The organism is Deltaproteobacteria bacterium, from assembly GCA_016874755.1.
Lineage (GTDB): Bacteria > Desulfobacterota > Binatia > UBA9968 > UBA9968 > DP-20.
On the sequence record VGTH01000036.1, the window covers coordinates 1 to 55051 of the forward strand.

Consider the following 55051-nt stretch of genomic DNA (forward strand, 5'->3'; position numbering starts at 1 on the left):
AACTGGGTGGACTTGCCGTTCGACCTGCTCGGCAAAATCTCCAACCGTATTCTTAACGAAGTGCGCGGCGTCAACCGCGTCGTTTACGATATTTCCTCCAAGCCGCCCGCCACGATCGAGTGGGAATAGCTGCTGCCGGTCAATTCTTTTATTCCCAGAAAGCGGCAGGCAGTGGTGTTGAGGTTCATCCATGGCGCAGAACAACAACTATATCTATTCGATCGATGGTTGGGGCATGGCTTCCGGCTCGCCCGAGGTGGTGCGCTTTTTCGAAGGGCCGCAGCGCCGTTTTGCCGAGCTGATGCGCGCCACGCGCATCTTCGTTGAGTTCATTCGCGGTTTTCGCGCGCTCCATTTCGTCGGCCCCTGCATCACGGTGTTTGGCTCGGCGCGCTTCAATGAGACCCATCCATACTACGCGTTAGGCCGCGCCGTCGGCACCGAGCTCGCCAAAGCGGGATTTACCGTCATGACCGGCGGTGGCCCGGGCATCATGGAGGCCGCCAACCGCGGCGCCAAAGAGGCCGGAGGTTTTTCGGTGGGCTGCAACATTGAGCTTCCGAAGGAACAGAAGCATAACCCTTACCTGGATCAGTGGGTAACGTTCCGCTACTTTTTCGTTCGCAAAGTGATGCTGGTGAAATATTCCTACGCTTTCGTTGCTCTGCCGGGCGGCTTCGGCACTCTCGACGAGATCTTTGAAACCGCCACGCTGATTCAGACCGCTAAGATTCGCGATTTCCCGTTGGTGTTGATGGGCAAAGAGTTCTGGCGCCCGATGCTGGAATTTATGCAGAACCGCTTGGTGCAAGAGCACACGATAGATCAGGCGGATCTCGATCGTTTGATCGTGACCGACTCCGCGCAAGAGGCGGTCGCCGCTATCACCGCGGTGGCGAAGCGTCGCTTCGGTCTAACCTACGCGCCAAAAGCAAAGCGGCGCTGGATCTTCGGCGAAAGGGAAGTTCGATCTAATGGATGATCGTGCTTTGCCTGATGATCGTGCTTTGCCTGTGGATAACTGAATTGTCGAGTCACCTGCTTTGTGCTAGAAATCTTTGATCGTGATGGAACACTCCCGCTTTGTTCATTTACACTGCCATACTGAATACAGCCTCCTCGACGGCGCTAACAAAGTCGACAAGCTTTTTAATCGGATCAAAGCGCTAAAGCAGCCGGCGGTGGCGATGACCGACCATGGCAACATGTTCGGTGCCATCGAGTTTTACCGCGAAGCGACCAGCCACGGGGTCAAGCCGATTATCGGCTGTGAAATTTATGTTGCGCCGACCAGCCGCTTTGACAAAAAGGGCGTCGACAAGGGCCCCAAAGAATACAACAACCACTTGATCCTCCTGGCGATGAACAAGGAGGGTTATCGCAATCTTTGCAAACTGGTTTCCTTGGGCTACATGGAGGGGTTTTATTACAAGCCGCGCATCGATAAGGATCTGCTCAAGGAACTCAACGGCGGTTTGATCGCTTTGAGCGCCTGCCTGCAAGGCGAAGTTTCCCAGGCGCTCAACTACGGCAACTATGAAAAGGCCAAAGCTGCGGTCGAACAGTACGCGTCGATTTTCGGCGACCGCTACTACATCGAGATTCAGGACAACAAATTGCCCGAGCAAGAGAAGGTCAATCGGCTGCTGGTCGAATTGGCCAAGGACACCTCGATCCCAGTGGTCGCCACCAACGATTGCCATTACGGCGAGCGCGAGGATTTTCATGCGCACGATGTCTTGCTTTGCGTGCAGACCGGCAAGACGCTCGATGAACCGAATCGATTGAAGCTGGAGACCGACGAACTTTTTCTAAAATCTGCCGAGGAGATGGCTAAGGGTTTTGATTATTGCCCCGGTGCGGTCGAGCGGACGCTGGAGATTGCCAATCGCTGCAATCTGGAGATCGAGTTCGGCAAGTATCATTTTCCGACCTTTACTCCGCCTAAGGAAGTTAGCCTCGACGACTATCTCGACGAGCTGGCGCGTCAGGGTTTGGCGGAGCGGCTCGAAGGGGTGACCGACGAGAAGCTGCGCAAGGAATATTTAGAACGCTTGGAATATGAGCTTGGCGTTATCAAGGACATGCAATTTCCCGGCTATTTCTTGGTCGTCGCCGACTTCATCAATTATGCCAAACAAAATGGCGTTCCGGTGGGACCGGGGCGCGGCTCTTCGGCCGGCAGCCTGGTGGCCTACGCGCTGCGCATTACCGATCTCGACCCGATTCGCCATGTGCTTTTGTTTGAGCGTTTCTTGAATCCTGAGCGCAAGTCGATGCCCGATATCGATGTCGATTTCTGCATCCGTGGGCGCGCCAAGGTTATTCAATACGTTAAAGAAAAATATGGCGCGGATCGCGTCGCGCAAATTGCGACCTTTGGAACCATGAAAGCCAAGGCGGCGATCAAAGACGTTGGCCGGGCGTTGGGTTTCTCATTCGCCGAAGCCGATGCCATAGCCAAATTGATTCCGGCACCGAAGCAGGGCTTCGATTACCCGCTGACAGAAGCGATGAAAATGGAGCCGCGCCTGCCCGAGCTGATAAAAAATGACGCGCGGGTGAAGACTCTAATGGATCACGCGCTGCGGCTCGAAGGGCTGGTGCGCCACGCGTCGACGCATGCGGCCGGAGTGGTTTTGTCAAACTTGCCGCTGGTCGATCACTTGCCGCTGTTTGTCGATAAAGAAGGCGGCATCGTCACCCAGTATGAAATGACCTGGGTGGAAAAAATCGGTTTGGTTAAGTTCGATTTTCTTGGCTTAAAGACACTAACGCTGATTCATGATTGCTTGAAATTGATCGAAGTGACGCGCGGCGTCAAAGTCGATCTCGACAAACTGCCGCTCGACGATAAGAAAACCTACCGCACGCTCTGCCAGGGTAACACGACCGGGATATTCCAACTGGAAAGCACCGGCATCCGTGAAATGACCGTGCGCATCAAGCCCAACTGTTTCGAGGATCTGGTCGCGATCCTGGCGCTCTATCGGCCGGGGCCGCTCGATAGCGGCATGGCGGAAGACTACATCAAGCGCAAAAACGGCAAAGAAAAAATTAAATATTTGCATCCGCTCCTAGAGAACATTTTGAAAGACACCTACGGCGTCATTGTCTACCAAGAGCAGGTCATGCAGACCGCGCAGATTCTCGCGGGCTATACGATGGGCGACGCCGATATCCTGCGGCGCGCCATGGGTAAGAAAGACCCCGAAGAGATGGCGGCACAGCGCGAGCGCTTTGTCACCGGCGCGCTGGCGAAGAAAATCGAGCAAGCAAAGGCGACGGAAATCTTCGATCAGATGGAGACCTTCGCGCGCTACGGTTTCAACAAATCCCACTCGGCCGCCTATGCGTTGGTCTCCTATCAAACCGCCTATTTGAAGACCCATTACCCGGTCGAGTTTATGGCCGCGCTGCTCACCTCGGAAATGGGCGACACCGACAAAGTCATCAAGAACCTGGCGGAATGCCGTGGCAAGGACATCGAAGTGCTGGCACCGGATGTCAATGAGAGTTTGTCGGATTTCACACCGGTGGGTGAGAAAATTCGTTTTGGCTTGGCGGGCGTGAAAAACGTCGGCGAGAAGGCGGTGGAGTCGATCCTGGAAAGTCGTAGGGCGGATGGCCCCTTCGAATCGCTCTTCGATTTTTGCCGGCGCGTCGACATGGCCGCGGTCAACCGGCGCGTGATCGAGAGCTTGATCAAGTGTGGCGCCTTCGATTCGACCCAAGTCTCGCGGGCGCGCATGATCGGCGTCCTGGACGACGCGATGAAAGTTGGGCAAGCGCATCGGCGCGATCAGGCGAGCAATCAAATCGATATTTTCGCCATGCTCGGCACGCCGAGCAAAACTGCGAAAAAAGCCGGTGAATCGTATCCCTCGGTGATAGAATGGTCACAGCAGGAAGCGTTGGGCTATGAAAAGGAAGCGCTGGGCTTCTATATCAGCGGCCATCCGTTGGACAAATACGAGCGCGCGCTGAAAAAGATTAGCAGCGGCGCGGTTGCTGCTCTCAAAGAGAAAGCCACGCCGGGCGAGGTACGGGTTGGCGGGGTGGTCTCAGCACTGCGCTTGCGCAATACCAAGAAGGGCGACCGCTACGCCAGTTTCAATCTCGAAGATAAGTCCGGTTTCATCGAAGTGCTGTGCTGGCCCGAAGCGTACAAAAAATGCGCCGAATTGCTCGGCGCGGATGATCCCATCTACGTCAAGGGCAAGCTCGAAGTCGGCGAGGAGCGCATTCAGATCATCGCCAACGAAATTACTGCGTTGGCCGAGGCGTCGAAAAATCCCAAGAGCAATGTGCCGAGCCAGATCGCTGAAAAAGTCGACCTCTACGTGCGCGAAGATCAAGTCTCACCCGATGAATTGATTCGTTTGCGCGACACGCTGCTGGGTTATCCCGGCCGCGCGACGGTGTTTCTCCATCTGCTTTCTAGCGATAGCGGCGAAACCGTCATCGAGTTGCCTGACCAAGTGAAAGTTTACTCGACGCCCGAGCTCGAAGCCACCGTAGAACAACTCTTCGGTGCGCGCGTCAGTTTTCAACCCGTGGCGATTTGAAGCCCTCCGTCTATCACCGCCAGCACGAACCTGAGAAAGCCGTTTTGATCGGCGTCGAGGTGCCTAGGCGCGAGCATCAGGTGCCCCTCGATTACAGTTTGGCCGAGCTCGAACGCTTGACTGAAACCGCGGGTGCCAAGGTGGTGCGTCAATTTACCCAGCAGTTAAAGTCGGTAACGCCGGCGACGCTGATGGGGCGCGGCAAAGTCGAAGAGATTCAGTCATCGCTGCCTGCGCTGCACGCCGACCTGGTGATTGTCGATGAAGATTTGACGCCGGCGCAGCAGCGCAATCTTGAAACCGCTTTCAAGATTCGCGTCATCGACCGCAGCCAGTTGATCCTCGACATTTTCGCCCAGCGGGCGCGCAGCAACGAAGGCAAGCTGCAAGTGGAGCTGGCCCAGCTCGAATATCTAATGCCGCGCTTGACGCGGCAGTGGACCCACTTGTCACGTCTAGGCGGCGGCATCGGCACGAGGGGACCCGGTGAAACCCAGTTGGAAGTTGACCGCCGGCGCATTCGCGAGCGCATCAGCCACTTAAAGCAGCGCCTAAAGACCGTCGAGCGGACTCGGACGTTGCAGCGCAAAGAACGCGATGAATTCCCCTTCGCGACTTTAGCCCTGGTCGGCTACACAAACGCCGGCAAATCGACGCTCATGAATAGTTTGACCCGCGCCGGCGTCTTTGTCGAAGACAAGTTGTTTGCCACGCTCGATCCAACCACGCGGGCGCTGCGGTTGCCCAACGGCGACAAGGTGATGATCGTCGACACGGTCGGTTTCATCAACAAGATTCCGCACTCGCTGATTGAGGCTTTCAAAAGCACATTGGAGGAAGTGACGCGGGCCGATTTGTTGCTGCATCTGGTTGACATGGCCAATCCTTTGTTTGAAGAGCAGATCGAGATCATAGAAAAAGTGCTGGGTGAAATTGGCGCCGGGGAAATTCCGTCGATCCTCGTGCCCAACAAGATCGACATCGTGACTGAAGTGCCGCTGGCGGCCTTGCGGCAGCGCGGTGCCGCCGTTGTTTGTCCAATTTCAGCGAAGACCGGTGCCGGTATCGATCGCTTGTTGGCCTCGCTCGGGGCGATACTGGATCGCAGCAAGGAGCCTTTCACCGCACGCTTCACTCAGGCTCAAGCCGGGCTGGTTTCGTTGCTGCGCGAGCGCGGCCGCATTGTCAGTGAACGGTACGATGAGGACGCCATTCACATTACGGCTCTGGTAACGCCTAAACTGGCGGGACAAATTCGTAAGCTCCTAGTAGCTCAAGCCTAACGGGCATCGCATGCTCAATCTGCCGAACTTTCTCACGCTGATCCGCATTTTGTCGATTCCGTTTTTTTTGGTCTTTTTGGCATATCACCGCTACCTTGAAGCGCTGCTGATTTTTATCTTCGGCGGCATCACCGATTGCCTTGATGGTTTGGCAGCGCGTTGGATGAAACAACAGACGCCGCTTGGCGCGTTTTTGGATCCGGTGGCGGATAAACTGTTGGTTCTCTCTTCTTATTTAATGCTGAGCTTCATCGAAGGCATCCCAATGTGGCTTGCGGTTGTCGTTATCAGCCGCGATGCGATGATCGTCTTGGGCTTTTGTCTGATCTATCTTTTGCTTGAAGAAAAACCTGAGATTAAGCCGACAAGGATTGGGAAGTGGAGCACAACTTTTCAGCTGCTTACCCTCGGTGTGGCGCTCGCCTTGTTGCACGACAAAACCATCGTGCCGCAACTTGTGCTCGATGGTTTGATTGCCGCCACAAGCCTTGCAACCATTGTTTCTGGTTTGCAGTATCTCTATCGCGGCTTTGTCTGGTTCCAGAAAAAGGCTCCTTCGCTGGGGCCTTTTAGTTGACTTTTCGGCGAAAAATGGGTAATAAAATCAAAACCTTGCGAGATTTGGCTGCAATCTCCGGAAGCTTTCTTGCCGGATGCTTTTGGTAAGCTTGGAAAAACCACCAACGACGACTTTTGTGGACCACCGCTATTATCTTTACTTCTCACAGGCACGTAGCTCAGTGGGAGAGCGCTTCCTTGACACGGAAGAGGTCGGCAGTTCAATCCTGCCCGTGCCTACCATTCTCTTTTGACCCGCCGCATGGATAGTCTGCGTGTGACATTTGCCGACGGTAAGTCCGTCGAGGTTCAAGCTGGCACTCGGGTGGTCGAGTTGGCAGCAGCGGCCGGCGCGAAGAATCTGGTTGCTGCCAAGGTCGACGGTCAAGTTGTCGACTTGAATCGGCCGCTCGACAAAGATTGCGCGGTCGACTGGGTCGTGCCCGAAAGCAAAGAGGGCCTCGATGTGCTGCGCCATTCGACGGCGCACCTGATGGCCCAAGCGGTGCAGAGTTTATTCCCCGGCACCCAGGTCACCATCGGGCCGGTCATCGAAAATGGCTTTTACTATGACTTCAAGCGCGACCAGCCGTTTACGCCGGAAGACCTGGAGTCGATCGAAAAACGCATGCAGGAACTGGCCAAGGCCAATCTTAAAGTTGTGCGCGAGGAATTGGCGCGCAGCGAAGCGATCCAACTGTTTCGCAACATGGGCGAGAGCTACAAAGTCGAAATCATCGAAGGCATCCCCGGCGAGACCGTGTCCCTCTATCGCCAAGGCGAATGGGTCGATCTGTGCCGCGGTCCGCACGTGCCAAGCACGGGGGCGATCAAAGCTTTCAAGCTGACCAGCATTGCCGGCGCCTACTGGCGCGGCGATGCGAACAACGAACAGCTCCAGCGCATTTACGGCACCAGCTGGGCCAACAAGAAAGACTTGGAGGCTTATCTCAAGCGTATCGAAGAAGCCAAACAGCGCGATCATCGCCGCCTGGGGCCGGCGCTCGATCTGTTTTCGCTCCACCCGATTGCGCCGGGCTCACCGTTTTTCCACCCAAAGGGAACGATCATCTATAACCTTTTGGTGCAGTACATTCGCGATCTGTACAAGCGCTACGGTTACTCGGAAGTAGTGACGCCGCTGATCTACAAGACGGATTTATGGAAGACCTCGGGGCATTATGAATCGTTTCGCGACGACATGTTTTTGATGCACATCCACGACGGTGAATACGGCGTCAAGCCGATGAACTGCCCGGGCCATTGTTATTTATTCGCCTCGAAGAGATATTCTTATCGCGATTTGCCGATTCGCTTTGCCGACTTTAGTCGCTTGCATCGCTTCGAGCCGTCGGGCGTGCTCTCTGGGTTGACCCGGGTGCGTTCGTTCGCCCAGGATGACGCTCATATTTATTGCACGCCGGATCAACTCGACGGCGAGATGGAACAGTTCGTTGCCATGACCAAGGAAGTCTATCGGACTTTTGGTTTTGACCGCATCGAGGTGACGCTGCAAACCCGCCCGGAAAAGTTTCTCGGTCGCATCGAGCTGTGGGACGCTGCCGAAGCGGCCCTGCGGCGTTGTTTAGAAAAAGCTGGTTTCGCGGTCGAAGTGTTGCCCGGCGAAGGTGCTTTCTACGGGCCGAAGATCGGCTTCGATTTCAAAGATGTGTTGGAACGCACCTGGACCTTGGCGACGGTGCAGATCGATTGCGCCATGCCGGAGCGTTTCGGCTTAAGATACGTAACACCGGAAGGCAACGAAGCAACGCCGGTGATGCTGCACCGCGCGGTGCTCGGATCGATCGAGCGCTTTATCGCGATTTTGCTGGAACATTGCGCCGGCGCCCTTCCACTCTGGTTGGCGCCCGTGCAGCTGCGTCTTTTGACCGTTACCGATGATCATAAAGAATATGCTAAGAAGGTGCTTGACCGACTGCAGCAGCAGGGCTGGCGCGCCGAGCTCGACGGCCGCAATGAAAAGCTCGGCTTTAAAATTCGCGAAGCCCAGTTGGCGAAAATCCCCTATGCGGTGGTGATCGGCGACAAGGAGGTCGAGGCGCAAACGGTGGCGCCGCGCCGGCGCGGCGGGGAAAACCTTGCGCCCATGGCGGTGGCTGAGTTTCTCGAAAAGCTCGGCGCCGAGGTTGCGCAGGAAAGGGGACAAGCATAAAAATAGCGCTATGAGAGTGAGTCATTCGAGGGAGGTGCTTTATCGCTAGAGAAGCGAGAATCAATCATCAAATTCGCGCGCGTGAAGTCCGCGTCATTGGCGCCAACGGAGAGCAGCTGGGCGTCATGCCGCTGCACGAAGCGTTAAAGCAGGTCGAGGCGCTTGAGCTCGATTTGGTAGAAGTGGCGGCGGAGGCCAATCCGCCGGTTTGCCGGATGATGGACTATGGCAAGTTCCGCTACGAGCAAAAAAAGAAAGCGCACGGCCCGAAAAAGCACACCGTCGTCGAGATCAAAGAAGTGAAAATGGGCTCGCGCACCGACAGCCACGACGTCGAGCACAAAGTAAAAAACATTCGCCAGTTCATCGAGAAGGGGCAGCGGGTCAAAGTCTCGGTGTTCTTTCGCGGCCGGGAAATCACCCATCCCGAGTTGGGCAAGGAGATGCTGCGCGGGGTGGTCGACCAAATACAAGATATCGCCAAGGTCGATATCGAGCCGCGCCTCGAAGGCCGCAGCATGGCGATGTTGCTCACGCCGAAATGAGCGAAGCGATTTTTTCATCAAGAAAGTAGAGGAGAGATTGTGCCGAAAATAAAAACCAACCGCGCCGCCGCCAAACGATTTCGGGTCACGGCCAGCGGCAAAGTGAAACGCAACAAAGGCTTCAAGAGTCATATTCTTTCGACCAAAGGAAAGAAGCGCAAACGGCAGCTGCGCCAGGGAACAACCGTGGCGGCAGTGGACGAGCGCAATATCAAAAAACTAATTCCGTATCTGTAGAGCGTCGGGTCGGGGCAGCAACCCGCGCAGCGCGCTAAGTTTTGACAGGGTAGAAGGAGTTTAAAGTGCCTAGAGCTAAAGGTGGACCAAAGTCGAGAAGTCGACGCAAGAAAATAATGAAAATGGCCAAGGGCTACACCGGCGGCCGCGGCCGTTTGTACCGGATGGCCCGTGAAACGGTGGAGCGCGCCGGCATGTTTGCTTACCGCGACCGCAAGGTGAAGAAGCGGACGTTTCGCGGTCTATGGATTACCCGCATTGGCGCCGCGGCGCAGTCCAACGGAATTTCTTACAGCCAGTTGATGCGCGGCCTGAAGCAGGCGGGGATTGAGTTGAACCGCAAGGTGTTGTCTGAAATCGCTGCCGCCGATGCCGCAGGCTTCGGCCAACTGGCCGCTGCGGCAAAATCTCACCTGGGCGCCTAAGCGCCAAACTTGCTACTGCGATGAACGATTCCCTGGAATCTTTCCGCGGAGAGGTTCTGGACCGAATCCAGCAAGCGAACCGTGAAGCAGATATCGAGCAGCTGCGCGTCGAAGTGCTCGGCCGCAGCGGCAGCTTGACGCTGCGGCTGCGCGGCTTAAAAGACCTGCCGGCCGAAGAGCGCCCGCGCGCCGGACAGGAGCTAAACCAGCTGCGCCAGGCCCTGGAAGCCGAGCTCGAAGAGCGGCTGCGCGTGGTCAAAGAGCGTCGCCAAGCCCAAGCGCTGCAGGCGGAGCGGCTGGACGTCACTTTGCCGGGCACGCGCTGGGAACGCGGCCGGCTCCACCCGCTGACGCTGGTGATCGATGAGATCATCGATATTTTCGCCGGCATGGGCTTTGAGGTCGCCCGCGGCCCTGACATCGAAGACGACTATCACAATTTCGAGGCGCTCAACTTTCCGAAGGATCATCCGGCGCGCGACATGCAAGACACGTTTTTCGTCGCCGGCGATCGGCTGCTGCGCACCCACACGTCGCCGGTGCAGATTCGCACCATGGAGTCGCGTCAACCGCCGCTGCAGGTCATTGTTCCGGGCGCTGTCTATCGTCACGATGACGACGCCACCCACGCGCCGATGTTTCATCAGGTCGAAGGCTTCATGGTCGACAAGAACATCAGCTTTGCCAACTTGAAAGGCGTGCTGACCCATTTTCTCAAGCAGATTTTCGGCCGCGATCTGGCGGTCAGATTCCGGCCGAGCTTTTTTCCATTTACCGAGCCGAGCGCTGAGATCGACATCCAATGCGTTATCTGCGGCGGTGGCGGCAAGATGGCCAGCGGCCAAAGCTGCCGGGTCTGCAAAACCAGCGGTTGGCTCGAAATCCTCGGCGCCGGCATGATCGATCCCAACGTTTTCAAGTTCGTCGGCTACGATCCGGAGAACGTTTCCGGCTTTGCCTTCGGCATGGGGGTCGAGCGCATCGCTATGCTGAAGTATGGCATCGATGATATCAGGCTGTTCTTCGCCAACGATTTGAGGTTTTTGCGGCAATTCGGTTAAAGAAGCGCGCGATAGAGTGTTGGAGTGATGGAGCATTGGAAGGTTGGGTCCGGACCCCATCACTCCACTACTCTAGTACTCGATCACTCCAATTACTGCGATGAAGTTTACCCTTAACTGGCTCAAAGAATTCGTCAGCTACAATGGCGGCGCTGAGGCGCTGGCCAAGTCGCTGACCATGGCGGGGTTGGAAGTCGAGTCGTTGGCGCCGTTGCGCGATCCGGCAAGCCAAAGCGAAGATTGGCTGTTTGAAATCGCCGTCACGCCCAACCGCGGCGATTGCCTCGGCCTGATGGGCTTGGCGAGTGAGATCGCTGCGCTCACCGGTGCTCTAGTGAAAGCGCCAGAGCTTAGCCCGGCCGGTAAAGAGAGTCTCAAAAAACGCGTGACGATTGAGATAGAGGACAGCGCGCTGTGCGCGCGCTACTCGGCGCGCATCGTCGATGGGCTGCGCATCGGCGCCGCGCCGGCTTGGTTGCGTTTTCGCCTTGAGTCCTGCGGCATTCGCTCGATCAACAACGTCGTCGATATCACCAATTACGTCATGCTCGAAACCGGCCAGCCGCTCCATGCCTTCGATCTCGAACGGCTTCCTAACCGCGCCATTCGCGTGCGCCCGGCGCGCGAGACCAAAAAGATCGCCACATTGGACGGCGTCGAGCGCGAGCTCGGGCATCAAGATTTGTTAATCTGCGACGGCGATGTGCCCATTGCTTTGGCCGGCGTCATGGGTGGGCTAGACACCGAAGTGCGCGCGGAGACCCGCTCGATCCTTTTAGAGAGCGCCAACTTCGACCCGATGACGATTCGCAAGACCGCCAAACGCTTGGCGTTGCACAGCGAGGCGTCGCATCGCTTCGAGCGCGGCGTCGATCCCGAAGCCACGCTTGTGGCGCTCGATCGCGCGGTCTACCTTTTGACTCAACATGCCGGCGCGGTCGCGGCGAAGGGGACCGCGGATCGCTATCCGCGCAAACCGCGGCCGCATACGCTGACGCTACGCGAAGGCCGCATCGAGCAATTGTTAGGTGTGGCGGTCGAGGGCAAGCAGGCGCAAAGACTTTTGTCGGCACTGGGTCTCAAGGCGCAGCGGCAGGCGAAAAACAAGAGCCTCAAAGTGGCGCTTTCCTCGCGGCGTCCTGATCTAAGCCGCGAAGCGGATTTGATCGAAGAGCTGGCGCGCGTGCGCGGCTACGACGCGATTCCGACGACACTACCGGCGCTGCGCGCGAGCGGCAGCACGGAAACGCGGCTTGGTTGGGAGCGCAAGCTGCGAGGCTATTTGACGAACTCTGGTCTGGCGGAAGTGATCAATCTGCCCTTTGTCACTGACGAGTCCAATCGCTTGTTTGCCGGTTTGTGGTTCGGCGCTGCGACGCCGGTGGCGGTGCTCAACCCGCTCGCCAAAGAGCGCGCCGAGATGCGCTTGAGCCTGCTGCCCGGTTTGCTGGAGAATGTGCAGACCAATCTCGCCCACAAAGCCGAAAGCTTTCACGCTTTTCATCTTGGCAAGGTCTTTCGCCGAGCCTCGGATGGCGGCAGCGAAGAGCGTCACTATTTGAGCGCTTTGCTTTACGGCCCGCGGCCGCGCCGCGGTTTGCGCGAGAAACACCAGGCTGCGTTGGGATTTCTCGATGCCAAAGGTTTGGTCGAAGCGCTTTTCGACCTGCTTCATATCGATGTCCCAGTGACATGGACGGCGGCGACGGAAGCATTTCTTCATCCCGGCAGGTCGGCAAATTTTGCGGTCGGGGAAACACGCGTCGGTTGTGTCGGACAGATTCACCCCGAAGTGACCGAGCGGCTTGGGGTCAAGCCATTCCTGGTCTGTGAACTTGACTTGGAGGAACTGCTTCAGTATGCTCCGCGACAAATAGCAGCACCATCACTTCCTCGCTTTCCGTCGGTCGAACGGGACTTTGCCGTGGTTGTGGATGGCGACTTTCCAGCCCAACGCATCGTTGGCTGGATCGAAAGTTTAGGTGAAGCATTGATCGAGCAGGCAGACGTATTCGACCAGTATCTCGGCGCACCGATCCCCGAAGGTAAGAAAAGCCTGGCCTATAAAATTCTCTATCGGGCCGAAGATCGCACCTTGACGGATGCCGAGATCAACACACTTCATCAAAAGTTGGTCGAGCAGATCGGCAAGGTTTTTGGCGCCGCGCGCCGCAGTTGAGTTTTTGCCTGGGTAGGAGTGCACGATGACGAAGGCGGAAATCATCACACGCATCTACGAAAAGATCGGTTTCTCTAAGAAAGATGCAACCGACGTCGTCGAAGCCACCTTCGACATCATCAAGGGGTGCCTGGAACGTAGTGAGAAGGTGAAGATATCCGGCTTTGGCAATTTCGTGGTCAATACCAAACGGCCGCGCAAGGGGAGAAATCCGCAGACCGGCGATGAAATCGTCATCGTCGGGCGCAAAGTGTTGACGTTCAAGGCCAGCCAAATACTCAAGAAAAGCATGTCGCCGGCGCCGTCGACGACCACCACATCTACACCTCCTTCGGCATCGGCGGACTAAAAGACTTTTGTTTGATGGAAGCGCGGCTGCCCGACAAGATTTATTTCAAGATCGGTGAAGTGAGCGAGATCGTCGGCGTCGAAGCCTACGTTCTACGCTACTGGGAGACCGAGTTCGAGCTCCTCAAGCCCTCCAAGGCGCCGTCGCGCCACCGCTTGTATAAGAAAAAAGATGTCGAGCTGCTGCTGGAAATAAAGCGCCTGCTTTATGCCGAAGGGTTTACCATCGCAGGCGCGGGCAAACGTTTGAAAGAGATGCGCAAGGAAGAAAAGGGCCAGTTGAAACTGCCGCTCGGCGATCAAAAATACAAAACTGCACTGGTCAAACTGAAGCGCGATATTCAATCGCTGCGCAAGATGCTCACCTGACATATCGGAACTGAAACTGTTCCAATCTTTCCAGCGGTTCAAACCGTTCAAGCGGTCATAAACTTCACCTAGCTTTCGAACGCCTTTGGAAAAATAGCGGCAGCACGAGCAGTATGGCGGATAACGCCAGAATGCTCGCTGAGATCGGGTGGGTGAAGAACACCGTTGCATCGCCCTGGCTGATCGCCAGAGCGCGGCGTGCCTGGGTTTCCGCCAGCGGACCGAGAATCAGGCCGATCACCGCCACCGGAATGTCCCAGCGGCGCATGACGAATCCCAATAAACCGAAGACAAAGCGAAAAGAACCGCCTGGCTGAGCACGAAACCGGCGCGGTTGATCAGCACGATTTGCACTAGTAGATCCGCGCTGACCCAAAGAAACGCGCCGGCGTGAAAGCGGTGCTCACCGCGCGCCGTCGCATCGTCGGGCACCGCGTTGCGCCAGCCGCCGGCCAACGCTTCGTAACGCAGCCAGGACGCCGGCAAAATTGACAAGCTTCAATCGAGTGACGCGACAAAATTGATTTAACCGGCGAGGGATGTTAGATAAACAGCACCCTCACCAATCATGGTATCGGGGCGTAGCGCAGCCTGGTAGCGCACACGCTTGGGGTGCGTGTGGTCGGAGGTTCAAATCCTCTCGCCCCGACCAAACCCTTTATTTCGGGGATATTCGAGCAATTCTTTGGTCACGCCGATAGCGTACTGCGGCCCATCTCCATTTAATGAGCCACGCCGCTGCCCAAGCCGCTCGCCTGGGCGATGATGTCGTTCAGGGGTTTCTCAAAATCCAGCGGGCGATTGTCGCGCGCGGCGTCGCGCTCGGCGACCAGCGCGTAGACTTCGACGCGGTTACCTTCAGGGTCGAGCACATAGCAGGAGACGGTGTTGCCCATAGCGGTGTAGGCGTGGCTGACGCAATGGTCGATGGTGACGCCGTGGCCTTTGAAGCGCTCGTAGAATTCTTTGACTTCCGCCGGCGTGTCGACTTTCCAGGCGATGTGGCCGATCAGTTTGGCCGAGCCTTCGCGCCCTTTGGCGAGCGCCAGTTGGTGATCGTCGAGCTGGGGATCGGGAGTGAGAAAGACCATCCGGCCGGGGTTTTCGCGGTATTTGATCAAGCCCAAAACGTTGGTGTAGAAGTTGACCATCTTGTCGAGATCATTGACGTAGAGCACCACGTGGCTGATCGATTTGACTTTGGGCATAGGGCTGGCCTCCTTTGGCTCAATTGCGCGCACAGTAGCCAATAACGCGCGCTCGTGTCAACTATCGCCAACTATAGCCTAGAGCGTTGCGAGGAAAACGTTGAGCGACTTCGTTATTCATCCGCAGTTGTTGGCCGATTGCCACCATCTTGGCCGGCTGGAAATTTCTCATCTGCTGCTAAACAAAAACGCTGTGCTGCCGTGGTTTATCTTGGTGCCCGAATACGGCGTTGGAGACCTGCTCGACCTTGCGCCGCAAAAGCGCAATCTGGTGATGACGGAAGCTGCGTCGATTGCCGGCTTTGTCAAAGGCCATTTCGCGCTGGCCAAAATTAATTTCGCTGCCATCGGCAACGTCGTGCCGCAATTGCATTTGCACGTTGTTGGGCGGCGGGCGGGCGACGCCTGCTGGCCGGCGCCGGTATGGGGACATTTGCGTGAGACTCGCGATTATACCGCGCAGGAGCTAGCAACGATCGCCGCGCAATTGGCGCGGCAGTGTAATTTGCGGCGTGCTGTCAGGATCTAGAGCTTAGCGAGCACGGGGGTCAAATAAGCTTCGATTAGCGCAGCGATCAGCAATAACGGCACGATTACCCAAAAAAGAAAACGGGACGCATGCGCGAGTTCCTGTCGCAGCGGCTTGGGCTGCCGTCGCAACAGACGCTTGAAGAGGTGGCTGCCAAGCAGAAGGCCGATGCTGGTTGCCAGGAACACCGCCGGCAGCTCGATCACGCCGTGCGGCAGAATCGCCATGGTCGACTGCCAGATGCCGCGCGAGCCCAATGAAACCGAAACGATGGCGCCGAGCGCCGCGCCATTGACCAAGAGAAAGACCACCGGCAAGATTCCCAGCAATGTGCCGAGAAATATCGCCATCGCCGATTTGACTGAGTTGTTGAGAAAAATTGCGCCGGCGAGCTGGAGTTTTGAGAGGCCGCGAAACATGCCGGCAAACCCCATCAAGGACTTTTCGAGCTGACCGGCCAACCCGGCGTGCAGGTTGACCAAAAGAACCCCGGCCAAAGCGCCTAATCCGAACAACAGTACGCTCCAGACAAAATAGGGCCGCAGCCGCTTGGTATAGTCCAACAAAGATTCGCGCATCGCGTCGACCATAAGTTATCTTAGCAAATTGCGCGCGGCTCCCCAATCGATCTTGCCATGCTCATTGAAGCGCGGTAGACCGAAGCCATCAAACATGGCGGCATCGCTGCGAAACATAATTCAGGCCTACGATCCTAAATGCCCGCTTGACCAGGCATCGACCGCGCCGGCGTCGTGGTACACCGACGCGCGCATTGCCGAGTTGGAGCGTCGCACGGTTTTTTCGCGCAGCTGGCAAATGGCCGCGCGGAGCGATCGGTTGATCGACTGCGGACGGTATGTCACCGGCGACATCGCCGGCGCACCGGTGGCTTTGGTGCGCGGGGAGGACGGCGTGCTGCGCGGCTTTTTCAACGTCTGTCGTCATCACGCGGCGCAGGTGCTCCTCCCGCCCGAAGGCTGCGCAAAACATTTGCGCTGCCCATACCATGGTTGGACGTATGACCTGACAGGCCGCCTGGTGGCCGCGCCCGAGTTCGCCGGCGTGGCAAACTTCTCCGCCGCAAAGATAGCTCTGCCGCCCGTGCGCGTCGCCTCCTTTGGTAGATGGTTATTTGCCAAGCTCGCAGGTGAAGGCGATGAGCTTAATGTTTATCTGGGCGGCGATTTGCGGGCCCAGATCGATCGACTGGCGTTGGACAAGCTGCACTGGTACGAGCGGCGTTGTTACACGCTCGACTGCAACTGGAAAATCTATGTCGACAATTATCTCGACGGCGGCTATCACGTGCCGCACATTCACACAGGTCTCAACAGCGTGTTGACGCCGGGAAAGTACCGCATCGAAACCGGCGCGCGCCATTGTTTGCAATCGAGTGACATGATCCCAAGTGCCAGCGATGGCGAAACGGCGGCGGTGCGCCAGGGCGAGCGCGCCAGCTATTTCTGGATCTATCCCAACTTCATGATTAACGTTTACGCCGGGGTGATGGACACCAATCTGGTTCGGCCGCTGGGCGTCGACCGCTGCGAAGTGATCTTCGATTACTATTTCGCGGATCTAGCAGACCAAGGGCGCAATCGCGCGAGCATTGCGCTGAGCGAAAAGATTCAGGATGAAGACAAGGCGATCTGCGAATCGGTGCAGCGCGGGCTGCGCTCGCGCTCTTACGATGCCGGGCGTTTGTCGGTGCGGCGCGAAGCGGGCGAGCATCTGTTTCATAGGTTGCTCCATGCCGATTTGACGGAAGGGGTTGCGCGATGACCGGCACTCTCGAAGCGATTTGGCTCAAGCGCGCCCATCGCGGCGTGATGGATTCGGTTGAGAGTGCAACGCTTGTCGACGGCAAAGGAATCGTGGGTAACGCCGATCAAGGCGGTTCGCGCCAGGTCACGATTATCGAACGGGAAGTGTGGGAAGCCCTCATGAAAGAAGCCAACGGGAGCATAGCTCCTGCCGCACGGCGCGCCAACCTGCTGGTTAGCGGCCTCGCTCTGGCAAATTCTCGCGGGCGAATATTGATCATAGGGACTGCGCGTTTGCTGATTGGCGGCGAGACCAAGCCCTGCGAGCGCATGGACGAAGTGTTGGATGGGTTGCAGCAGCGCATGTGGTCCAATTGGCGCGGCGGCGCCTATGCGAAAGTGCTAACCGGCAGCGCGATTCGCATCGGCCAAATTGTCCGTTGGGAATCGCTTCCCTGAAGCATAACCGTTCGACCGTTGTAGTTTCGAGCCAGGACAGCCCACTAGACGCCGCCCAAGAATTTGTACTAGAAGCTGTCCGAGTCTCAAGGAAGAGCGATGGCAGATATTTTCATCAGCTATGCTTCCGAAGATCGCGCCCGCGTTCATCCATTGGCTGAAGCCCTTGCGGCGCTCGGCTGGTCGGTGTGGTGGGATCGGCATATTCCTGTCGGAAAGTCGTTCGATCGCGTCATCGAAGAGGAGATCGGCAAAGCCAAAGTTGTGCTGGTGCTCTGGTCGACGGTCTCGGTCGCCAAAGAGTGGGTGCGCAACGAGGCCGATGAAGCGAAGACCCGCGACATCCTCGTGCCGGTGTTCATCGACGAAGTCAAACCGCCTCTAGCGTTCCGCATGTTAAACGGCGCCAATCTTTCGCGCTGGCAGCCGAGCCTAAGCAATGCAGAATTCGACAAACTGACCGAGCGCATCAGCGAGCTGATGGGGCAGCAGCCTGCGGCGCAGCCCAAGCGGCCCGACGCGCTGGCACGCGAGCCTACCAAGCCGCCGCTCACGCAAGCCTGGTTAAGCCGTTTCTTTAACTCCAAAGTCGTACGCGGCGGCTTGGCTTTCGTAGCGATGGGTATGTTCGGCATTTACTTCGTCCTTTCGGCTCGCCAGCCCAATACCGTCCCGACAGCGAAGCCTGCGGCCCAAGAAAGTCCTCAAACCAAGCCCATTACAGCGGCGCCCAAACAACCGTCGCCGCCGGCCGAGCCTGACATGCAAAAGTCTATCGAAGATTTGGCTAAGGCCTTTGGCGGCGCAGTGCCGGCGACCTCGATGGCCAAAGCGTTTAACAAACCCGCACTAGGGTTGAGCGTCGCGTATCTCACATCGGCGCAAAGCGCGTCGACTGGCGGTGCGCTGCCAGCCGGCGCAGCCGTCATGGAGGTGAAAACGAACGGGCCCATGGCGGCGGCCGGAATTCAGGCCGGCGACGTGATCCTGGCAGTCAATGGCAAGAAGATCGAAAGCGAAGACGACTTGCGTCAGGCCATTCGGCGTGTCGAAGCGGGTAAGAGCAAGTTTACGATCCAGCGGCAACAGAAGACCAAGACGGTCATCGTCGATTGTCCTAAGTGTGCGCTGGATTAATTCCGCCGATGAAAAGCAATAAACAACGCCGATTGGAAATCAAAGCGAAACGATTGACCCGCGCGTTCAAGCGCAACCGCACGACAAAGAAGGATGCGCGGCCAGGGGCCCAGTTCACAGCGCCGGTAAACCAAGCATTACTCGCGCCGTACAACAGCTATGGCGCACCGGTCTTTGTCGACAGCGGCTATTATCGAGACGAGCCCTTTGATTGCGCCGGCTGCGACACTACTGAAGTCTGGACGGCGACGCAGCAAAAATGGTGGTATGAGGTGGCGAAGGGGTACGTCTATTCCTCGGCAAAGTATTGCCGCACCTGCCGGCGCAAGGAAGGCGCCCGCCAAGATGAGGCCCGGCGCGTTCATCAAGAAGGCCTAGGGCGCAAAAGAACCAGGAGAGTGACAACATGAAGGCAAAGAAGAGTTGGCACGAGAAACTCGCTGACGACAAAGGTCTGCCGAAAGTTGTGCCGATTGGCGCATGTGAAAATCGGGCGGTGAATTGAATCCGCAGTATCCCGGCGGCGTCAAAGAGCAAACCAAGTTATAGGTTGGTGCAGGCTTGCTTGCAGCACCTATAGCAGTTAGAGATAGCAACCACCGGTCCTAACGTAAACTGGGTTTTTCGAAAGGAGTGACTATGGGATTATTAGACGGCCTCATCGGCAGCGTGTTAGGTTCAGCCTTGGGAGGCGGCCGCGCGCAGCCGCAGGACCCACTCAGTGCAATACTCGGTGGTCTGATGGGCGGCAATACCGGCGGCGGTGGCGGCGGCAATATGCTGTTACAATTGGCGTTGTCGATGCTGCAACAAAACGGCGGCCTCGATGGTGTGCTCGGTAAGTTCCGCCAAGGTGGCATGAGTGCGCAGGCGGATTCGTGGGTGAGCACGGGGCAGAATATGCCCATATCGCCGAATCAGCTTGAGCAAATCTTTGGCTCCGGCGCCATTAGCGATATCGCTTCCAAGCTTGGCATGTCACAGCGAGATGCCGGTTCGGCGATGTCACAGGTGTTGCCCGAGCTGATCAATCAGCTGACTCCCCAGGGGCAGGTCACCGGCGAAAGCAATAGCTCGATTGGCGATGCGCTAAACTCTTTAGCGCGCAGCCTGGGGCGATAACTCTCGCCCGCACATCTAAAGGGCAAAGGGCTAAGTGCAAAGGGCGGACGAAAACTCGTCTGTCTGATAATCGCTTAGCTCTTTGCCCTTTGCATTTTGCGTTCACCTATCGCGCATGCGCCAGCAGCCGACTATCCTGGTCGTTGTTCTCGCGGTGCTGGCGGCGTTGTTCGTGATCTTCACCTCCGCTCAACTACCCGCCGTGGTGGCCTCCCATTTCAACTTCAGCGGCAATCCGGACGCCTGGATGAAGCGGGAGAACTACGTTGCCTTCATGGTGATCTTCATCCTGGTCTACCCGGCGTTGATGACGCTCGCCTTTATCTGGCTGCCGCGGAAATTTCCAGCGCTGGTGAACATCCCTCGGCGTGACTATTGGCTCGCCCCCGAGCGGCGCGAAGAATCACTGAAGTATCTGGCGAATCACGGCTGCTGGTTTTCTTGCCTGCTGCTGCTCACGCTGGCCGGCGTTCACTATGCGCTCGTCGTTGGTCACCGCACCCAACCGCCGGCGCTGCCGTTGCCATTGTTCTTTGCCGTGCTCGGTTGCCTTGGCGTCGGAGTGATTGTCTGGACGATCAAGCTTTTGCGGCGCTTTCCAAAACCGACTGTGTAACATCGATGCACGCGCAAGCGCTGCAGAGTTGCATACTTGTTCAAAAACACTCTGTTAATCGGGTGTCGAACAATTGAAGGGCAAGCGCATCGGCACGGGCGAACCCAATAGCAGCCAGGACCGGATCACGCGCGAGACCTTGCGCCGTTTGGGGTTGAATGCCGACCGCGACGTAACCCTGGTGCCGTTTGGCAGTCGCAGTGTGCTGCGCGTCAACGCGCTGTTCGCCAACAAACCGGGTCTCAAAGGCAAACGCGCCGAGGACCTCACCGATGGTGATTTAATCGGCGAGCTAGAGCGCGACGGTTTCTTCAAACGGCTCTACAATATTCCTCCGGAGCATGGTGAATAAAACCTCATGCCTCCACAACTGTCATTCTGAGCCCCTTCGGCTTTGCTCATCTAAACTCCGCCAAAGAATCTACCAATAGCACGGAGCGACAAAGCAGATGCTGCGCTTCGCTCAGCATGACACCCTACGCGATGGCGATAATTTGGTTTAACAAAGTGCAGCATTCGGCGAAGGATTGGTCGTCCATTCGCTTTGCTGCGTGAGGCCGTGCGCGCCGCAGGCGCCAGTCAAAGGACTTGGGCTGGTGGCACAAGACATAGCTTGGAGTGCGCTTTTTGCGGCCGGGTGCTGAGCCGGCGACGACGGCGAATGGGTTGGTCGCGTTGCAGGCAGCCGTGGTCATCGGCAGGCCGATGACCAGTCCGGTCTTGTGGTTGAACGCACGCGGCGATAGCACCACCATCGGATGGATGTCCCGCATCTCCGAGCCCACCTGGGGATTGCAGTCGATCCAAATCACATCCTGGCGGTCAGGAACCCAGCTTGAGCGTGCAGCCATGATCAAAGTTTTTCCGCGCCGAGCAGTGGCGCAGCCATCGCTTCACCGCCGTGTCGAGCCGGATCGTAACGTTCGAGCCGCTCGGCCAGCGTAAGTCGCTTCTGACCTTGGGGTGCAATGATCACGCGACCGTCTTCAACGGTGAGTTTTACCCGCTGGTTGGCCTTGAGCCGGGCGGTCCGCGCAACCGCCGAGGGTATACGAACACCGAGGCTATTACCCCAAATTTTGATTTCCAGCACCGCTTCGCTCATGATTTCCTCCGTGTATCAACATGTTTATACATCATCGGAGGTGGCTGCGCAACGAAAGCGTGCGGCGGCGGGGCGCTGGCTTTTCTGTCAAGACCGCTCCATCGCTCCAATAGCTGGTTCCTAATTTCGATAGCTGCTAAAGACGTAGTCCTTGTCTTTCTGCGCGGTGTGACATTCGAAGCAGGCTTTTACAGCATTGTCTTTGACCACGCGATTCTTCGGATCGCCGCCGCCAAAGCCTTCAAAGCCCCAGCCGCCGGTCTTGGAAAATTTTTTGCTGTCTTTTTGCGTGACGCCCAGCACTTTACGTTTGCCTTCGCCGACGGTGTTGTTCTCGGCGCTCGCTTCTAACAAGTCAAAGACGATGATCGAGCCATCGGGAAATTTGCCCTTGCGGTAGCCTTCCATCGCCTGGGTGTTGGCGTAGAGATGGTGGATGCCGCCAAAGGCGTCATAGAGCGGATGGCCTTTTTCAATTACCATCGACTTTACATGGCGCCAGGAACGGTAGCCGGCCGGGTAGAGAACTGTGGTTTGCTCGGCGGCAAAGGCCGCCGTTGCTGCCGCGATTGCCACGGTTAATAGAATCTTCTTCACGCGCATACCTCCCTATGTTAAAAAGATAGCCGCAATTTAGCCGCATCTTGTGAGTTTGCCTAGAAGGTGCTCCACGGTGGGGTAGGTACTTTGTGGTGCAAATTGGCGAATCTAAAACCTAAAATAAAATCTTCGCTGACCGCGGCACGCATCGTCGAAGATATCGTTGCGTGCAAATGGTCGCTCTCGGTGTTGGCTGGATTGCGCGGCGGCGTATGCCGTCCCGGGGCGTTGCAACGCGCCATCGACGGAATCTCCACCAAGGTTTTGAACCAACGATTATCTAAAATGGTCCGCTATGGCGTTTTGTCGAAACAGAATTTTCCCGAGATTCCGCCAAGGGTGGAATACCAATTGACGCCTCTCGGGCGCAAGCTTTTGACGATTCTTGATCAAGTCGAGTCCTTGCAGCGTGAGCTGGAAAAGGTGAAACGGTGATGAAAGGTTTTACGCACCACGGTCGTTGTCCCTGGGTCGATCCGAGCAAGCCCGATTATGTCGAGTACCACGATCGAGAATGGGGTGTGCCGGTGCATGACGACCGGCGTATGTTCGAATTCCTTACTCTCGAAGCCGCGCAGGCGGGACTTAGCTGGTACACAGTCTTGCGCAAGCGCGATGCCTATCGCGAAGCGTTTGCCGATTTCGATCCTGAGAAAGTCGCGCGCTATGGCAAAAAGCAAAGCGACGGGCTGCTGAAAAATCCCGGCATCATCCGCAACCGCCTGAAGATCGCTGCAGCGATTGAAAACGCCAAACAGTTTCTCGCCGTGCAGGAGGAGTTCGGCACGTTTGATAAATACATCTGGCGCTTCGTTGACGGTAAGCCGATCGTCGGTAAGTTGCGGGTCTTGAAAGATTATCCGGCCACTAGCAAAGAGTCGGACGCCCTGAGTAAAGACCTCAAACAGCGGGGTTTCAAATTCGTCGGTTCGACGATTATCTACGCCCACATGCAAGCCACCGGCATGGTCAATGATCATGCGCTCAGTTGCTTTCGCCGCCAGGAAATTCTCGCCAAGCATAAATAGCCTCTCTTTGGCAGCGACTCTGTAAATATCTGAATTTCCTGGGCTTGTTCTGTTTGTGCGCAAGCTCGGAAAGTTTTGGCTTGACTACTGAAATAAATTTCAGTATACCGTCTTCCCATGCTTCCGACCCTCACCCAGCGGCAAAAAGAGATCTACGATTTTCTCCTGAAAACCATTCGGGAGAAGGGCTTTGCCCCGTCGATCCCCGAGATCGGCGCGCGCTTTAAGATCGCCTCCACCAACGGCGTCTCGGATCATCTAAAGGCCCTGGAAAAAAAGGGCTACATCCGCCGGCTCGGCAAGCGCGCCTTGGAGATCGTCACGGCGAGCGGCCAATCGGCGTTGAGCGGTTTTCGCGAAATCCCGATTCTGGGACGGATCCCCGCCGGCAAGCCGTTTCTCAGCGACGAAAACATCGAAGGCATGCTGGCTATTACTAACGATATGGGCTCAGGCAAAATCTTTGCCCTACAAGTCAAAGGCGACAGCATGATCGGCGCCGGCATTCAGGACGGCGACAAAGTGATCGTCAAGCAGCAGGGCACGGCGGAAAATGGCGAAATCGTCTGCGCCTTGATCGAGGGCGAAGCGACCTTGAAGCGCTTTTTTAAAAAAGGCGGCGTCGTCACGCTTCAAGCAGAAAATGAAAAATATGCGCCGATCACGGTGTCGCAGGGGGAGTTTCGGATCGTTGGCAGAGTGATCGGATTACAAAGAAAATTCTAAACGATGCAACAAAGATCAAACCACAGGAGGATTTTATGACGACGAAAAGTTTTGAGGATTTGGAAATTTGGAAAAGCGCCCGGGGGTTGGCGAAAGAAGTGTATCGCTTAACTGCCGATCCGAAATTTTCCAAGGATTATCGCTTCCGCGATCAACTGCGCGACGCGGTCACGTCAGTCATGTCTAACATTGCCAAGGGTTGTGAGCGCGGCGGCAATCAAGAGTTTTTGCAATTTCTCTTCACAGCCAAAGGGGCTTGTGGGGAAGCCCGCTCGCATCTTTATGTCGCCTTTGACCAAGCGTATTTGCCGCAGAAAAACTGCGAAGAGTTGTCGCAGGCTTTCAAACGGCTCTCGACCATGATCAGCAATTTGATCGATTATCTAAAAGGCAGCGATGCGAAAGGACCTCAATACAACAACTCCAACCGTCCCAACGGGGCGAGTCGGCCTGAGGTTAATCGCAACGGTCGAACGATTTGAACCTCAAAAAAAGGCCGAACAGTTTGAAGGATTTGAACCGTACCAATGGCTTTCATGTTTGCTCAGAAGAGCACACAGCAAGACGTTGCTCGGTCAGAGAGCCATTGGACGCTAAGTCAAATTACTGGCCGTTTAGTCGAAATCTCCGGCTCGACGGGATCCGCATCGTTGACCATGAGCTTTGGCTTAGTGCGCGAAGCGCAGTTAAACGGGGAGCCGGTTGGTTGGGTGACTTCGACCGAGAGTTCTTTCTATCCACCGGATGCGGCTCGGAGTGGTGCCGATCTAGCTGCTCTCGTGGTGGTTCGTTTGCCAAAACGAGAGAACATTCCGCGCGCGGGAGAGAAACTTTTGCGCTCGGGTGGGTTTGGGTTGATTGTGCTCGATCTTGGGGCGGCCGATATTCCCATGCCCTTGCAGGCGCGCTTGACGGGTTTGGCTATGCATCATCATGCGGCGCTGGTTTGTCTGACGACTAAAGCGAGTAAAGCTTTTTCGTTGGGCTCGTTGGTGTCGTTGCGCGTGCACGCGGAAAAGAAACGGATTTCTGGAAATAGGTTTGGCTGCGCGCTGCGGGTGCTGAAAGACAAACGGCGCGGGCCCACTTGGAATCATGAAGAACTCTACCGCGGACCGGCTGGCTTGTGTTGATCTGCCGGCTTTTCCATTGCAGCTGCTGCTCAAGCGCCGCCCTGAATGGGCGGGCCATCCGGCCGCAGTGGTGGCGGAGGACAGACCGCAAGGATTGATTCTTTGGGTCAATGATCGAGCCCGCCAACTCGGCGTCTTGCCGGGAATGCGCTACGCCGCGGCTTTCTCTCTTGCGACGGGATTGCGCGCCGGCGAAGTAGCCGCGGGTGAGATCAAACAAGCCATAGACGGCCTCACCCAATGTTTGATGCGTTGGTCGCCGGAAGTCGAACCGGCCAAACAGGAGCCCGGGATTTTCTGGCTCAATGGCGCTGGGTTGAAGCAGCTTTTCCCCACGGCCAATCAGTGGGCCCGAGCGATTGATGGCAGCATTAAAGAAGGTGATTACCAGGCCACCATCGTCGTCGGCTATACCCGTTTTGACACCTACGCCGTTGCTAAATCTCGAAGGGGGGTAACAATCTTTCGCAGTGCCGACGAGGAGCGCGCTGCCGCAGAGCAGGTGCCGCTTGACCGTCTGCATATCGACGCCAAATTTCGCGATGTTTTATCCAAGCTCGGCATCAGGACCGTCGGCGCTTTATTAACACTGCCGCCAAGCGGTTTGCGCGAGCGTTTCGGTCCCGATGCGCACCGGCTTTACCGCATGGCCGCTGGCGACCTCTGGACACCGCTCCAGCCGAGCGCGCCGGAAGCACCGGTTGTGCAACACCGTATCCTCGACGACGCCAAAAGCGACGCTGTACGGCTTTTATTTCTCATCAAACAGATGCTCCATCCGCTGCTCGCCACGCTTGCCACGCGTGCTCAAGCGCTGACGGTCTTGTGGCTGTCTTTTCTCATCGATCACGGCGCTTGGTTGAAAGAGCAACTGCGCCCCGCCGAGCCGACGCTCAACGCGGTTCAAATTCTCGATCTCGTAAGACTGCGGCTTGAATCGCTTAAACTCACTGCCGGTGTGATCGAAATCGAGTTGCGCGCCGAATCTTGCGCGGCAACGAGGGAGCAGCTCCGGCTGTTCATCGAAGGCCCGGCACGCGATCTCGACGCCGCTAACCGCGCCCTGGCGCGCCTGCGCGCCGAGTTCGGCGACGGCGCTGTCGTGCAGGCCAAACTAAAAGATGGTCACCTCCCTGAAGCTAACTTTGCCTGGGAACCCCTCGATCGGATCATACCTCCGAACAATTCTACAACTTCGATTAAGGCAGACGGTTTGAACGGCTTGAACCCTTCGACCGGGCTCAGGACAGGCTCCGCAAAGCGATTGAATGGTTGGAACGGTCAGTCCGCATTGGTCCGCCGCATCGTCAACAAACCGATCATGTTTGCTGGCTCCCCGCGTGGTAATCACGAGGACGGTTGGCTGATCTTGGGTCTCCAGTACGGCAGCATTGAAAAACTCACCGGTCCCTACGTTTTCTCGGGCAGTTGGTGGAATCGCGAAATCCAGCGCGAATACTACTACGCCGAAACCCGGCGTGGGGATCTCCTGTGGGTGTACTACGACCAGATGAGAAGACGATGGTTTTTACAAGGGGTGGTTGAGTGATTCAAAACGAACTATTGAATGGAGGTTTTATGGCCATACATCCGGGTAGAATTTTATTGGAAGAATTTCTTGCACCACGTGGAATTAGTGTCTGGCACCTGGCGCGAGATGTACAAATCCCGGTGCGGCGGGTTTATGAAATTATTCAGGGACAACGTGCCATCACCAAAGATACTGCTCTCTGTCTAGCGCACTACTTTGGCATGTCCGAACGCTACTGGTTGGATCTACAGGCACGGTTTGAAGGAGAGACGGCAAAGAAAACTTTGAAAGATTTTTTGAGAGGGCAATCGCTTCGTTATGTGGGGTAAGGATTAACGGTGATTTAGACAAAGTGCATTTGTCGTGATGGTTAATTATGTTCGATGTTTCCTACCTACCGCTTTGGTGCAAGAGCAATTTTTCTTTTCTCGAAGGAGCCAGTCATCCCGACGAGCTGATTGAAGAGGGGCATCGGCTTGGTTTGCCTGCCTTAGCGTTAACTGATCGCGATGGGGTTTATGGTATCGTGCGCGCCCATGTGAAGGCGCGCGAATTGGGGATGAAATTGATCGTCGGTGCGCAGGTGAGCGTCGATGATGGCTCAGTCATCGTGCTCTTAGCTCAAGATCGTGGCGGTTATGCCAATCTTTGTCGTTTGTTAACCAGGGGGCGATTGCGTTCGGAAAAGGGGGAGAGCGTTGTTTCTTGGGATGAGGTCTGCGCGCATGCTTCGGGGGTGATTGGGTTGTGGGGTGGGGGTGGAGAGCAGGGGGATGGGAGCAGGGAGCAAGCAGCCGGAGCGCGCAGTGCAAAGAGCAAGGGGCAAGGGGCCGGAAGTGCGCGAGGTCGCACTAATACCGGCAAGTCAGCCGAGGTGATAGATTCCGGGCCTTCGACTGAGCTCAGGACAGGCCTGCGCCGGAATGACGGAGTAAAAGCCCGAGAAATCATTGAATTATTGTGTGATGCCTTTGGCGATCGCCTTTACCTCATGCTCGCGCGTCATCGGCGGGAGGAGGAGGTCGAGCAAGAAGCGCACCTGCGCGAGGTTGCCAGCCGTTATAACATTCCGCTGCTTGCTGCCAACGAAGTGCTTTATCACACGCCGGCGCGCCGGCGGCTACAGGATGTTCTCACCGCAGTTCGCCAGGGTGTGCCAGTCTCCAGTTGCGGTCGCAAGTTAAAGCCCAACGCTGAATACGGACTTAAGTCGCCGCCGCTTTTCGGCCAACTGTTTGCTGACGATCCGGCAGTGGTGACACGCACGCTGGAAGTTGCCGAGCGGTGCAGGTTTTCACTAAACGAGCTGCGTTATCGCTATCCTTCGGAAAAAATGCCGAATGGGGTGACCTCCGCCGAGTGGCTGCGCCGCTTGACGCTTGAAGGCGCGCAGCGGCGCTACCCTCAGGGCGTTCCTAACGGGATCCCCCAGCAAATCGATAAGGAATTGGAGATTATTCAAGCGCTCGATTATCCCGGCTACTTTCTCACCATGTGGGAGATCGTCGAGTATTGCCGCGCTAACAATATTCTTTGTCAGGGGCGAGGTTCGGCGGCCAATTCCGTGGTCTGTTACTGCTTGGGCATTACCGCCGTCGACCCAAAGCGCATCGGGATGCTCTTCGAGCGCTTTCTCTCACAAGAACGGGCTGAGCCGCCGGACATCGATCTCGATATCCAGCACAACCGGCGCGAAGAAGTGATCCAGCATGTCTATGAGAAATACGGCCGCGAGCGCGCCGCCATGGTTGCCAACGTGATTCGCTACCGGGCGCGCTCGGCGCTGCGCGATGTCGGCAAGGCGCTGGGATTTGCCGAAACCGAGTTGGATCGCATGGCAAAGTTTTTATCGTCCTATGATGCGGTATCGCCCCATACGCTGCACAGCTTGGGCGTCGACACGCGGGCAGGCATGCACAAGCATTTGCTTGAGTTGACCAATGAGATTTTAGATTTTCCGCGCCATCTATCGATTCACCCCGGCGGGTTCTTGCTCGGCCATGAGCCGGTGCACGATATTGTGCCCATCGAAAATGGCACCATGGCCGAGCGCACGGTGATTCAGTGGGATAAGAATGATCTTGAAGATTTAAATTTGTTTAAAGTGGATTTGCTGGGCCTAGGGGGGCTGACGCAGCTTGATCTATGTTTCAAACTGTTGCGCGCACATGATGGCATTGAACTGTCGATGGCGACCATCCCGGAAGGTGATAGCGCAACCTTCGATCAAATATGCATGGGCGACACCGTGGGTGTGTTCCAGATCGAAAGCCGCGCGCAGATGTCGATGCTGCCACGGCTGCGACCAAGAGATTTTTACGATTTAGTGATTGAGATCAGCATTGTCCGTCCCGGCCCGATCACCGGCGGTATGGTGCATCCGTATCTGCGCCGCCGTCAGGGCAAAGAAAAAGTTGATTATCCACATTCTAGTCTTGAACCAGTCTTGGAGAAAACCCTTGGCGTGCCGCTGTTTCAAGAGCAGGTGATGCGTTTGGCGATGGTTGCCGCCGACTACACTCCGGGTGAAGCCGATCAATTGCGCCGCGACATGGCCGCCTGGCACCGCACCGGCCGCATGGAGCGCCACCGCGAGCGCTTGATCACCCGCATGCAGGCCAAGGGCATCAAGCCGGAGTTTGCCCAACGCGTGTTCGAGCAGATTCGCGGCTTCGGCGAGTACGGCTTTCCCGAAAGCCATGCCGCGAGCTTTGCGTTGATTGCCTACGCGACGGCGTGGCTTCGCTGTCACTATCCCGCTGAGTTTACTTGTTCACTGCTCAACGCCCAGCCCATGGGTTTTTACACACCGGCGACGATTGTCGGTGATGCGCAACGGCACCATGTGGTGGTTCGACCTGTCGACGTGCAGCAGAGCGAATGGGATTGCACATTAGAAGAATTAAACAGCGGCCGCAGCAATTTCGCCGTGCGCATGGGACTGCGTTACATCAAGGGCCTGTGCCAAGACGAAGCCGAGGAGATTGTTTTGCGCCGAGGCCAAGGCGCCTTTGCTTCGCTCGAAGATTTTATTCGGCGCACGCGCGTCAGCGAAAGCACGGCGAGCGCGTTGGCTGAAGCCGGTGCGCTGGAGAATCTAACCAAAGAGCGTCGCTCGGCGCTTTGGGACGTGCGCCGATTGGCCCGCCAGCAAAATCAATCGTTACGTTTGTCACCGCGAGAAAGATCCGCGCGCTTCGAATCCTTGTCCGATTTTGAAGAGGTGCACTGGGACTATCGCATGACCGCGCACAGCCCACGGCGCCATCCGTTGGCGCCGCTGCGTACCGCGCTGGCGGCGCAAGATTTGCCGGACGCAGCAACAATCATGGGCATGCAAAACGGCGCCAGAGTGCGCTACGCCGGATTAGTCATTTGCCGTCAGCGACCCGGCACCGCCGGCGGCGTCGTGTTCATGACACTCGAAGATGAAAGCGGTTTTGTCAACGTGGTGGTGTGGGAGAATGTGTTCCAACGCTATGCGGTGATCGCCAAAACCGTGAGTTTCTTGGGCCTCACCGGCAAGCTGCAAGTCGAAGAGGGTGTGGTTCACTTAGTTGCCGAACAGATGTGGGAGCCCAAGGTCGCGCTCCATCCAGCCAACACGCACAGCCGAGATTTTCACTAGAGCCGTCTCGGGCGCATTCTATGTAGGTCCGTTCTCTGTTGACTTTCGGCAGTCGAGAGGGAACTCTAGCCTTCATGTCGGTCTCTCCCCATCCTTCGGCTAGAGCCATGCGACGGGTTGATGTCCCTGCGCTGGAAAATGGTGACCGTTTGACTCGCCCAGAGTTCGAGCGTCGCTATGCGGCTATGTCGCAAATCAAGAAAGCGGAACTAATCGAAGGAGTGGTTTACGTGCCTTCCCCAGTACGCTACGAGGGACATGGTCGCCAGCATTCGGAGTTAGCCACATGGCTCGGAGTCTATGTCGCCTCTACACCGGGGGCTGGGGTAGCAGACAATGCCACCGTGCGCTTGGATTTCGATAACGAACCACAGCCAGACTTGCTGCTCCGCATCATCGAGGGTGGGCAATCGCAGGTTGGCTCTGACGGTTACGTGGAGGGTCCGCCCGAATTGATCGCCGAAATCGCTTCGAGCAGTGTAGCCTATGATCTCCATCAAAAACTCGAAGTGTATCGTCGCCACGGTGTTCAAGAATACATTGTCTGGCGCACTCAGGATCAGGCCACCGATTGGTTTGTCCTGCGCGAGGGGCGCTATGAGCGATTGACGCCAAACGAATCGGGACTGTACCAAAGCGAAAATTTTCCCGGGCTATGGTTAGATGCGCCGGCGCTGCTGCAAGGCGATCTGGCTAAGGTTCTCCGGCAACAAACCGACGGAGTGGCGACTCCCGAGCACGACGCCTTTGTTGCGCTCACAAGAGCGAAGCGAAATTGAGCGAGCTTCGTTTCACAAATCCCGCTTCATCTTGATGGCTGCCAACGAAGCCAATAAACCGATTCACAACCAGGATCGACCCTCAACAACAGCACGAACCACAGGAGAGTACTTTCGAGTTGTTTCCAAATGAAAGGAAAGGGCGCAATCCATCACGCCCGTTGTCGTCGCCAAGGTAAGCGTTTCGCTGTTAGATCGTAAATGGAAAACTCTGTACTCATTGCCGACTTTGAATCGGCCAACTCGTCCCAAGCGGTCAGTCTGACTGCATGCTGTCCCTTATGTGCGCAACCAGGCGCGCCCCGGCTCTTCATCACACGCGATCGCGTCCATCATACTCCGGGGACTTTTGCCATTCACCGCTGCTCATATTGCGACGCGCATTTCATTCAGCCCTGGTTAGACAACGATCAGCTAACGCAATACTACCCTGCGGCTTATCGCCGCCATGGCCCGGCCAAATCTCTCGATAAGAAAAATTACCGCGGTTATTGGCACAGACTTGTTCTTGAATGCTGCTACGACTATCCGGCCACCAGTTCGGTTGGAACGGCTTCAAACATTAAAAGAACCGCAGCGTGGGTTCTTTCCTGGTTCATGGCCCGACAAGTGATTCCCTATAAAGGCCAAGGCCGGATTCTCGATGTCGGCTGCGGTGCTGGCTCCTATCTCTACCGCCTCAAGCAATGGGGTTGGAAGACCTATGGGATTGAGCCAAGCCCGGCAGCAGCCCAGCAGGCGCGCGCCTTGGGGCTCGATGTACAGCAGGGCACGCTGAGAGATGCCAAGTATCCGGACAGCTACTTTGATGTCGTACGGCTTTCCAACGTGTTGGAACATCTGCCGAACCCGAGAGAGGTGTTCGCACAGATCCGGCGAATTCTTAAACCCGACGGTATTGTCTACGTGACCGTTCCCAATACTCACAGCCTGATCTTCTGGCTATTTCGAGAACACTGGTTTGCCCTCGACGCGCCGCGTCATGTGATCTCTTACAGCCCGAAAACATTGCGAGTGTTGTGTGATGCCAGCGGTTTTGACATTGCCGCTATGAACTTTAGCGCAGGGCCTTTCAACTGCGTGCGCAGTTTGCGTTACTTCTTAAACGAGCACGAAAATTGGCCCGTTTGGATTCGGCGAATTCGCTGGGACCACAGCAAATTGCTGCGCCGCTTGCTACGGCCGATCTTCGTTATCGTTGATTCCTGCGGCTACGGCGATTTTTTGCACGCCACCTTGCGACCGAAATAGTACCGCCGATGTCTTCTGTTGGCGGGCGTTAACTTGACAAGCGAAAGAAAAGTGTGGTTTAAGAATTGTAATTTGCGTTGCGCTGTTTGGCAAAATTTTCCAGCAAGCGTGAAGATTGTGACGATCTCTAAGGAGGGGGTTGAATGAAAAATTCTGTGCATTTGATGACCGGGTCGGTGGCGGCGCTTTTCTTGGGTGCTTTGCTGGTGGCGTGTAGCTCGACGGATGCGCCACCGCCGGCTCCGGCACCGGTGCCGGCACCGAAGCCAGCTCCAGCCCCAGCGCCGGCTGCAAAGGAAGAGAAAGCTGCTAAGACTAAAGCCGTCGAAGTCGAAGGCGTGATCAGCGCCGTCGGCCAGCGCACGATTACTTTTCAACTAGAACGCAAAGGCAAGATTCGCGAAGAAGTGGTCGGTGTCGACGATAAGACCAAGATTGAAAAGAGCGGCAAGAACGTCAAGCTCGCCGATCTTCAGGCTGCCGATAAAGGTATGATCAACTACGAGCCCGATGCCTACACTCCCGCGCTGGGGATCAAGATTACTGGCAAGGGTGAAATTAAGAAAGTCGGCGGCGACGATTAGGTCCGATAGCGGTCGGCGCGGTCGCCGCCGACAACTTCTAAGTCTAGCGACTGATCCTCGCGCAAAATCTTAAACGAGATCCGTTCTCCCGGACGCTTTTTCCACATTTCGCGATAGAGCTCCGGACGCGAACGGATCGCGTTTTTTTCCACACTAAGAATCACGTCTCCCTCTTTCAAGCCGAACTTTTGCGCCGGCCCTCCGGGTACCACGCCGCCAATCACCACGTGATCGGCCATGGGCTGCGGATAGATGCCCAGCCAGGGCCTCGGCTGGCGGCTTTTCACTTGACCAAATTGCTTTAGCTCTTGCTCATAAGTACGGTAGTAGTCGATGGGAATCGCCATCGAGAATTTGCCGACCTCGGTCAAGTTAAGCGACACGACTCCGAGCAGCTCGGCGCGAAAATTGGCCAGAGTGCCGCCGCCGAAGCCGGGGTTAAAAGCCGTTGTGCGAATAGTCTTATCAATCATGTATTCCCATTGGCCGTCATAAAGATCGACCGACGAGACATAGCCGCCAGCCACCCGGCGACCGCCTTGACCACTGCTAGCGATCATCACGACCTCCTGGCCGAGCTGCACCGAATCCGCCGGCGCGAGCCGGAGAAACGGCAGCCCGCGGGTGGCGATCTTGATCAAGGACAATCCCGTCTCTTGGTCTTGGGCGGCGATCTGCGCCGGGTGCTGCTCGCCATCGTGAGTTGTCACCGTGATCGACGATGCGCCCACGGTGACGTAATGGACGGTCAAGATGTAGCCGTCGCTATCGACGATAGTGCCCGAGCCGAAGCGCTCTGCGCCCAAGTTGCGCGCCGAGGGGTGGCGCTCGGAAACTTTGACATGAAGCTCCACCGTTGCCGGCAGAATCGAATGGATCAAACCGATATGGCCATTCACAGTTGTACTCCTGAAACTTCAAAGGCACGGTTAGGGTGGAGCGGTAATTGCGCCGCCGGCGTATACAGTCGCCCTTGCCAGGTGTCGCGCTTTTCCAATTCATGATAAATCGCGTTATGCACGCCGATCTTATTGATGGACCAGGCCGGCGCGACGGTCATGGCACGATAGGTTTCGCCGGTCAGACGGTGAATCACCATGTTGGGGTCGAGGCGCTCCAGAAAATCAATCACCAGCGAGACGTATTCCTCCTGGCTAAAAAGCGTGAACTGACCGCCGTGGTAAAACTTTTCCAGAGTGGTGTTTTTGATCACGTGCAAATTGTGCAGTTTGACGCCGTCGATACCCAGCTCGTTGAGTAGACCAGAGGTTTGCAGCATCTCAGCACGGCTCTCACCAGGGAAGCCCAAAATCAAATGGGTGCAGACTCGCAGACCGCGGCGCTTGCAGCGCTTGATCGCATCGACATACTCGGCCAGACCATGGCCGCGATTGATCCACCCAAGGGTCCGGTCATGCATCGACTCAAGGCCCAGCTCCAACCAAAGATAAGTCGTGCGCGCGAGGTCGGCGATTAAGTCGAGCACGTCGTCGGGCAAGCAGTCCGGTCGTGTGCTGATCGACAGGCCGACGATGCCGGGAAAAGCCAGCGCTTCGCGGTAGAGTTGTTCCAGCTTGGCCGCGCTTTCGTAGGTGTTGGTATAGCTTTGAAAATAAGCGATGTACTTTTCCGCTCGGTGGCGTTTGAACACGGCGCTGGCGCCGCGCGCCAATTGTTCGGTGACCGAGGTGCGCGGCTGATAGTCCTCCGGTGTGTGGCTGGAGTTGTTACAATAGATGCAGCCGCCCACAGCGACTTTGCCGTCGCGGTTAGGGCAGGTGAACTCCATCCGCAGACCGATTTTGTAAACCCGCGCGCCAAAATGGTCTTTGAGCACATGGTTGAAGGCGTTGTAGCGCTTGGCCCGCCAACGCTCGTGAAGTTCGGCCGGAAAGTTCATGGGAAAGCCAACAGAGGGTTAACATAGGTACGGTTCAAGGTTCAAGATTTCTTCTCAGTACATTTCTTGTTGGCCTCGGCCTGGGTCTTGCCTGGGCTTGTGTAACACCCTGCGCGCGCCTTGGAAGTTGTTAATAAATCGATAGCTTTTACTCCTTGGGCGGGCTGCAACGGCTTGACAATGGGCAGGATTTCTCTATATTCACTTTACGAAACGGCCACTTCTGCGTCGATGAAAATTCCCGTCGACGATATTCCTCAATCCCCCAAAGAGATCAGTTTCGCTGAACGAACTGAGGGGCTTAATGAGTTTTACCGCAAGGAAAGTGCGGCGGATTTCCATTTTCCCCCAGAGCTGGCAGTGCTCCTGAGCTTTTATCGGTCTGGGGAGGAGTTGTTTTTTAATGGCGAAGTGGCCGGCACAATTGGCGCGCGTTGTGGCCGCTGCCTCGAAGATTACGAATTTGAATTGCGGCGGCGCTTCGATTTAGTCTTGGTGCCGGCGCCCGCCAAGAACGGCCGAGGCGTCGAGGAGCTGCGCGGCGAAGAATTGGGTCTGAGCTATTACGCAACCGAAGAAATCGACTTGGCTCCTCTCATCGACGAGCAAGTGATGTTGGCCCTGCCAACTCGGCCGCTGTGCAAGGACAGCTGCCGGGGGCTTTGCGATCGCTGCGGTGTCAATCTCAATGGCGAAGCATGCCGATGTGAGGCAGTAGCCAGCGACCCCCGTATGGCGATCTTTCGCACGCTCAAAGTCGGTCGCTAAGCGGGCCCTGGATGAGCAATTACCGCTGTCGTCGCTTTGCGGCGGCAGAGAAGGATGGGATTTTCCATGCCAGTACCGAAGAGACGCACTTCGAAACGAGTCAAAAATCAGCGCCGCGCGCACGACGCCCTAACGGCTCCGCAGTGGAGTAGTTGCGCTAAATGCGGTGAGACCGTCCTGCCCCACCGTGCCTGTCGCAACTGCGGTTTTTACCGCGGCCGAGTAGTCATCCAGACCGAAGAGAGTTGAGCCCGCCAGCGCGGTTCTATGCCACGGATCGCCGTTGATGCGATGGGGGGAGACCGGGCGCCCGGTGTGGTGGTCGAAGGCGCATTGCTCGCGGTCCGAGAGCTCGGGGCCGACATCGTTTTGGTCGGCCAAAAGGACGCGGTGGAGCGGGAGCTGGCGCAGCATAACAGCGCGCCAAAGCTAGAAATTATCCCTGCATCCCAAACCGTCGAGATGCGCGAGTCGCCGAGCAGCGCCTTGCGCAAAAAAGACTCGTCGATGAAAGTCGGCTTCGAGTTAATGAAGCGCGGCGAAGTGGAGGCGTTTGTCAGCGCCGGCAACTCCGGCGCCATGATGGCGTGCGGCATGTTTGTCTTGGGCAAGCTGCCGGAAGTGGCCCGCCCGGCGATCCTCGTTACCGTGCCCAGCATGGCTAAAGGGACCGTGATCGTCGATGCCGGCGCGAACGTCGACTGTAAGCCGCGCCATCTCGTGCAGTTCGGCCAGATGGGAGCGATCTATGCCGAACATGTGCTGAGCGTCGCCAAACCCCGAGTCGGTGTGCTCAGCAACGGCGAAGAAGACAGCAAAGGTAACGATTTGACCCGCGCCGCGGCGCAGGAATTGAAGAACACGGGTCTCAATTACATCGGCTACGTCGAAGGACGCGACATTTTTAATGGCAGCGTCGACGTGGTCGTCTGCGATGGGTTTACCGGCAATGTGGCGCTAAAGACAATGGAAGGGGTGGCCAGTTTTGCCGGAGCAGTGCTCAAAGAAGCCTTTCAAAAGAAGCTATCCAGCAAAGTCGGTTATCTGATTAGTCGCAAACCGCTGCGAGAAGCCTACCGCCGCCTGGACTATGCCGAGTACGGCGGCGCGCCGTTGATCGGTCTCGACGGCGTGGCGATTATCGCCCACGGCGGATCCAATCCTTTGGCGATCAAGAACGCGGTACGCGCGGCTCGGGACGCCGTCGATCATGGCGTCAACCGCCGTATTATAGAAGTGCTCAGCGGCAGCGGTGAGGACGCCCACGGCGAAAAAAAAGCAGGGTTGCCACAGAAACTTTGACACCGCTTGAAGTCGAAAATCGAATCTTTTGGCGACAAGCCCGCCGCCGCGGACGAAGCAGATTTGGAGCATCACCCTAGTGACAAAAGATAAAGCAGCTTTTGTTTTTCCCGGCCAAGGTTCCCAGTCGGTGGGCATGGGCAGAGCCCTGTGTGAGCAATTTAGCGTCGCCCGCGATACTCTAGCGGAAGCCGAAGATGCGCTTGATTTCGCTCTTGGCCGGCTGTGCTTTGACGGGCCGGAAGAGGCGTTGACTTTAACGGAAAATACCCAGCCGGCAATTCTGACGATCTCCATCGCGCTGCTCCGTGTCGTCCTGAGTGAAACCGAGCTGCGCCCCGACTTTGTCGCTGGCCACAGCTTGGGTGAGTACAGCGCGCTGGTTTGTGCCGGCGCCTTGAGCTTTCGTGACGCGGTGAAAACCGTGCGGGAGCGCGGTCGTTTGATGCAGGCGGCGGTGCCGGTGGGCACCGGCAGCATGGCGGTCATTCTCGGCTTGGAGATGGACGCGGTGCAAAAGCTTTGCGTCGACGCGAGCAACGGCGAGGTGGTGGCGCCGGCCAACTACAACGGCGGCGGCCAGATCGTTATCGCCGGCGCCAAAGACGCCGTCGCTCGTGCGGTCGCCCTAGCCAAGGAGCGCGGTGCCAAGCGCGCCTTGAGCATTCCGGTGAGCGCGCCGTTTCATTGCCAGCTCATGGCGCCCGCCGCCCAGGGGCTGGAAAAAGTCTTGAGCGCCGTCGAGGTAAAACCGCTGTCGACCGGCGTCGTCACCAACGTTGAAGCTCTGGTCAATCGCGACCCTGGCCGGGTCAAAGCGCTGCTCGTCGAGCAGGCGGTCAAGCCGGTGCGCTGGGAGGAGTCGGTACGCAAGCTCGATGACCTCGGTTGCGGTCGTGCTTGGGAGATCGGCCCGGGGAAAGTGTTGAAGGGCATGATCAAACGCATTGTTCCGACGATGGTCGTAGAAAATATTGAGTCTCCTGCAGATTTCGAAAAACTGGCGGTCGGAGCGAGCGCGTGAGCCTTAGCGGCCAAGTAGCCCTTGTCACCGGCGGCAGTCGCGGCATCGGCAGGGCCATCGCGCTGCTCTTGGCGCAGCAGGGTGCCTTTGTGGTCGTCAACTATCGCGGCAATCAAGCTGCGGCTGAAGAGACCCTTGCCGCCATCAACCAAGGCGGCAAAGGCGAGCTCCTGCAGTGCGATATTTCAAACGAGGTGCAGGTAGAGGCCGCGGTCAAAAGTATCGTTGACCGACATCAGAAAATTGATATTCTCGTTAACAACGCCGGCGTTGCCTCTGACAACCTGTTGATGCGCGTGAAAGCCCAAGATTGGGACCAGGTTGTCGGAACCAATCTAAAGGGCACGATTCTTTGCACCAAGGCGGTATCGCGCCAGATGATTCGCCAGCGCAGCGGTCGTATCGTCAATCTATCATCCATCGTCGGGCAGATGGGCAACGCCGGCCAGTCGCTTTACGCGGCGACTAAAGCCGGTATCATCGGTTTCACCAAATCGGTTGCGCGTGAAGTGGCATCGCGCGGGGTGACCGTTAACGCGGTCGCCCCGGGGTTTATCGAAACCGAAATGACCGCCGGTCTGCCGGCCAAAGTCCAAGACGACTATCGCCAAGCGATTCCGCTCGGTCGTTTCGGCACCGCGGTAGAGGTGGCGCAGGCGGTGCTGTTTCTGGTGGGACCAGGGGCGGGCTATATCACCGGACAGGTTGTAAACGTCAACGGCGGCCTGTACATGTGAGCAAATGTTTAGCAGGAGGTAAGAGAAGATGGCGGCATCGATTCCAGCCAGAGTAAAAGAAATCGTCTGTGAGCAGTTGGGGGTGAGTGCGGAAGAGGTCACTCCGGAAGCTTCCTTCATCGAAGACTTGGGCGCGGATTCCCTCGACATCGTCGAATTGGTGATGGCGTTGGAAGAAGAGTACGAAATGGAGATCTCCGACGAGGACGCGGAAAAGATCAAAACAGTGCAGGATGTTATCAGCTACATCGAGAGCCACCGCTAACCGTCGCTTGGTGCGCTCGACATTCTTCACTCACCAGCGGTTCGAACACCACCTGGAAATCGCAGGGGACGCGTTGCGTGGCAGCGCTGCTGCTGCGATTTTTCTTTATGCGCGCAAAATATTTCTATTGAGGCCTACGGTTTTATGATTGCTCTCGGTTGCGATCATGGCGGCGTGGAACTGAAAACCTTTTTGCGCCGGCTGCTCGAAGCAAAAAATGTCGCGGTGCACGATTGCGGCACCCACGGGTCGGAGTCGGTGGATTACCCCGACTACGGCCGCGAGGTTTCGTCGCGCGTATCCCTCGGTGAAGCGCAGCGCGGCGTGCTGGTCTGCACCAGCGGCATCGGCATGTCGATTATCGCCAACAAATTTCCCGGCGTGCGCGCCGCGCTGGTGCACGACCTGGACGGCGCGCGTTCAAGCCGCGAGCATAACGACGCCAATATTCTGGTCTTGAGCGGCGCCAAAACCGACCAAAACTTGGCCGAAGAAATCCTGGACATCTGGCTCAGCACGCCATTTGCCGGCGGTCGGCATCAACGTCGTCTTGATAAGATCAATGCCATTGAAAAGGATCTGACTGTGCGCCCCGTTGATGCGGAGCGCTAACCAGCGAAGGATTTGTCATGTCTTTCTTGCAACAAACCGACCCCGAGGTCTTTGCCGCCATCGAAAAAGAGACCCGGCGGCTTGAAGGCAATCTGGAGTTGATCGCCTCGGAAAACGTCGTCAGCGAAGCGGTCCTCGAAGCCCAGGGCTGCATCATGACGAACAAGTACGCCGAGGGCTATCCCGGCAAACGCTACTACGGCGGCTGCGAATATGTCGACGAAGTGGAGTCGCTGGCGATCGCCCGCGCCAAAGAGCTCTTTGGCGCGGATCACGCCAACGTGCAGCCGCATTCGGGCTCCCAGGCCAACATGACGGTTTACCTCGCCGTGCTGAAACCCGGCGACAACTATTTGGGCATGAACTTGGCTCACGGCGGCCACTTGTCGATGGGCAGCCCGGTGAATTTCTCTGGCTTCATCTATAACGTCGTCCCCTACGGTGTGTCGGAGCAAACCGAGACCATCGATTACGATGAAGTTGAGAGGCTGGCGAAACAGCATCGCCCGAAATTGATCATCGCCGGCGCCAGCGCTTACCCGCGCATCATCGACTACGCGCGTTTTCGCAAGGTTGCCGATGAAGTGGGAGCTCTCTTGATGGTCGATATGGCGCATATCGCCGGTCTGGTCGCAGCCGGGCTCCACCCGAGTCCGGTGCCCTATGCCGATTTCGTGACCACAACGACGCACAAAACTCTGCGTGGGCCGCGCGGCGGCATGGTGCTGTGCAAAGCGGAGCATGCTAAGACCATCGACAGCCGGGTTTTTCCCGGCATGCAGGGCGGGCCGCTGATGCATGTGATTGCCGCCAAAGCCGTGGCGCTGAAAGAAGCGCTCAGTCCTGAGTTCAAAACCTATCAGCAACAGATCGTCAAAAATGCCAAAGCGCTGGCGCAAAAATTAATGAACAGCGGTTTTCGCCTGACCTCCGATGGCACTGACAACCACTTGATGCTGGTCGACCTGCGCAAATCTGAGCTGACCGGCAAAGTCGCCCAGGAAACTCTAGACAGGGCGCGGATTACGGTCAACAAAAATGGCGTGCCCTTTGACACTCGCTCTCCGTTTGTCACCAGCGGCGTCCGCATCGGCACGCCGGCGGTGACCACGCGCGGCATGAAAGAAGCGGAAATGGAAACCATCGGCGGTTTGATCACCCGGGTGCTACAGAACATCAGCGACGAGAAGGTGGTGCAGCAGGTCGGCGCGGATGTCGGCGCGTTGTGCAAGAAGTTTCCGGTGTATCCGCATCGGCTGGCGAAGAATTAGAGGACAGAGAACTCGAGGATGGAAGATTGAGGATCTAGGATCGAGGATAGCGTATGCGAATACGCGTCTGCCATTCGCCATTTTCGGATTTCCATCATCCATTAACATGAAGTGTCCCTTCTGCCACGAGATTGAGAATCGCGTCATCGATTCGCGCCTGTCGAAGGACAGCAATATGATCCGGCGCCGGCGCGAATGTGAGCGCTGCAGCCGCCGGTTCACGACCTACGAGCGGGTCGAAGAGATGATGCCGATGGTGATCAAAAAAGACGGGCGGCGGGAAAACTATGACCGGGTCAAGATCATCAACGGTTTGAAGCGCGCTTGCGAGAAGCGGCCCGTGAGCATCAATACGATTGAAGCCGTGGCCGATCGGGTGGAACGGACTATTCAAGAGCGCGGTGAAAAGGAAATCCCCAGCTCGGTGATCGGCGAAGCCCTGATGCGCGAGCTGCACGACACCGACCCAGTGGCCTATGTGCGCTTCGCTTCGGTCTATCGATCGTTCAAAGATATCAGCGAGTTCTTAGTGGAGCTTGAAGAGTTGATCAAAGAGCGCAAGAGTTCCTCGGCCCTCGCCAACCTGCGGCCGAGAAGGGAATAGTCGGTTTTGGCCGCGCCGGTCTGGAGCGAGTTCGAGATCAAGTGCATGGGTTTGGCGCTGCGCCAAGCGCGCAAAGCCGCGGGCCGGACGAGCCCCAACCCGATGGTGGGCGCAGTGCTTGTGCGGGGTGGTCGAATCGTCGCCAGCGGCCATCACAAATACCCCGGCGGCGATCACGGCGAGATCGACGCGCTCAAGAAAGCCGGCGCCAAGGCGCGCGGCGCAACCCTCTATCTAAATCTCGAGCCCTGCAGCCACTACGGGCGCACGCCGCCGTGCGCCGATGCGTTGATTCGCGCCGGCATAGCCGAGGTCGTGGCCAGCATGAAAGATCCCAATCCGTTGGTTGCCGGGAGGGGTTTTGCAAAGTTGCGCCGCGCCGGTGTGCGCGTGCGCAGCGGTTTACTTGAGGAAGAGGCAAAAACGCTCAACCAGGGCTGGGTGAAATATATCCAGCGCGGCATGCCTTTCGTCACACTCAAGCTGGCCGCCACGCTCGACGGCAAGATCGCCGCGCGCACGGGCGACGCCCATTGGATTAGCGGCGCGCTGTCGCGCAACACAGTGCATCGGCTGCGCAATGAATTGGATGCGGTAATTGTCGGTGCCGGCACAGCGCTGGCCGATGACCCACAGCTCACTTGCCGGATTGCCGGCGGGCGCAATCCACTGCGTGTGGTGTTGGATAGCCGGTTGCGCATTGCACCGGCTGCCCAACTGTTGCATCAAGCCGACCCTGGAAAGACGATTATCGTAGCGGGAGGCGGCGTCGGTGCGGCGAAGAGCCGAGCCGTGGTAAGCTCTGGCGCGCAGCTCTGGCAGTTTCCGCTGCGCGCGGGAAAAATTCCCTGGCGGCCGCTGTTGCGCAAACTCGCCCGGCGAGGCGTCGTGAATGTGCTGATCGAAGGCGGAGCAGAAGTTGCGGCGTCGGCGCTGCGAGACAAAATCGTCGACAAAATAATATTTTTCTACGCGCCGAAAATTTTGGGCAGCGATGGTAAATCGATGGTTGGCGAACTGGCCATCGACAAAGTCCGCCGATCGCTGCAGGTGAAAGGTTTAACTGTCAAGCGCTCCGGCGAAGATATCTTGGTTGAAGGTTATCTGTGATGGAGCAAAGGGCGAAGTTATGTTTACCGGTTTGATTGAAGACGTCGGCGAGATCAAGGGATTTCAGCTCAGTAAGGGCGGAGCGGTGCTGGTGGTCTCAACCCGATTGCCGGTTCGCGCCATGAAGCCCGGCGCCAGCGTTGCGGTCAACGGTGCCTGTTTAACCGTGGTCAAGAAAGCCGCGCGGGAGTTTACCGTAGACGTCTCGCCGGAGACCTTGGCGTGCACCAGCTTGGCCCAGCTGCACAGCGGTAGTCTGGTTAATCTCGAAGAGCCGATGCGGCTGCAGGAACGGCTCGGCGGTCATTTAGTCACCGGGCATGTCGATGGCTTGGCGACGGTTGCCAGTATCGAGAAGAGCCATGAATTTACCTGCTTTAGGTTTCGTTTGCCGGCCAAACTTGGGGAGCTTTTAGTCCCCAAGGGCTCGGTGGCGGTGGACGGCATTAGTCTTACGGTCAATCAATGCTCGCGCCAGAGCTTTTCAGTGATGATCATCCCGTTTACCTTGCAGCACACTAATTTGCGCGCCCGCAGGGTTGGTGATAGAGTCAATATCGAAACCGATCTCATCGGTAAATACGTTAAAAATTTCATGAAACCGCATCGGTGATCGCTGCGCACGAAGATTTTCAATTATGTCCATTGCTACGATTGAAGAAGGGCTGGAGGAAATTCGCGCCGGCCGGATGGTTATTCTGGTCAACGAAGACGCGCCGGACAGCGATGGCTTCTTCTGCTTGGCGGCAGAAAGAGTCACGGCCGAAGCGATCAATTACATGCTGCACCATGGCCGCGGCATCATCTACGTCAATCTGCTCGACGAAAGAATCCGCGAGCTGGGCATTCCGCTGGTGCCGGAAGAGAATAGCCCGCTGTCGGGCCTCCTGTGCGGCGCTTCATTTACGGTTCGCCTCGAGGGTGTCCACGGGGTTTCCGCCCAGGGGCGGGCTCATACGATCTTGGCCGCCATCGACGACAAAACGACCCACGAAGATCTGGTGATTCCCGGCCACGTGCAGCCGCTCCAGGCGCGCGTCGGCGGCGTGTTGGCGCGCTCGGGACGCACCGACGCGTCGGTGGATTTGGCGCGGCTTGCCGGTTTCAAGCCGGCCGGTGTGCTTTGCCAAATTTTAGAAGAAGACGGCTCGGTGGCGCTCCTGCCCGCGCTGTTCAAATTGGCCGAGCGGCTCGGCCACAAGGTGCTCTCGGTGGCCAGTCTGATTGCCCACCGGCTGCGCAACGAAAGCCTGGTAAATCGGGTGGCCGAAGAGGAGTTTCCAACGATTTACGGCGGCAATTATAAAGCGATCGTTTATCGCAATGCGGTGGATGGCTCGGAGCACATTGCGCTCATCAAGGGCGATATCAGCGCCGAGGGCGGCGCGCTGGTGCGGGTTCATTCGGAATGTTTGACCGGCGATGTGTTTGGCTCGGAGCGCTGCGACTGCGGCGATCAAATCCGCCACTCGCTGCGCATGATCGACGAGCGCGGCCAGGGTGTGCTGATCTACATGCACCAGGAAGGCCGCGGCATTGGGCTGACGAACAAGATCAAAGCCTATGCGCTGCAGGACCAAGGGCGCGACACGGTGGAGGCTAATCTTGAGTTGGGCTTCAAAGAAGACCTGCGCGACTACGGCATCGGCGCGCAAATTCTGCGCGATTTGAACGTCAAGCAGGTGCATCTGCTGACCAACAACCCGCGCAAGATCGCCGGCCTCGAAGGCTACGGCGTCAACGTTGTCGATCGCGTGCCGCTGGAGATTTCCCCGCGCGACAGCAACATTCATTATTTGCGCACCAAGCAGCGCAAGCTGGGCCATCTCTTGAGCAACCTGGATGTCAAAGCGGCCAAGCATTGAGATCACGCGTTTTCATCTATGGCAAAACTCATTGAAGGCAAGCCCAACGCGCAGGGGCTCAAACTAGGCATCGTCGTCAGCCGCTTCAACAACTTTGTAACGGAGAAGCTGCTGGCCGGCGCCCTCGATGCCATAGACAGCCACGGCGGCAATGCCGACGAAGTCGTGGTGGCGCGCGTGCCGGGGGCGTTTGAGATTCCACTGATAGCCAAGAAGATGGCCGCCAGTGGCAAATACGACGCGTTGGTTTGCCTGGGCGCGGTGATTCGCGGCGACACTCCCCATTTCGATTATGTCTGTGAGGCGGTGACCCGCGAACTCGGCAAAGTGGTTTGGCAGTTCGAGCTGCCGGTCGGGTTCGGTGTCTTGACCACCGACAACGTGCAACAAGCCCTCGACCGCGCTGGCACCAAGGACGCGAACAAGGGCTACGAGGCGGCGCTCACTGCCATCGAAATGGTGGACGGGCTTCGCCAACTGCCGCGTTAGCAGCAAATTCTGAAGCTGCCCAATTCCGACAAATCGGACTCATCGTGACCGAGGAGCAAGAATCAACCGTTGGCGTTCACAGCGCCAAGACCAACCGCCGCAAGGGGCGCGAACTGGCGTTGCAGGCGCTGTATCAAATCGAGATCACCGGCGATCCGTCGGTGGCGGCTGTCGATTTATTTCTGCAGCACTTCGAAGGCAACCCGCGCGCCAAGGAGTTTGCCCGCCGTTTGGTTTCCGGGGTGGTCAGCCAGCGCGCCGAGGTCGATCGCCTGGTCGATGGCGCGACGGAAAACTGGAAGCTTGCCCGCCTGTCCAAGGTGGATCTGGTCATTCTCCGCATGGCGACCTACGAGTTGGTTTTCTGCTCGGACATTCCGCTCAATGTCAGCCTCGATGAGGCGGTCGAAATCGGCAAGCGCTTTGGCAGTGAAGATTCACCGAACTTCATCAACGGGGTGCTCGATCAGATCGCCCACTCTGATGCGGTGAAAGCGTAGATCTCTTGAAATCTATTTACGAACGTTATCAGCCCAAAGAGATTGAAGAGAAGTGGCAGCGTCAATGGGAGGCGAGTCACTCCTTTCAAGTCGCTGAAGACGGCAGCAAGGCCAAGTATTACGTGCTCGAGATGTTTCCGTATCCGTCGGGACGCATCCACATGGGCCATGTGCGCAATTATTCGATCGGCGACGTGGTGGCGCGCTACAAGCGCATGCAGGGCTTCAACGTGCTGCACCCGATGGGTTGGGACGCCTTCGGTTTGCCTGCGGAAAACGCCGCCATCGAGCGCGGCGTCCATCCCGAAGCTTGGACCCAGGAAAATATTCTCTACATGAAGACCCAGTTGAGGCGCATGGGGCTCTCCTATGACTGGGCGCGCGAAGTGGCCACCTGTCTGCCCGACTACTACCGTTGGAATCAGTGGATCTTTATTCAGTTCTACAAAAAGGGGCTTGCCTACAAGAAAAGTTCGTCGGTCAATTGGTGCCCCTCCTGCGCCACCGTGTTGGCCAACGAGCAGGTGATCGACAGCGCCTGTTGGCGCTGTGACTCGACGGTAGTGCAAAAGGAGTTGGAGCAGTGGTTCTTTCGCATAACCGACTATGCCGAAGAGCTACTGCGCGATTTGGATAGGCTTAACGGCTGGCCCGACAAAGTGCTGACCATGCAGCGCAACTGGATCGGCAAGTCGATCGGCGCCGAGATCGATTTTCCGGTGATCGGCCACGACACCAAGCTGCGCATTTTCACCACCCGCCCCGATACGATTTACGGCGCTACGTTTGTATCGCTGGCGGTGGAACATCCGTTGGCGCTACAGCTTTGCCGTGGCACCGCCGAGGAGTCGCAGGTCAAAGGTTTCATCGAGCGGGTGAAGAACATCAGCCAAGCCAAGCGCGGCGAAGATGAAGTCGAGAAGGAAGGGGTTTTCACCGGCGCCTACTGCCGCAATCCTTTCACCGGGGAAAATATTCCGATCTACCTGGCCAATTTCGTTTTGATGGGCTACGGCACCGGCGCCGTGATGGCCGTGCCGGCGCACGATCAGCGGGATTTTGAGTTTGCGCGAAAATACCAGCTGCCGATCCGGCTCGTGATCGAGCCGCAAGATCGCAAACTCTCGGCGAGCGAATTGACCGAAGCCTATGTCGATGAGGGTGTGATGGTCGACAGCGGGCCGTTTTCGGGCACGCCGAACGTCGAAGGGAAAGAGAAAATTGCCGCCCACGCGCAAGCTCAAGGTTGGGGCGAAAAGGCGATTCGCTACCGGCTGCGCGACTGGGGTGTGTCGCGCCAGCGCTATTGGGGCACGCCGATACCGATCATCTATTGCGAGCGCTGCGGGCCGGTGGCGGTGCCGGATGCCGAACTCCCTGTCGAATTGCCAAAAGACGTGCCTTTCACCGGCAAAGGCGGCTCGCCGCTGGCGGAAAGCCAGCGCTTCAGCCAGGTCGCCTGTCCTCAGTGTGGCGGCGCCGCGCGCCGCGAAACCGACACGATGGACACCTTTGTGGATTCATCTTGGTATTTTCTGCGCTACGCATCGGCACGCTACGACAAGGCGCCGTTCGACAAAGCCCAGGGCAAGTATTGGATGGCAGTCGACCAATACATCGGCGGCGTCGAGCACGCGGTCTTGCATCTGCTTTACGCGCGCTTTTTTACCAAAGCGCTGCGTGACATCGGCCTCGCTCAAGTGGCTGAGCCGTTTAGTAATCTCTTGACGCAGGGCATGGTTTGCAAGGAAACCTACCGCTGCCCGACACACAACTGGCTTTTTCCGGGCGAGCTTGGTGGTTCGGAAAAACAAGGGTGGAAGTGTCCGCAGTGCGGCCAAGCTGTGGAAAAAGGCCGGGTCGAGAAGATGTCGAAATCGAAGAAAAACATCATCGATCCGGAGGATTTGATCAAAGCCTACGGCGCCGACACGGCGCGGTTGTTTACGTTGTTTGCGGCGCCGCCGGAAAAGGATCTGGAATGGAGCGATCAGGGCGTTGAAGGCGCCTATCGATTCTTGAGCCGATTGTGGCGTTTTACGCAGCAGCATCGCGATGGCTTGCTGGCCGGTAGCAATGGTGCGATGGACGAAGAGCTGACGGCCGACCTGCGCGATCTGCGTCGGACCATTCACCGTACGATCAAGAAAGTCACTGAAGACATAGACGGCCGCTTTCATTTCAACACCGCGATTGCTGCGATCATGGAATTGTTCAATGCCCTGAGCGCCGCCGCGCAGGATCAAGAACAACCGCGAGCCGGCGGCGCACTTATCAAAGAAGGGTTGGAAACGCTGATCGTTTTGTTGGCGCCTTTCGTGCCCCACGTCGCCAACGAGTTGTGGGAACAATTGGGCCATGGCGAGACGCTCGATCGGGTGCAGTGGCCGACGTTCTCCGAAGCAGCGCTCGAAGAGGAAAAACTTTTGGTGGTCGTGCAGGTCAATGGCAAGGTGCGCGGCAAGATCACCGTGCCGGCTGACGTCACCCAGGAGCGCATTGAAAAGGATGCCCTGGCCGATCCGAAAGTGACCGGCTTCTTGAGCGGCAAGAAAGTGCAGCGCGTGGTCTATGTGCCGCGCCGATTGGTCAATATCGTGGTGGAGGGTTAGTCATGACGCGACTGGGTCATTGGCAGGTTTGGCGGGCGCTACTCGTTGGCATCGTTATATGGGGCGCTGGAGGGTGCGGTTATCGGTTGACCGGCCAGAATTCCTATTTATTGAAGAATGTCAAAACCGTCTATGTCGAACCGTTCCTCAGCCGGAGCCGCGACGTCGGCATCGACAAAGAGCTGACTTCGGCGCTGCGCAGCGAGTTCTATCGGCGCGGGCAGCTCAAGCTGGTCGATCAAGCCGAGCAGGCCGATGTCATTCTGAGCGGTCTGGTGCGTTCGTTGGAAAGCCAAGTTGCATCGGTGAGCCGGCAGGACGAGGTGCTGGAGTATGAGGCGGTGATGACGCTCGACGTCACATTGCGCCGGCGCGAGCCGAACGAGGTTCTCTGGCGCGCTGCCAACACGCGGTTGACGCAGTTGTATGCCGGTTCGCGGGCCGCTGTGGTGACGACCTCATCGGAGTTTCGCACCGGTACCTTCAATACTTCCGATGTGCGGCGCTTGACCGATATACAGCTAACCGAAATGCAGAGCCAAGCGGCGCGCGAGCAACTGATGGATCGTTTCGCCCGTGACTTGCACCAGCGCATTGTCGAAGGCTTTTAACCTGACAAGCGCTAGACGGGCCGGCGGTGAAATGGTGAAACGGAGTTGTGCGGCAAAACGCTACGTTAGCGGGTGGCGGCTCGGGCAATCCGAGATAGCCAGCGCGAGGCGGTATTGCTCTTGATGATACCCTTGTTTACCGCTTTGCTCAGGGCCTTATCGACCGCCCGGACCTGCGCGGGAATCTCCTCGGCCTTCTTCTCTTCGATGGCTTGACGAGCCTTTTTCATCAAGGTGCGAAGTTTCGATTTGGTTTCGATGTTGCGCGCACGGCGCGCGATGCTTTGCCGGTGCCGCTTGATTGCGGATGGATGTCGAGCCAAAAGCTTTGCCTCCCGAACGAAAATATAAAGTGAGCCCCTTTTCTAACACCTCCGTTTTCCAGAGTCAACTTTGGCAAACGCATGCACGATGGCGGCATGCCGCCGCGGGCAGCTTTTGCCGCAGCTCAAACGGCGGCCAGATAACCAGGTGGTTTCTGAGCAGAACTAAGCAAAACAGGGTAATTGGTTAAAAATAGGAGGAAATCTTTGCTTTTTAGCGAGGCATTATGTTACCGATGGCCATTTGGGGCCTTCCTAATGGGGTTTGATCTAAGTTATCAACAGCTTATTCACACTTGCTGTGGGCCGCGCCGATGCCCTTGAATCTGGGGCCCTGTTGTGCGATATAAAGCGCTAAATCCAAACAGTGATGTGTGACGGGAAAGGAGGTGAACTCATGATGGGAAAGAAGATCGTTTCGTTGTCAGCAGTAGCCCTCTTCGCTTTGACTGTGACCTTAGCGGGATGCGGAAAGAAGGAAGAACCGGCTCCGCCTCCACCGCCGCCGGCACCAGCCCCGGCGCCGGAACCGGCTCCAGCAGCCCCGGCGGGTGGTGATCAGAAAGCCGCCGAGCCCGCGAAAGATGGCGCACCAGCAGCCGGAAAAGCCGCGGAAACGAAAGAAGAGAAAAAAGAAGAGAAGAAGATGGAAGAGAAAAAAGCCAAGTAGAGCCAGTCGGCTTACCGGTCTTTTTCACAACCAGAGAAGGGGAAGGGATCAAATCCTTCCCCTTTTTTGTAATTTGAACTGGCTTAGAGGTGGTGGGAACCGATTCCTACATGACTTTCACCGAGCACCTGGAGGAGCTCCGTTGGTGCTTGCTGCGTTCGCTGATTGTCGTTTTGGTGGTTTCGGCGATCTGCTATGCATTTTCCGATGCGATTTTCGGTTTTATCGTGGCGCCGCTGCGGCAAAACCTCAAGCCCGGTCAGAATCTGATCGGCACGAGTATCACTGAAGCGTTTTTCATAGAAATCAAAGTGGCGTTGGCGGCCGGCGCGGTCTTTTCCAGTCCCTATCTTTTTTATCAGATTTGGCGATTCATTGCGCCGGGGTTGTCGAGCGGCGAGAAGAAGTTGGTCTTGCCCTTTGTGCTATGTGCCACCGGGTTTTTTCTTGGCGGCGCATTTTTTTGTTACAAGATCGTTTTGCCGGTGGCCTTTGAGTATTTCATCGAGCAATACACCACCATGGGGGTGACGCCGGCGCTGCGCATCGGCGAGTATTTTACGTTTTTCTTTCGCATGGTGTTGGCTTTCGGGGGCACCTTCGAGCTGCCGGTATTCACATTTTTTTTGGTGCGGTTGGGGATCTGGGATCACCGTTTAATGATTCGCTCCTTCCGCTACGCGGTTGTGGTTATTTTCGTATGTGCGGCGATTTTGACACCGACGCCCGATATTGTTAATCAATCGCTGCTGGCCCTGCCGATGTTGGTGCTTTACGTGCTGAGCATCGGGGTCGCGTATGTTTGGCGCAAAGATTAGAAAAAATATTTCTCTGGAAGGGATGATCGACCGTCATGATCCTACTTGTTATCACGATTAGCTGTTTGTCATTGCTGTTTGCTGTTTATTTGGCGCGCCACGTCATGCAAAAGGAAACCGGCACGCAGCAAATGCAGGACATCTCCAATGCCATCAAAGAAGGCGCCGAGGCGTTCATGTCGCGCCAGAACCGCACCATCATCACACTGTCCGCTGCCTTGGCGGTGCTGATATTTCTTCTCTACGCGTTCGTGCGCACGCCCAGCAAGGCCGATCCGGTGCCGCCCATGGAGCTAGCTTTTTGGACAACCCTCGCCTTTGTCCTGGGCGCTGCCTGTTCAGTAGTCGCCGGGTACGTGGGCATGTGGATTGCCATTCGCGCCAACATTCGCACTGCGTCGGCGGTGCGCAGCAGCTTGAACGAGGGCCTGCAGATCGCCATGCGCGGCGGCGCGGTGTCGGGGCTTTTCGTGGTGGCCATGAGCTTGCTGGGTGTCGGCGGGCTTTATTGGCTGCTGGAGGGGCTCGGCCACGATCCCCGCAAGATTCCGTTCACGATCGTCGGCTATGGCTTCGGCGCGTCTTTCGTCGCGCTCTTTGCCCAGCTCGGCGGCGGCATCTACACCAAAGCGGCGGACGTGGGCGCCGACCTGGTCGGCAAAGTCGAGGCGGGCATTCCTGAAGACGACCCGCGCAACCCGGCGGTCATCGCGGATTTGGTCGGCGATAACGTCGGCGACTGCGCCGGCCGCGGCGCCGACCTGTTCGAGTCGACCGCCGCGGAAAACATCGGCGCGATGATTCTCGGCGTCGGGCTTTACCCGTACTTTGGCCTAAAAGGGGTGCTGTTTCCCTTGGTGGCGCGGGCTTTTGGCCTACTCGCCTCGATTGTCGGCATCATGGTCGTCAAGTGCAAGGAGACCGAAGATCCCATGGCCGCGCTCAATCGCGGCTATTATCTGACTAGCTTCCTCGCCATTGTCGGGTTCTTTTTTGCCACCCAATGGATGCTCACCGTCGATCCGGCGCAACATCCGCAAGCGACTTCCGCCTGGTTTTACTTTTTTCTTTGCGGCGTCATCGGCATCTTGATGGCGCAAGCCTTCGTCTACATCACGCAGTACTACACCGAATACAAATACCGTCCGGTGAAGTCGATCGCCGAGGCGTCGCAGACCGGGCCGGCGACCAACATCATCGCCGGTGTTGCCGTCGGCTTAGAGTGCACGGCGATTCCGGTTTTGGTGATTTCCATTGCAATTATCTCGTCCTATTACTTGGGCCTCAATAGCGGCGTGCCTCACGCCGGTTTGTTCGGCACCGCGGTGGCGACCATGGGCATGCTGGGCACGGCGGCTTACATTTTGGCCATGGATACTTTCGGCCCGATCACGGACAACGCCGGCGGCATCGTCGAAATGAGCGGCCAGCCGGAATCGGTGCGCCACAAGACCGACCGGCTCGACGCGGTTGGCAACACCACCAAGGCGCTGACCAAAGGTTACGCCATCGGCTCGGCGGCGCTCGCGGCCTTCCTGTTGTTCTCGGCTTACCTCGACGAGGTCGCCCACTACGGTCACAAACTCGAAGTGGTCAACATCGCCAGGCCGGAAGTTTTCGTCGGCGGCTTGATCGGTGCGACGCTGGTTTTCTTGTTCTCGGCGATGGCGATCCGCGCGGTCGGCAAGGCGGCTTACTATGTCATTAACGAGGTGCGCCGGCAGTTCAAGGAAAACCCCGGCATCCTCAAAGGCACGGTGAAGCCGGACTACGGCCGCTGTGTCGACATCGTCACCATCGGCGCGCTCAAAGAGATGATCTGGCCGGGTATCATCGCGGTCGGCACGCCGGTCGCGGTTGGTTTGGTGTTCCGCCTCTTCGGCGTCGGCGCCGAAGCCGTTGCGGCGCTGTTGATGGTCGGTACCATCGCCGGCATTTTGATGGCGACGTTTCTCAACAACAGCGGCGGCGCCTGGGACAACGCCAAGAAGTTCATCGAAACCGGCGCCGGCAAAGGCTCCGATACTCACAAGGCGGCCGTCGTCGGCGACACCGTTGGCGACCCGTTCAAAGACACCGCCGGCCCGAGCTTGCACGTGTTGATCAAGCTGCTAGCCACGATCACACTGGTGCTCGCGCCGCTGTTTGTCTAAGAAGAAATTGATAATGGAGAATTGACAATGGATAATGTCTCGGAGAACCAGCTCCGGGCGTTGTCCATTGTCAATTAGCCATTATCCATTCTTTGCTCACTTTTTCTGCAAAATTAAATCTGCTACGAATACCGACAACACGAAATCCTCCAATGGCCCGGGTGGTGGAATAGGTAGACACAAGGGACTTAAAATCCCTCGGACCGAAAGGTCTGTGCCGGTTCGAGTCCGGCTCCGGGCACCAAGAAATTTCTTCGTACTGCTCGATCGAACTTTCGCAATTGTGCACTGGACCAGCGGTTTTTTTTTCATTTCTGGAAATCGTCCTCACTAATAGCAAGCTATTCGTTAGCATTTCTTAGGCACGGGCTTTGCCTACTCTACCGGCAGGGGTTGATATCCTATGGCCTGGTAAACCGGAGGAAGTCCATGCGATTCGCCAATCGTGAGCATGCCGCGAAGTTGCTTCTCGATCGACTGCGGGTCAAATACAAAGACCAGAATGCGCTGGTGCTTGGCGTGCCGCGCGGCGCGGTGCCGATGGCCAAGATTATTGCGGACGGTTTGGCCGGCGAGCTCGACGTTGTGCTCGTGCACAAGCTGAGACATCCGGATCAGCCTGAGCTAGCTATTGGCGCCATCGACGAAGAGGGCACCGCTTTCATCGCCGATTGGGCCGCCGACTTGGGCGCGGCCTATCTCGAACGAGAGAAACAACATCAGCTTGCGCTTTTGAAAAAGCGGCGCGCCCGCTACACGCCGCTGCATTCGCCCGTCGACCCTAAGGGCCGGGTGGTTATCGTCGTCGATGACGGCATCGCCACCGGCTCGACGTTCACCTCGGCGCTGCGCGCTGTGCGCGCTAAAGAACCGAGCAAGCTTGTCGGCGCCGTCGCCGTCGCTTCGCCGGGCTCCGCGCGCGCTATGCTGCGGGAGTGCGATTCGATGGTCTGTCTCAACGTGCCCGGTGATTTTTATGCAGTTGGGCAATTTTTCGACGACTTCGCCCAGGTGAGTGACGACGATGTAGTGCGGATCTTAAGCCGAAAAACCGAACCGGCTGTGGTGGTGGGCTGAGTTGGAGAATGGTTCCATGTTTCGGGGTTCTGGCCCGTGTCTATTGTGCGGCGTTCTGGCGGCTATGCAGCTCTGGAGTTGTCTGCAACCGGCGCGCACCGTGCGCCAATACACCTATCCGCCGGAGTTTCGCTACATTTCACGCGAAGAGCTCACTAGCGCCATGCAGCAGAGCTTAGCCATGGAGGGAGGAAAGGGCGATGTTACAAGATAAAAACTGGTCCGACTGGTGGCGCCAATTCTTTGGTCTCTCACCGGCCGGCTATCGTGAAATCGTCAAGATATTGCAAGACCGTTACATTGAAGAGATGCAGCATGTGAAACGCTACGCGCAGCATGCGGAAAAAATGCAATATCCGCAGTTTCGCGAACGCCTGCTACGCATCGCCGCCGAAGAGGCGCGCCATGGCGAATGGCTTGCAGAAAAGATCACGCTGCTCGGTAGTCACTTGCCGCCGGTGCCGCAGGTTTTGTCGACCGAGAAAAATAGCTGGCGCTACCTGCTGGCCGATCTCGAGGAGGAAAACCATTGCGGCGCGGCTCTAATCGAGAAGATGCAGAGCGTGCGCAACGAACTGCCCGACATCGCAGAGGGCTTGGAACGCATCTACGAAGAGGGCGAAAAGCATCGAGCCGAGCTGCGCGAGATGATCATGCGCAGCGACCCGCAGTCGAATGGACCGGGTTAGGGCTTTGCCCAGCTTAACGGCTACGCAAATGCCGGCGCGCCGACGCGGCGCCCCAATTGATGGAAATCACAGAATTCAGTCTTTGTCCGCGCCTGGCATATTCCCTGCGCTAGTCATATCAAAGCGAGTCTCTTCGATGGCCGACAAGAACCACCGCACGGTTGCGCCGGAAATCAAGTGTTGGACTTGGGGCGGGAAACCACCGTCTACGGCTTTGCAGTCCACGTAAGGAGGTAAGATGTTTACGCAAATCATAATCCACCTCGACGGCTCGAAGAACGCGGCGCAAACACTGCCTTTTGCCGGGGCGCCGGCGAAAGTTAACGTCGGCACCGCTCAGCGACAATGGGCTGTGCATTTCATAACACTTTATCGGTTTTAAGAGACCGCCGTGGGCATAATGTGCACATAGCTCAGCGCGCCGCCAACTAAACTCAACACAACGGAAGTATCGCTCGCCTCGCTTGGTCATCTCGACCTGTTGCAAGTTCCACAACGTATTGTAAAGACGCCTATTCCCGCGTCGGCACGTTGGTTGCTTAGCCCCTCCAGCACCTTCGTTTTAGAAACTCGCGAGTCTGTGGTGAGCCGTTGTCAATAGGTGTGTAAAAAGATACTAGGCGGCGACCCTCATCTCTTTGCCATTGTCATACTTCGTCCCGCGCGCTACTTTTCCGACAAGCTGTGGTGCGTTCAGTTTGCGGAA

Annotated in this window: 62 protein-coding genes, 3 tRNA genes and 2 pseudogenes; 57 read left to right on the plus strand and 10 right to left on the minus strand. The window is 57.1% G+C overall.

The features are described 5' to 3' along the window. From FJ145_19235 to FJ145_19300, 14 genes are all read left to right on the plus strand, one after another. The coding region (locus tag FJ145_19235; protein MBM4263550.1) for a hypothetical protein at positions 1-129 on the plus strand (129 nt) is incomplete at its 5' end. 106 nt (positions 130-235) lie between these two features. Continuing rightward, entirely contained in the window at positions 236-982 is a 747-nt protein-coding gene (locus FJ145_19240) for a TIGR00730 family Rossman fold protein (protein ID MBM4263551.1), read from the plus strand. 85 nt (positions 983-1067) lie between these two features. Continuing rightward, positions 1068-4568: a DNA polymerase III subunit alpha gene (gene dnaE, locus FJ145_19245; protein ID MBM4263552.1), complete on the plus strand. Its 3501-nt coding sequence runs from the start codon at positions 1068-1070 to the stop codon at positions 4566-4568. Continuing rightward, the gene (hflX, locus tag FJ145_19250) at positions 4565-5851 is read left to right on the plus strand and encodes a GTPase HflX (protein ID MBM4263553.1); all 1287 of its coding nucleotides are present in this window, start codon (positions 4565-4567) and stop codon (positions 5849-5851) included. Before dnaE (FJ145_19245) ends, hflX begins: the two co-directional genes overlap by 4 nt. 10 nt (positions 5852-5861) lie before the next feature. Next, positions 5862-6428 (plus strand): CDP-alcohol phosphatidyltransferase family protein, encoded by a 567-nt coding sequence (locus tag FJ145_19255; protein ID MBM4263554.1) that lies wholly within the window; start codon positions 5862-5864, stop codon positions 6426-6428. Positions 6429-6577: 149 nt separating this feature from the next. Next, a tRNA-Val gene (locus FJ145_19260) sits at positions 6578-6652 on the plus strand. Positions 6653-6671: 19 nt separating this feature from the next. Further along, entirely contained in the window at positions 6672-8582 is a 1911-nt protein-coding gene (gene thrS / locus FJ145_19265) for a threonine--tRNA ligase (GenBank protein MBM4263555.1), read from the plus strand. 23 nt (positions 8583-8605) lie between these two features. Next, positions 8606-9127 (plus strand): translation initiation factor IF-3, encoded by a 522-nt coding sequence (locus FJ145_19270; protein MBM4263556.1) that lies wholly within the window; start codon positions 8606-8608, stop codon positions 9125-9127. A gap of 39 nt (positions 9128-9166) precedes the next feature. Continuing rightward, on the plus strand, positions 9167-9364 hold the full coding sequence (rpmI, locus tag FJ145_19275) for a 50S ribosomal protein L35 (GenBank protein ID MBM4263557.1): 198 nt from the start codon (positions 9167-9169) through the stop codon (positions 9362-9364). Between the two features lie 65 nt (positions 9365-9429). Beyond that, a complete protein-coding gene (gene rplT, locus FJ145_19280) occupies positions 9430-9789 on the plus strand; it encodes a 50S ribosomal protein L20 (GenBank protein ID MBM4263558.1) in 360 nt (119 codons plus the stop codon). Between the two features lie 20 nt (positions 9790-9809). After that, a complete protein-coding gene (gene pheS / locus FJ145_19285; GenBank protein ID MBM4263559.1) occupies positions 9810-10850 on the plus strand; it encodes a phenylalanine--tRNA ligase subunit alpha in 1041 nt (346 codons plus the stop codon). Positions 10851-10950: 100 nt separating this feature from the next. Continuing rightward, positions 10951-13029 (plus strand): phenylalanine--tRNA ligase subunit beta, encoded by a 2079-nt coding sequence (locus FJ145_19290; GenBank protein MBM4263560.1) that lies wholly within the window; start codon positions 10951-10953, stop codon positions 13027-13029. 25 nt (positions 13030-13054) lie between these two features. Then, on the plus strand, positions 13055-13378 hold the full coding sequence (locus tag FJ145_19295) for an integration host factor subunit alpha (protein MBM4263561.1): 324 nt from the start codon (positions 13055-13057) through the stop codon (positions 13376-13378). A 14-nt stretch (positions 13379-13392) separates the two neighbouring features. Then, positions 13393-13746, plus strand: coding sequence for a MerR family transcriptional regulator (locus FJ145_19300; protein ID MBM4263562.1), 354 nt, complete (start codon positions 13393-13395; stop codon positions 13744-13746). Positions 13747-13810: 64 nt separating this feature from the next. On the opposite strand, the gene FJ145_19305 is transcribed toward FJ145_19300, so the two are convergent. Beyond that, positions 13811-14014 carry a hypothetical protein gene (locus FJ145_19305; GenBank protein MBM4263563.1) on the minus strand — a complete coding sequence of 68 codons (204 nt, stop codon included), beginning with the start codon at positions 14012-14014 and terminating at the stop codon, positions 13811-13813. Continuing rightward, positions 13984-14241, minus strand: coding sequence for a hypothetical protein (locus tag FJ145_19310; protein MBM4263564.1), 258 nt, complete (start codon positions 14239-14241; stop codon positions 13984-13986). The genes FJ145_19305 and FJ145_19310 overlap by 31 nt, the downstream gene beginning before the upstream one ends. 80 nt (positions 14242-14321) lie before the next feature. Between FJ145_19310 and FJ145_19315 the strand changes: the two genes are divergently transcribed. Next, positions 14322-14398: transfer RNA gene (locus tag FJ145_19315), tRNA-Pro, on the plus strand. Positions 14399-14468: 70 nt separating this feature from the next. On the opposite strand, the gene FJ145_19320 is transcribed toward FJ145_19315, so the two are convergent. Beyond that, positions 14469-14954 (minus strand): hypothetical protein, encoded by a 486-nt coding sequence (locus tag FJ145_19320; protein MBM4263565.1) that lies wholly within the window; start codon positions 14952-14954, stop codon positions 14469-14471. Positions 14955-15054: 100 nt separating this feature from the next. Between FJ145_19320 and FJ145_19325 the strand changes: the two genes are divergently transcribed. Beyond that, positions 15055-15483 (plus strand): HIT domain-containing protein, encoded by a 429-nt coding sequence (locus FJ145_19325; GenBank protein ID MBM4263566.1) that lies wholly within the window; start codon positions 15055-15057, stop codon positions 15481-15483. Here the strand turns inward: FJ145_19325 and FJ145_19330 are convergent. Further along, complete coding sequence (locus tag FJ145_19330; protein ID MBM4263567.1) at positions 15480-16073, minus strand: stage II sporulation protein M; 594 nt, start codon at positions 16071-16073, stop codon at positions 15480-15482. The two genes, FJ145_19325 and FJ145_19330, sit on opposite strands and share 4 nt — an antisense overlap. An 82-nt stretch (positions 16074-16155) precedes the next feature. Between FJ145_19330 and FJ145_19335 the strand changes: the two genes are divergently transcribed. From FJ145_19335 to FJ145_19365, 7 genes are all read left to right on the plus strand, one after another. Beyond that, complete coding sequence (locus tag FJ145_19335; protein MBM4263568.1) at positions 16156-17265, plus strand: aromatic ring-hydroxylating dioxygenase subunit alpha; 1110 nt, start codon at positions 16156-16158, stop codon at positions 17263-17265. Continuing rightward, positions 17262-17705 carry an MOSC domain-containing protein gene (locus FJ145_19340; GenBank protein ID MBM4263569.1) on the plus strand — a complete coding sequence of 148 codons (444 nt, stop codon included), beginning with the start codon at positions 17262-17264 and terminating at the stop codon, positions 17703-17705. The genes FJ145_19335 and FJ145_19340 overlap by 4 nt, the downstream gene beginning before the upstream one ends. 99 nt (positions 17706-17804) lie before the next feature. Beyond that, a complete protein-coding gene (locus tag FJ145_19345; protein MBM4263570.1) occupies positions 17805-18842 on the plus strand; it encodes a TIR domain-containing protein in 1038 nt (345 codons plus the stop codon). 8 nt (positions 18843-18850) lie between these two features. After that, positions 18851-19252: a hypothetical protein gene (locus FJ145_19350; protein MBM4263571.1), complete on the plus strand. Its 402-nt coding sequence runs from the start codon at positions 18851-18853 to the stop codon at positions 19250-19252. A gap of 229 nt (positions 19253-19481) precedes the next feature. Beyond that, positions 19482-19964, plus strand: a complete 483-nt coding sequence (locus FJ145_19355; GenBank protein ID MBM4263572.1) for a DUF937 domain-containing protein — start codon at positions 19482-19484, stop codon at positions 19962-19964. A gap of 115 nt (positions 19965-20079) precedes the next feature. Then, a complete protein-coding gene (locus tag FJ145_19360) occupies positions 20080-20580 on the plus strand; it encodes a DUF1648 domain-containing protein (protein ID MBM4263573.1) in 501 nt (166 codons plus the stop codon). Between the two features lie 73 nt (positions 20581-20653). Beyond that, a complete protein-coding gene (locus tag FJ145_19365; GenBank protein MBM4263574.1) occupies positions 20654-20932 on the plus strand; it encodes a hypothetical protein in 279 nt (92 codons plus the stop codon). 124 nt (positions 20933-21056) lie between these two features. Here FJ145_19365 and FJ145_19370 read toward each other — a convergent pair whose 3' ends face one another. The 3 genes from FJ145_19370 to FJ145_19380 form a co-directional block, all read right to left on the minus strand. After that, positions 21057-21431, minus strand: coding sequence for a type II toxin-antitoxin system PemK/MazF family toxin (locus tag FJ145_19370; GenBank protein MBM4263575.1), 375 nt, complete (start codon positions 21429-21431; stop codon positions 21057-21059). Positions 21432-21433: 2 nt separating this feature from the next. After that, positions 21434-21685, minus strand: coding sequence for an AbrB/MazE/SpoVT family DNA-binding domain-containing protein (locus tag FJ145_19375; protein MBM4263576.1), 252 nt, complete (start codon positions 21683-21685; stop codon positions 21434-21436). A gap of 120 nt (positions 21686-21805) precedes the next feature. Continuing rightward, entirely contained in the window at positions 21806-22288 is a 483-nt protein-coding gene (locus tag FJ145_19380) for a cytochrome C (GenBank protein ID MBM4263577.1), read from the minus strand. Between the two features lie 129 nt (positions 22289-22417). On the opposite strand from FJ145_19380, the gene FJ145_19385 reads away from it, so the two are divergent. From FJ145_19385 to FJ145_19435, 11 genes and pseudogenes are all read left to right on the plus strand, one after another. Further along, positions 22418-22720, plus strand: a complete 303-nt coding sequence (locus tag FJ145_19385) for a helix-turn-helix transcriptional regulator (GenBank protein ID MBM4263578.1) — start codon at positions 22418-22420, stop codon at positions 22718-22720. Then, complete coding sequence (locus FJ145_19390; protein MBM4263579.1) at positions 22720-23313, plus strand: DNA-3-methyladenine glycosylase I; 594 nt, start codon at positions 22720-22722, stop codon at positions 23311-23313. Before FJ145_19385 ends, FJ145_19390 begins: the two co-directional genes overlap by 1 nt. Positions 23314-23430: 117 nt before the next feature. Further along, positions 23431-24039 carry a transcriptional repressor LexA gene (lexA, locus tag FJ145_19395; protein MBM4263580.1) on the plus strand — a complete coding sequence of 203 codons (609 nt, stop codon included), beginning with the start codon at positions 23431-23433 and terminating at the stop codon, positions 24037-24039. Between the two features lie 35 nt (positions 24040-24074). Next, on the plus strand, positions 24075-24521 hold the full coding sequence (locus FJ145_19400) for a four helix bundle protein (protein ID MBM4263581.1): 447 nt from the start codon (positions 24075-24077) through the stop codon (positions 24519-24521). A gap of 45 nt (positions 24522-24566) precedes the next feature. Continuing rightward, positions 24567-25172: a recombinase A gene (locus tag FJ145_19405; protein ID MBM4263582.1), complete on the plus strand. Its 606-nt coding sequence runs from the start codon at positions 24567-24569 to the stop codon at positions 25170-25172. Next, positions 25135-26721: a DNA polymerase Y family protein gene (locus FJ145_19410; GenBank protein ID MBM4263583.1), complete on the plus strand. Its 1587-nt coding sequence runs from the start codon at positions 25135-25137 to the stop codon at positions 26719-26721. Before FJ145_19405 ends, FJ145_19410 begins: the two co-directional genes overlap by 38 nt. Before the next feature lie 29 nt (positions 26722-26750). After that, positions 26751-27032, plus strand: a complete 282-nt coding sequence (locus FJ145_19415; protein MBM4263584.1) for a HigA family addiction module antidote protein — start codon at positions 26751-26753, stop codon at positions 27030-27032. 47 nt (positions 27033-27079) lie between these two features. Further along, a complete protein-coding gene (gene dnaE / locus FJ145_19420; protein ID MBM4263585.1) occupies positions 27080-30331 on the plus strand; it encodes a DNA polymerase III subunit alpha in 3252 nt (1083 codons plus the stop codon). Between the two features lie 74 nt (positions 30332-30405). Then, complete coding sequence (locus tag FJ145_19425) at positions 30406-31110, plus strand: Uma2 family endonuclease (GenBank protein MBM4263586.1); 705 nt, start codon at positions 30406-30408, stop codon at positions 31108-31110. Between the two features lie 201 nt (positions 31111-31311). Further along, entirely contained in the window at positions 31312-32361 is a 1050-nt protein-coding gene (locus tag FJ145_19430) for a class I SAM-dependent methyltransferase (GenBank protein MBM4263587.1), read from the plus strand. A 164-nt stretch (positions 32362-32525) separates the two neighbouring features. Next, positions 32526-32657: pseudogene (locus FJ145_19435) on the plus strand (cytochrome c5 family protein). Between the two features lie 284 nt (positions 32658-32941). Here FJ145_19435 and FJ145_19440 read toward each other — a convergent pair. Then, entirely contained in the window at positions 32942-33844 is a 903-nt protein-coding gene (locus FJ145_19440) for a PDZ domain-containing protein (GenBank protein MBM4263588.1), read from the minus strand. Further along, complete coding sequence (locus tag FJ145_19445) at positions 33841-34845, minus strand: TIGR01212 family radical SAM protein (protein ID MBM4263589.1); 1005 nt, start codon at positions 34843-34845, stop codon at positions 33841-33843. Before FJ145_19445 ends, FJ145_19440 begins: the two co-directional genes overlap by 4 nt. A gap of 180 nt (positions 34846-35025) precedes the next feature. On the opposite strand from FJ145_19445, the gene FJ145_19450 reads away from it, so the two are divergent. The 16 genes and pseudogenes from FJ145_19450 (at position 35026) to FJ145_19525 (ending at position 48615) form a co-directional block, all read left to right on the plus strand. Beyond that, positions 35026-35613 (plus strand): DUF177 domain-containing protein, encoded by a 588-nt coding sequence (locus tag FJ145_19450; protein ID MBM4263590.1) that lies wholly within the window; start codon positions 35026-35028, stop codon positions 35611-35613. 66 nt (positions 35614-35679) lie between these two features. After that, entirely contained in the window at positions 35680-35862 is a 183-nt protein-coding gene (locus FJ145_19455; GenBank protein MBM4263591.1) for a 50S ribosomal protein L32, read from the plus strand. A gap of 18 nt (positions 35863-35880) precedes the next feature. Beyond that, positions 35881-36915, plus strand: a complete 1035-nt coding sequence (gene plsX, locus FJ145_19460) for a phosphate acyltransferase PlsX (protein MBM4263592.1) — start codon at positions 35881-35883, stop codon at positions 36913-36915. Positions 36916-37051: 136 nt separating this feature from the next. Then, positions 37052-37939 carry an ACP S-malonyltransferase gene (gene fabD, locus FJ145_19465; protein MBM4263593.1) on the plus strand — a complete coding sequence of 296 codons (888 nt, stop codon included), beginning with the start codon at positions 37052-37054 and terminating at the stop codon, positions 37937-37939. Continuing rightward, positions 37936-38676, plus strand: a complete 741-nt coding sequence (gene fabG, locus FJ145_19470; protein ID MBM4263594.1) for a 3-oxoacyl-[acyl-carrier-protein] reductase — start codon at positions 37936-37938, stop codon at positions 38674-38676. The genes fabD and fabG overlap by 4 nt, the downstream gene beginning before the upstream one ends. 28 nt (positions 38677-38704) lie before the next feature. Then, positions 38705-38941: an acyl carrier protein gene (gene acpP / locus FJ145_19475; protein MBM4263595.1), complete on the plus strand. Its 237-nt coding sequence runs from the start codon at positions 38705-38707 to the stop codon at positions 38939-38941. 144 nt (positions 38942-39085) lie between these two features. Next, positions 39086-39553, plus strand: a complete 468-nt coding sequence (gene rpiB, locus FJ145_19480) for a ribose 5-phosphate isomerase B (protein MBM4263596.1) — start codon at positions 39086-39088, stop codon at positions 39551-39553. Positions 39554-39570: 17 nt separating this feature from the next. Further along, positions 39571-40824 carry a serine hydroxymethyltransferase gene (locus tag FJ145_19485; protein MBM4263597.1) on the plus strand — a complete coding sequence of 418 codons (1254 nt, stop codon included), beginning with the start codon at positions 39571-39573 and terminating at the stop codon, positions 40822-40824. Positions 40825-40930: 106 nt separating this feature from the next. After that, a complete protein-coding gene (nrdR, locus tag FJ145_19490) occupies positions 40931-41428 on the plus strand; it encodes a transcriptional repressor NrdR (protein ID MBM4263598.1) in 498 nt (165 codons plus the stop codon). Positions 41429-41473: 45 nt separating this feature from the next. Continuing rightward, positions 41474-42573: pseudogene (ribD, locus tag FJ145_19495) on the plus strand (bifunctional diaminohydroxyphosphoribosylaminopyrimidine deaminase/5-amino-6-(5-phosphoribosylamino)uracil reductase RibD). Further along, positions 42558-43151: a riboflavin synthase gene (locus tag FJ145_19500; GenBank protein ID MBM4263599.1), complete on the plus strand. Its 594-nt coding sequence runs from the start codon at positions 42558-42560 to the stop codon at positions 43149-43151. The pseudogene ribD and the gene FJ145_19500 overlap by 16 nt, the downstream one beginning before the upstream one ends. 25 nt (positions 43152-43176) lie before the next feature. Next, complete coding sequence (ribA, locus tag FJ145_19505; GenBank protein MBM4263600.1) at positions 43177-44403, plus strand: GTP cyclohydrolase II; 1227 nt, start codon at positions 43177-43179, stop codon at positions 44401-44403. Positions 44404-44421: 18 nt separating this feature from the next. Continuing rightward, the gene (locus FJ145_19510) at positions 44422-44892 is read left to right on the plus strand and encodes a 6,7-dimethyl-8-ribityllumazine synthase (GenBank protein MBM4263601.1); all 471 of its coding nucleotides are present in this window, start codon (positions 44422-44424) and stop codon (positions 44890-44892) included. Beyond that, entirely contained in the window at positions 44736-45392 is a 657-nt protein-coding gene (gene nusB / locus FJ145_19515) for a transcription antitermination factor NusB (protein ID MBM4263602.1), read from the plus strand. The genes FJ145_19510 and nusB overlap by 157 nt, the downstream gene beginning before the upstream one ends. 14 nt (positions 45393-45406) lie before the next feature. Next, a complete protein-coding gene (locus tag FJ145_19520) occupies positions 45407-48004 on the plus strand; it encodes a leucine--tRNA ligase (protein ID MBM4263603.1) in 2598 nt (865 codons plus the stop codon). A gap of 2 nt (positions 48005-48006) precedes the next feature. Beyond that, positions 48007-48615 carry a hypothetical protein gene (locus tag FJ145_19525; protein MBM4263604.1) on the plus strand — a complete coding sequence of 203 codons (609 nt, stop codon included), beginning with the start codon at positions 48007-48009 and terminating at the stop codon, positions 48613-48615. Positions 48616-48680: 65 nt separating this feature from the next. Here FJ145_19525 and rpsT read toward each other — a convergent pair whose 3' ends face one another. Then, positions 48681-48962 carry a 30S ribosomal protein S20 gene (gene rpsT, locus FJ145_19530; protein ID MBM4263605.1) on the minus strand — a complete coding sequence of 94 codons (282 nt, stop codon included), beginning with the start codon at positions 48960-48962 and terminating at the stop codon, positions 48681-48683. A gap of 376 nt (positions 48963-49338) precedes the next feature. Between rpsT and FJ145_19535 the strand changes: the two genes are divergently transcribed. The 7 genes from FJ145_19535 to FJ145_19565 all read left to right on the plus strand — a co-directional run bounded on the left by FJ145_19535 (position 49339) and on the right by FJ145_19565 (position 54345). Further along, on the plus strand, positions 49339-49608 hold the full coding sequence (locus FJ145_19535) for a hypothetical protein (GenBank protein MBM4263606.1): 270 nt from the start codon (positions 49339-49341) through the stop codon (positions 49606-49608). 110 nt (positions 49609-49718) lie between these two features. Beyond that, the gene (gene tatC, locus FJ145_19540) at positions 49719-50426 is read left to right on the plus strand and encodes a twin-arginine translocase subunit TatC (GenBank protein ID MBM4263607.1); all 708 of its coding nucleotides are present in this window, start codon (positions 49719-49721) and stop codon (positions 50424-50426) included. A gap of 35 nt (positions 50427-50461) precedes the next feature. Next, positions 50462-52579 carry a sodium-translocating pyrophosphatase gene (locus FJ145_19545; GenBank protein MBM4263608.1) on the plus strand — a complete coding sequence of 706 codons (2118 nt, stop codon included), beginning with the start codon at positions 50462-50464 and terminating at the stop codon, positions 52577-52579. A gap of 155 nt (positions 52580-52734) precedes the next feature. Further along, a tRNA-Leu gene (locus FJ145_19550) sits at positions 52735-52823 on the plus strand. A gap of 185 nt (positions 52824-53008) precedes the next feature. Next, complete coding sequence (locus FJ145_19555; GenBank protein MBM4263609.1) at positions 53009-53656, plus strand: phosphoribosyltransferase; 648 nt, start codon at positions 53009-53011, stop codon at positions 53654-53656. 16 nt (positions 53657-53672) lie between these two features. Next, positions 53673-53870, plus strand: coding sequence for a hypothetical protein (locus FJ145_19560; protein MBM4263610.1), 198 nt, complete (start codon positions 53673-53675; stop codon positions 53868-53870). Further along, the gene (locus FJ145_19565; protein ID MBM4263611.1) at positions 53857-54345 is read left to right on the plus strand and encodes a ferritin-like domain-containing protein; all 489 of its coding nucleotides are present in this window, start codon (positions 53857-53859) and stop codon (positions 54343-54345) included. The genes FJ145_19560 and FJ145_19565 overlap by 14 nt, the downstream gene beginning before the upstream one ends. The last annotated feature ends 706 nt before the right edge of the window (positions 54346-55051 follow it).

Bases quoted from the DNA above. Each gene is read 5' to 3' on its own strand.
- FJ145_19240 (MBM4263551.1), top strand. From the start codon at position 236: ATGGCTTCCGGCTCGCCCGAGGTGGTGCGCTTTTTCGAAGGGCCGCAG.
- dnaE (MBM4263552.1), top strand. From the start codon at position 1,068: ATGGAACACTCCCGCTTTGTTCATTTACACTGCCATACTGAATACAGC.
- FJ145_19255 (MBM4263554.1), top strand. From the start codon at position 5,862: ATGCTCAATCTGCCGAACTTTCTCACGCTGATCCGCATTTTGTCGATT.
- thrS (MBM4263555.1), top strand. From the start codon at position 6,672: ATGGATAGTCTGCGTGTGACATTTGCCGACGGTAAGTCCGTCGAGGTT.
- pheS (MBM4263559.1), top strand. From the start codon at position 9,810: ATGAACGATTCCCTGGAATCTTTCCGCGGAGAGGTTCTGGACCGAATC.
- FJ145_19290 (MBM4263560.1), top strand. From the start codon at position 10,951: ATGAAGTTTACCCTTAACTGGCTCAAAGAATTCGTCAGCTACAATGGC.
- FJ145_19295 (MBM4263561.1), top strand. From the start codon at position 13,055: ATGACGAAGGCGGAAATCATCACACGCATCTACGAAAAGATCGGTTTC.
- FJ145_19300 (MBM4263562.1), top strand. From the start codon at position 13,393: ATGGAAGCGCGGCTGCCCGACAAGATTTATTTCAAGATCGGTGAAGTG.
- FJ145_19305 (MBM4263563.1), bottom strand. From the start codon at position 14,014: ATGCGCCGCTGGGACATTCCGGTGGCGGTGATCGGCCTGATTCTCGGT.
- FJ145_19320 (MBM4263565.1), bottom strand. From the start codon at position 14,954: ATGCCCAAAGTCAAATCGATCAGCCACGTGGTGCTCTACGTCAATGAT.
- FJ145_19330 (MBM4263567.1), bottom strand. From the start codon at position 16,073: ATGGTCGACGCGATGCGCGAATCTTTGTTGGACTATACCAAGCGGCTG.
- FJ145_19335 (MBM4263568.1), top strand. From the start codon at position 16,156: ATGGCGGCATCGCTGCGAAACATAATTCAGGCCTACGATCCTAAATGC.
- FJ145_19340 (MBM4263569.1), top strand. From the start codon at position 17,262: ATGACCGGCACTCTCGAAGCGATTTGGCTCAAGCGCGCCCATCGCGGC.
- FJ145_19345 (MBM4263570.1), top strand. From the start codon at position 17,805: ATGGCAGATATTTTCATCAGCTATGCTTCCGAAGATCGCGCCCGCGTT.
- FJ145_19350 (MBM4263571.1), top strand. From the start codon at position 18,851: ATGAAAAGCAATAAACAACGCCGATTGGAAATCAAAGCGAAACGATTG.
- FJ145_19355 (MBM4263572.1), top strand. From the start codon at position 19,482: ATGGGATTATTAGACGGCCTCATCGGCAGCGTGTTAGGTTCAGCCTTG.
- FJ145_19360 (MBM4263573.1), top strand. From the start codon at position 20,080: ATGCGCCAGCAGCCGACTATCCTGGTCGTTGTTCTCGCGGTGCTGGCG.
- FJ145_19370 (MBM4263575.1), bottom strand. From the start codon at position 21,431: ATGGCTGCACGCTCAAGCTGGGTTCCTGACCGCCAGGATGTGATTTGG.
- FJ145_19375 (MBM4263576.1), bottom strand. From the start codon at position 21,685: ATGAGCGAAGCGGTGCTGGAAATCAAAATTTGGGGTAATAGCCTCGGT.
- FJ145_19380 (MBM4263577.1), bottom strand. From the start codon at position 22,288: ATGCGCGTGAAGAAGATTCTATTAACCGTGGCAATCGCGGCAGCAACG.
- FJ145_19390 (MBM4263579.1), top strand. From the start codon at position 22,720: ATGAAAGGTTTTACGCACCACGGTCGTTGTCCCTGGGTCGATCCGAGC.
- lexA (MBM4263580.1), top strand. From the start codon at position 23,431: ATGCTTCCGACCCTCACCCAGCGGCAAAAAGAGATCTACGATTTTCTC.
- FJ145_19400 (MBM4263581.1), top strand. From the start codon at position 24,075: ATGACGACGAAAAGTTTTGAGGATTTGGAAATTTGGAAAAGCGCCCGG.
- FJ145_19405 (MBM4263582.1), top strand. From the start codon at position 24,567: ATGGCTTTCATGTTTGCTCAGAAGAGCACACAGCAAGACGTTGCTCGG.
- FJ145_19410 (MBM4263583.1), top strand. From the start codon at position 25,135: ATGAAGAACTCTACCGCGGACCGGCTGGCTTGTGTTGATCTGCCGGCT.
- FJ145_19415 (MBM4263584.1), top strand. From the start codon at position 26,751: ATGGCCATACATCCGGGTAGAATTTTATTGGAAGAATTTCTTGCACCA.
- dnaE (MBM4263585.1), top strand. From the start codon at position 27,080: ATGTTCGATGTTTCCTACCTACCGCTTTGGTGCAAGAGCAATTTTTCT.
- FJ145_19425 (MBM4263586.1), top strand. From the start codon at position 30,406: ATGTCGGTCTCTCCCCATCCTTCGGCTAGAGCCATGCGACGGGTTGAT.
- FJ145_19430 (MBM4263587.1), top strand. From the start codon at position 31,312: ATGGAAAACTCTGTACTCATTGCCGACTTTGAATCGGCCAACTCGTCC.
- FJ145_19445 (MBM4263589.1), bottom strand. From the start codon at position 34,845: ATGAACTTTCCGGCCGAACTTCACGAGCGTTGGCGGGCCAAGCGCTAC.
- FJ145_19450 (MBM4263590.1), top strand. From the start codon at position 35,026: ATGGGCAGGATTTCTCTATATTCACTTTACGAAACGGCCACTTCTGCG.
- FJ145_19455 (MBM4263591.1), top strand. From the start codon at position 35,680: ATGCCAGTACCGAAGAGACGCACTTCGAAACGAGTCAAAAATCAGCGC.
- plsX (MBM4263592.1), top strand. From the start codon at position 35,881: ATGCCACGGATCGCCGTTGATGCGATGGGGGGAGACCGGGCGCCCGGT.
- fabD (MBM4263593.1), top strand. From the start codon at position 37,052: ATGGGCAGAGCCCTGTGTGAGCAATTTAGCGTCGCCCGCGATACTCTA.
- acpP (MBM4263595.1), top strand. From the start codon at position 38,705: ATGGCGGCATCGATTCCAGCCAGAGTAAAAGAAATCGTCTGTGAGCAG.
- rpiB (MBM4263596.1), top strand. From the start codon at position 39,086: ATGATTGCTCTCGGTTGCGATCATGGCGGCGTGGAACTGAAAACCTTT.
- FJ145_19485 (MBM4263597.1), top strand. From the start codon at position 39,571: ATGTCTTTCTTGCAACAAACCGACCCCGAGGTCTTTGCCGCCATCGAA.
- nrdR (MBM4263598.1), top strand. From the start codon at position 40,931: ATGAAGTGTCCCTTCTGCCACGAGATTGAGAATCGCGTCATCGATTCG.
- FJ145_19500 (MBM4263599.1), top strand. From the start codon at position 42,558: ATGTTTACCGGTTTGATTGAAGACGTCGGCGAGATCAAGGGATTTCAG.
- ribA (MBM4263600.1), top strand. From the start codon at position 43,177: ATGTCCATTGCTACGATTGAAGAAGGGCTGGAGGAAATTCGCGCCGGC.
- FJ145_19510 (MBM4263601.1), top strand. From the start codon at position 44,422: ATGGCAAAACTCATTGAAGGCAAGCCCAACGCGCAGGGGCTCAAACTA.
- FJ145_19525 (MBM4263604.1), top strand. From the start codon at position 48,007: ATGACGCGACTGGGTCATTGGCAGGTTTGGCGGGCGCTACTCGTTGGC.
- FJ145_19535 (MBM4263606.1), top strand. From the start codon at position 49,339: ATGGGAAAGAAGATCGTTTCGTTGTCAGCAGTAGCCCTCTTCGCTTTG.
- tatC (MBM4263607.1), top strand. From the start codon at position 49,719: ATGACTTTCACCGAGCACCTGGAGGAGCTCCGTTGGTGCTTGCTGCGT.
- FJ145_19545 (MBM4263608.1), top strand. From the start codon at position 50,462: ATGATCCTACTTGTTATCACGATTAGCTGTTTGTCATTGCTGTTTGCT.
- FJ145_19555 (MBM4263609.1), top strand. From the start codon at position 53,009: ATGCGATTCGCCAATCGTGAGCATGCCGCGAAGTTGCTTCTCGATCGA.
- FJ145_19560 (MBM4263610.1), top strand. From the start codon at position 53,673: ATGTTTCGGGGTTCTGGCCCGTGTCTATTGTGCGGCGTTCTGGCGGCT.
- FJ145_19565 (MBM4263611.1), top strand. From the start codon at position 53,857: ATGTTACAAGATAAAAACTGGTCCGACTGGTGGCGCCAATTCTTTGGT.